Origin of the sequence: Bacteroides sp. AR20 (genome assembly GCF_964250605.1) — a bacterium.
Taxonomy (GTDB): domain Bacteria; phylum Bacteroidota; class Bacteroidia; order Bacteroidales; family Bacteroidaceae; genus Bacteroides; species Bacteroides uniformis.
Genome location: NZ_CAXUGK010000017.1, coordinates 57,672 through 98,469, shown reverse-complemented (window position 1 = coordinate 98,469; position 40,798 = coordinate 57,672). Strand labels below are relative to the sequence as shown.

At 47.8% G+C, this 40,798-nt stretch carries 47 protein-coding genes and 1 tRNA gene (1 of these 48 running past the window's edge); 25 read left to right on the top strand and 23 right to left on the bottom strand.

Annotation, left to right across the window (positions count from 1 at the left end):
* Window positions 1-102 precede the first annotated feature (102 nt).
* The 3 genes from fsa (at window position 103) to ACESTD_RS10605 (ending at window position 3,454) form a co-directional block, all read left to right on the top strand.
* The gene (gene fsa / locus ACESTD_RS10615; RefSeq protein ID WP_005835793.1) at window positions 103-759 is read left to right on the top strand and encodes a fructose-6-phosphate aldolase; all 657 of its coding nucleotides are present in this window, start codon (window positions 103-105) and stop codon (window positions 757-759) included.
* A 115-nt stretch (window positions 760-874) separates the two neighbouring features.
* Window positions 875-2,773, top strand: a complete 1,899-nt coding sequence (locus tag ACESTD_RS10610; protein ID WP_195288636.1) for an LTA synthase family protein — start codon at window positions 875-877, stop codon at window positions 2,771-2,773.
* A gap of 3 nt (window positions 2,774-2,776) precedes the next feature.
* Complete coding sequence (locus tag ACESTD_RS10605) at window positions 2,777-3,454, top strand: phosphatase PAP2 family protein (RefSeq protein WP_195288637.1); 678 nt, start codon at window positions 2,777-2,779, stop codon at window positions 3,452-3,454.
* 10 nt (window positions 3,455-3,464) lie between these two features.
* Here the strand turns inward: ACESTD_RS10605 and ACESTD_RS10600 are convergent, their stop codons facing one another.
* Entirely contained in the window at window positions 3,465-6,062 is a 2,598-nt protein-coding gene (locus tag ACESTD_RS10600) for a carboxypeptidase-like regulatory domain-containing protein (protein ID WP_195288638.1), read from the bottom strand.
* Window positions 6,063-6,081: 19 nt separating this feature from the next.
* Window positions 6,082-6,948 (bottom strand): GLPGLI family protein, encoded by an 867-nt coding sequence (locus ACESTD_RS10595; RefSeq protein WP_195288639.1) that lies wholly within the window; start codon window positions 6,946-6,948, stop codon window positions 6,082-6,084.
* A gap of 198 nt (window positions 6,949-7,146) precedes the next feature.
* On the opposite strand from ACESTD_RS10595, the gene ACESTD_RS10590 reads away from it, so the two are divergent.
* Genes ACESTD_RS10590 through ACESTD_RS10580 form a run of 3 tightly spaced genes read left to right on the top strand, consistent with a single transcriptional unit; the run spans window position 7,147 to window position 10,551 of the window.
* On the top strand, window positions 7,147-8,601 hold the full coding sequence (locus tag ACESTD_RS10590) for a sensor histidine kinase KdpD (RefSeq protein ID WP_035449511.1): 1,455 nt from the start codon (window positions 7,147-7,149) through the stop codon (window positions 8,599-8,601).
* 38 nt (window positions 8,602-8,639) lie between these two features.
* Window positions 8,640-9,323 carry a response regulator transcription factor gene (locus tag ACESTD_RS10585; protein WP_117990616.1) on the top strand — a complete coding sequence of 228 codons (684 nt, stop codon included), beginning with the start codon at window positions 8,640-8,642 and terminating at the stop codon, window positions 9,321-9,323.
* Window positions 9,324-9,381: 58 nt separating this feature from the next.
* Window positions 9,382-10,551, top strand: a complete 1,170-nt coding sequence (locus ACESTD_RS10580) for a mechanosensitive ion channel family protein (protein WP_373158842.1) — start codon at window positions 9,382-9,384, stop codon at window positions 10,549-10,551.
* On the opposite strand, the gene ACESTD_RS10575 is transcribed toward ACESTD_RS10580, so the two are convergent.
* Window positions 10,548-11,606, bottom strand: coding sequence for an endonuclease/exonuclease/phosphatase family protein (locus ACESTD_RS10575; RefSeq protein WP_061411928.1), 1,059 nt, complete (start codon window positions 11,604-11,606; stop codon window positions 10,548-10,550). The genes ACESTD_RS10580 and ACESTD_RS10575 overlap by 4 nt on opposite strands.
* 39 nt (window positions 11,607-11,645) lie before the next feature.
* The gene (locus ACESTD_RS10570) at window positions 11,646-13,103 is read right to left on the bottom strand and encodes an aminoacyl-histidine dipeptidase (protein ID WP_061411930.1); all 1,458 of its coding nucleotides are present in this window, start codon (window positions 13,101-13,103) and stop codon (window positions 11,646-11,648) included.
* Window positions 13,104-13,341: 238 nt separating this feature from the next.
* Between ACESTD_RS10570 and ACESTD_RS10565 the strand changes: the two genes are divergently transcribed.
* On the top strand, window positions 13,342-13,575 hold the full coding sequence (locus ACESTD_RS10565; protein ID WP_005835814.1) for a hypothetical protein: 234 nt from the start codon (window positions 13,342-13,344) through the stop codon (window positions 13,573-13,575).
* A gap of 25 nt (window positions 13,576-13,600) precedes the next feature.
* Complete coding sequence (locus tag ACESTD_RS10560) at window positions 13,601-14,203, top strand: OmpH family outer membrane protein (protein WP_009036606.1); 603 nt, start codon at window positions 13,601-13,603, stop codon at window positions 14,201-14,203.
* Between the two features lie 75 nt (window positions 14,204-14,278).
* Here the strand turns inward: ACESTD_RS10560 and ACESTD_RS10555 are convergent, their stop codons facing one another.
* The 4 genes from ACESTD_RS10555 to ACESTD_RS10540 form a co-directional block, all read right to left on the bottom strand.
* Window positions 14,279-15,049, bottom strand: a complete 771-nt coding sequence (locus ACESTD_RS10555; RefSeq protein ID WP_005826404.1) for a copper homeostasis protein CutC — start codon at window positions 15,047-15,049, stop codon at window positions 14,279-14,281.
* An 85-nt stretch (window positions 15,050-15,134) separates the two neighbouring features.
* Window positions 15,135-16,673, bottom strand: coding sequence for a ribonuclease Y (rny, locus tag ACESTD_RS10550; RefSeq protein ID WP_005835816.1), 1,539 nt, complete (start codon window positions 16,671-16,673; stop codon window positions 15,135-15,137).
* A 125-nt stretch (window positions 16,674-16,798) separates the two neighbouring features.
* Window positions 16,799-17,089 carry a cell division protein ZapA gene (locus ACESTD_RS10545; RefSeq protein WP_005826408.1) on the bottom strand — a complete coding sequence of 97 codons (291 nt, stop codon included), beginning with the start codon at window positions 17,087-17,089 and terminating at the stop codon, window positions 16,799-16,801.
* 14 nt (window positions 17,090-17,103) lie between these two features.
* Window positions 17,104-17,397 carry a hypothetical protein gene (locus ACESTD_RS10540; protein ID WP_008663836.1) on the bottom strand — a complete coding sequence of 98 codons (294 nt, stop codon included), beginning with the start codon at window positions 17,395-17,397 and terminating at the stop codon, window positions 17,104-17,106.
* 555 nt (window positions 17,398-17,952) lie between these two features.
* Between ACESTD_RS10540 and ACESTD_RS10535 the strand changes: the two genes are divergently transcribed.
* The 7 genes from ACESTD_RS10535 (at window position 17,953) to ACESTD_RS10505 (ending at window position 21,889) form a co-directional block, all read left to right on the top strand.
* Complete coding sequence (locus tag ACESTD_RS10535; RefSeq protein ID WP_034528592.1) at window positions 17,953-18,480, top strand: hypothetical protein; 528 nt, start codon at window positions 17,953-17,955, stop codon at window positions 18,478-18,480.
* Between the two features lie 115 nt (window positions 18,481-18,595).
* On the top strand, window positions 18,596-19,177 hold the full coding sequence (locus ACESTD_RS10530) for a hypothetical protein (RefSeq protein ID WP_005835823.1): 582 nt from the start codon (window positions 18,596-18,598) through the stop codon (window positions 19,175-19,177).
* 13 nt (window positions 19,178-19,190) lie between these two features.
* Window positions 19,191-19,802 carry a hypothetical protein gene (locus ACESTD_RS10525; protein WP_005835825.1) on the top strand — a complete coding sequence of 204 codons (612 nt, stop codon included), beginning with the start codon at window positions 19,191-19,193 and terminating at the stop codon, window positions 19,800-19,802.
* An 8-nt stretch (window positions 19,803-19,810) separates the two neighbouring features.
* Window positions 19,811-20,020, top strand: a complete 210-nt coding sequence (locus ACESTD_RS10520) for a hypothetical protein (RefSeq protein ID WP_034523121.1) — start codon at window positions 19,811-19,813, stop codon at window positions 20,018-20,020.
* Between the two features lie 20 nt (window positions 20,021-20,040).
* Window positions 20,041-20,331: a transcriptional regulator gene (locus tag ACESTD_RS10515; protein ID WP_057097623.1), complete on the top strand. Its 291-nt coding sequence runs from the start codon at window positions 20,041-20,043 to the stop codon at window positions 20,329-20,331.
* A 65-nt stretch (window positions 20,332-20,396) separates the two neighbouring features.
* Window positions 20,397-21,176 (top strand): hypothetical protein, encoded by a 780-nt coding sequence (locus ACESTD_RS10510; RefSeq protein WP_057097624.1) that lies wholly within the window; start codon window positions 20,397-20,399, stop codon window positions 21,174-21,176.
* A 134-nt stretch (window positions 21,177-21,310) separates the two neighbouring features.
* A complete protein-coding gene (locus tag ACESTD_RS10505) occupies window positions 21,311-21,889 on the top strand; it encodes an MTA/SAH nucleosidase (RefSeq protein WP_009036613.1) in 579 nt (192 codons plus the stop codon).
* A 109-nt stretch (window positions 21,890-21,998) separates the two neighbouring features.
* Here the strand turns inward: ACESTD_RS10505 and ACESTD_RS10500 are convergent, their stop codons facing one another.
* Window positions 21,999-22,358: a YbaN family protein gene (locus ACESTD_RS10500; protein WP_057097625.1), complete on the bottom strand. Its 360-nt coding sequence runs from the start codon at window positions 22,356-22,358 to the stop codon at window positions 21,999-22,001.
* Window positions 22,359-22,393: 35 nt separating this feature from the next.
* Here ACESTD_RS10500 and ACESTD_RS10495 point away from each other — a divergent pair, with 35 nt between their 5' ends.
* The 4 genes from ACESTD_RS10495 (at window position 22,394) to ACESTD_RS10480 (ending at window position 25,085) form a co-directional block, all read left to right on the top strand.
* A complete protein-coding gene (locus ACESTD_RS10495) occupies window positions 22,394-23,266 on the top strand; it encodes a pyridoxamine kinase (RefSeq protein WP_022401645.1) in 873 nt (290 codons plus the stop codon).
* 15 nt (window positions 23,267-23,281) lie between these two features.
* Window positions 23,282-24,115, top strand: coding sequence for a phosphodiester glycosidase family protein (locus ACESTD_RS10490; protein ID WP_008663824.1), 834 nt, complete (start codon window positions 23,282-23,284; stop codon window positions 24,113-24,115).
* 105 nt (window positions 24,116-24,220) lie between these two features.
* On the top strand, window positions 24,221-24,553 hold the full coding sequence (gene queD / locus ACESTD_RS10485) for a 6-carboxytetrahydropterin synthase QueD (protein WP_005826426.1): 333 nt from the start codon (window positions 24,221-24,223) through the stop codon (window positions 24,551-24,553).
* On the top strand, window positions 24,540-25,085 hold the full coding sequence (locus tag ACESTD_RS10480; RefSeq protein WP_005835838.1) for a radical SAM protein: 546 nt from the start codon (window positions 24,540-24,542) through the stop codon (window positions 25,083-25,085). Before queD ends, ACESTD_RS10480 begins: the two co-directional genes overlap by 14 nt.
* Window positions 25,086-25,142: 57 nt before the next feature.
* On the opposite strand, the gene ACESTD_RS10475 is transcribed toward ACESTD_RS10480, so the two are convergent.
* From ACESTD_RS10475 to ACESTD_RS10450, 6 genes are all read right to left on the bottom strand, one after another.
* Window positions 25,143-25,215 (bottom strand) — tRNA-Trp (locus ACESTD_RS10475).
* A gap of 75 nt (window positions 25,216-25,290) precedes the next feature.
* Window positions 25,291-25,866, bottom strand: a complete 576-nt coding sequence (locus tag ACESTD_RS10470; RefSeq protein WP_005835840.1) for a uracil-DNA glycosylase family protein — start codon at window positions 25,864-25,866, stop codon at window positions 25,291-25,293.
* Between the two features lie 54 nt (window positions 25,867-25,920).
* Window positions 25,921-28,017 carry a KamA family radical SAM protein gene (locus tag ACESTD_RS10465; protein ID WP_373158843.1) on the bottom strand — a complete coding sequence of 699 codons (2,097 nt, stop codon included), beginning with the start codon at window positions 28,015-28,017 and terminating at the stop codon, window positions 25,921-25,923.
* 163 nt (window positions 28,018-28,180) lie between these two features.
* Window positions 28,181-28,807, bottom strand: a complete 627-nt coding sequence (locus ACESTD_RS10460) for a hypothetical protein (protein ID WP_005826441.1) — start codon at window positions 28,805-28,807, stop codon at window positions 28,181-28,183.
* Window positions 28,808-28,893: 86 nt separating this feature from the next.
* Window positions 28,894-30,282 carry an alanine/glycine:cation symporter family protein gene (locus tag ACESTD_RS10455; RefSeq protein WP_373158844.1) on the bottom strand — a complete coding sequence of 463 codons (1,389 nt, stop codon included), beginning with the start codon at window positions 30,280-30,282 and terminating at the stop codon, window positions 28,894-28,896.
* A 242-nt stretch (window positions 30,283-30,524) separates the two neighbouring features.
* Complete coding sequence (locus ACESTD_RS10450; protein ID WP_057256371.1) at window positions 30,525-31,166, bottom strand: helix-turn-helix domain-containing protein; 642 nt, start codon at window positions 31,164-31,166, stop codon at window positions 30,525-30,527.
* 149 nt (window positions 31,167-31,315) lie between these two features.
* Here ACESTD_RS10450 and ACESTD_RS10445 point away from each other — a divergent pair, with 149 nt between their 5' ends.
* The 3 genes from ACESTD_RS10445 to ACESTD_RS10435 all read left to right on the top strand — a co-directional run bounded on the left by ACESTD_RS10445 (window position 31,316) and on the right by ACESTD_RS10435 (window position 33,622).
* Window positions 31,316-31,492, top strand: a complete 177-nt coding sequence (locus ACESTD_RS10445; protein ID WP_005826447.1) for a histone H1 — start codon at window positions 31,316-31,318, stop codon at window positions 31,490-31,492.
* Window positions 31,493-31,586: 94 nt separating this feature from the next.
* Window positions 31,587-32,852: a putative DNA modification/repair radical SAM protein gene (locus ACESTD_RS10440; protein ID WP_008663816.1), complete on the top strand. Its 1,266-nt coding sequence runs from the start codon at window positions 31,587-31,589 to the stop codon at window positions 32,850-32,852.
* A complete protein-coding gene (locus ACESTD_RS10435) occupies window positions 32,849-33,622 on the top strand; it encodes a TIGR03915 family putative DNA repair protein (RefSeq protein ID WP_005835845.1) in 774 nt (257 codons plus the stop codon). The genes ACESTD_RS10440 and ACESTD_RS10435 overlap by 4 nt, the downstream gene beginning before the upstream one ends.
* A 6-nt stretch (window positions 33,623-33,628) precedes the next feature.
* Here ACESTD_RS10435 and ACESTD_RS10430 read toward each other — a convergent pair whose 3' ends face one another.
* The 5 genes from ACESTD_RS10430 to ACESTD_RS10410 are packed head-to-tail and all read right to left on the bottom strand — an operon-like array spanning window position 33,629 to window position 38,389.
* Window positions 33,629-34,297, bottom strand: a complete 669-nt coding sequence (locus ACESTD_RS10430; RefSeq protein WP_373158857.1) for an MgtC/SapB family protein — start codon at window positions 34,295-34,297, stop codon at window positions 33,629-33,631.
* A 25-nt stretch (window positions 34,298-34,322) separates the two neighbouring features.
* Window positions 34,323-35,303: a lytic transglycosylase domain-containing protein gene (locus ACESTD_RS10425; protein ID WP_005826452.1), complete on the bottom strand. Its 981-nt coding sequence runs from the start codon at window positions 35,301-35,303 to the stop codon at window positions 34,323-34,325.
* Between the two features lie 42 nt (window positions 35,304-35,345).
* Window positions 35,346-36,071 carry an SDR family oxidoreductase gene (locus tag ACESTD_RS10420; RefSeq protein WP_005826453.1) on the bottom strand — a complete coding sequence of 242 codons (726 nt, stop codon included), beginning with the start codon at window positions 36,069-36,071 and terminating at the stop codon, window positions 35,346-35,348.
* 12 nt (window positions 36,072-36,083) lie between these two features.
* Window positions 36,084-36,494 carry a secondary thiamine-phosphate synthase enzyme YjbQ gene (locus ACESTD_RS10415; protein ID WP_005826454.1) on the bottom strand — a complete coding sequence of 137 codons (411 nt, stop codon included), beginning with the start codon at window positions 36,492-36,494 and terminating at the stop codon, window positions 36,084-36,086.
* 23 nt (window positions 36,495-36,517) lie between these two features.
* Window positions 36,518-38,389, bottom strand: coding sequence for a PAS domain-containing sensor histidine kinase (locus tag ACESTD_RS10410; RefSeq protein WP_373158845.1), 1,872 nt, complete (start codon window positions 38,387-38,389; stop codon window positions 36,518-36,520).
* A 212-nt stretch (window positions 38,390-38,601) separates the two neighbouring features.
* Between ACESTD_RS10410 and ACESTD_RS10405 the strand changes: the two genes are divergently transcribed.
* Genes ACESTD_RS10405 through ACESTD_RS10395 form a run of 3 tightly spaced genes read left to right on the top strand, consistent with a single transcriptional unit; the run spans window position 38,602 to window position 40,044 of the window.
* Window positions 38,602-39,348 (top strand): SGNH/GDSL hydrolase family protein, encoded by a 747-nt coding sequence (locus tag ACESTD_RS10405; RefSeq protein ID WP_022401637.1) that lies wholly within the window; start codon window positions 38,602-38,604, stop codon window positions 39,346-39,348.
* Window positions 39,349-39,370: 22 nt separating this feature from the next.
* Complete coding sequence (locus ACESTD_RS10400; protein ID WP_005826461.1) at window positions 39,371-39,835, top strand: MaoC family dehydratase; 465 nt, start codon at window positions 39,371-39,373, stop codon at window positions 39,833-39,835.
* 2 nt (window positions 39,836-39,837) lie between these two features.
* Window positions 39,838-40,044: a hypothetical protein gene (locus tag ACESTD_RS10395; protein WP_005835857.1), complete on the top strand. Its 207-nt coding sequence runs from the start codon at window positions 39,838-39,840 to the stop codon at window positions 40,042-40,044.
* Here ACESTD_RS10395 and ACESTD_RS10390 read toward each other — a convergent pair.
* The 3 genes in view from ACESTD_RS10390 to ACESTD_RS10380 are tightly spaced (at most 36 nt apart) and all read right to left on the bottom strand, a layout consistent with a single transcriptional unit that may run on beyond the window.
* A complete protein-coding gene (locus tag ACESTD_RS10390; RefSeq protein WP_008663812.1) occupies window positions 39,990-40,346 on the bottom strand; it encodes a nitrous oxide-stimulated promoter family protein in 357 nt (118 codons plus the stop codon). The genes ACESTD_RS10395 and ACESTD_RS10390 overlap by 55 nt on opposite strands.
* Before the next feature lie 2 nt (window positions 40,347-40,348).
* Complete coding sequence (locus ACESTD_RS10385; RefSeq protein ID WP_005835861.1) at window positions 40,349-40,627, bottom strand: zinc ribbon domain-containing protein; 279 nt, start codon at window positions 40,625-40,627, stop codon at window positions 40,349-40,351.
* A gap of 36 nt (window positions 40,628-40,663) precedes the next feature.
* Window positions 40,664-40,798 carry the end of a GNAT family N-acetyltransferase gene (locus ACESTD_RS10380; protein WP_022401636.1) on the bottom strand. It continues 324 nt past the right edge of the window, so only the last 135 of its 459 coding nucleotides appear in the window; the start codon falls outside the window, past its right edge; its stop codon occupies window positions 40,664-40,666.

Below are 40,798 nucleotides of genomic sequence, written 5' to 3'. Positions count from 1 at the left end.
TACCACAAAGATAGTCGCGGTCTTGACTTTCTTATTTACCGGGCGTAAAAAATCTGTTTTTTTATATACCTTTGTAATATCAACCATCTAAACATTTATATCATGAAGTTTTTTATTGATACGGCAAATTTGGAACAGATTCGGGAGGCCTATGACTTGGGCGTACTCGACGGAGTTACCACTAATCCTTCGCTTATGGCAAAAGAAGGTATCAAAGGAGTGGAGAACCAGCGTAAGCACTATGTGGACATCTGTAATATTGTGCAAGGCGATGTAAGTGCCGAGGTGATAGCCACCGACTATGAAGGCATGATTAAAGAGGGTGAAGAATTGGCAGCCTTGAATCCGCATATCGTAGTGAAGGTGCCTTGCATTGCAGAAGGTATCAAGGCCGTTAAATACTTCTCGGGCAAAGGTATCCGTACAAATTGTACTCTGGTATTTTCTGTCGGTCAGGCATTGCTTGCAGCCAAGGCAGGTGCAACGTATGTTTCTCCGTTTGTGGGGCGTCTCGATGATATCTGTGAGGATGGCATTGCATTGGTTGCGAAGATTGTAGAGATGTACCGTTATTATGGATATACCACCCAGGTACTTGCCGCCTCTATCCGTCATACGGCACATATCATGCAGTGTATAGAGGTGGGTGCTGATGTGGCTACTTGTCCGCTTTCGGCCATTAAGGGTTTACTTAATCATCCGCTGACCGATTCCGGTCTGAGGAAGTTCCTTGAAGATTACAAACGCGTGAACGGATAAACTTAAAATATCCTATAAGCCTATCTTTCAATGTAATTATTGACTAATATTGGTGAGAAATAGAATAAAAAGATTTATTTTTGCGCCTTATATTTAGATATACAATAAGGCACCGATGAAAGATAGGCTCATAGGATTTATTAAGACATACTGCTTGTTTGTCTGCATTTTTGTGTTGCAAAAACCACTGTTTATGCTGTTTTACAAATCGCTGTACCCGGATGCCTCGTGTGCGGACTGGTTCAGTGTCATTTGGCATGGGTTACCTTTAGACCTATCTCTGGCTGGTTATCTGACAGCTATTCCCGGTTTTCTTTTCATAACCTCTGTATGGACACTTTCTAAATCCCTCCATCGCATCTGGTGTGGCTATTTCCTCTTCATTTCAGTACTTATTTCCATAATTTTTACTGTCGATTTAGGATTATACGAGTATTGGGGGTTCCGTTTGGATGCTACTCCGTTATTCTATTTCTTTTCCTCCCCTAAAGACGCAGTGGCCAGTGTCAGCATTTGGATGGTGCTGGGGGGAATTGTGGCAATGGCTGTTTATGCTGTCGTGCTGTATACTGTTTTCTACGGCATCTTGCTGCAGAAGAAGCTGTTGCTGCGGATGAAACTGCCTTATCGTCGCCTGAAGGTGTCAGGTATATTGTTGCTGATGACGGGGTTACTGTTTATTCCTATCCGTGGAGGCTTTACAGTATCTACCATGAATGTGGGGAAAGTCTATTTCACTGCCGAGCAGCGTCTGAACCATGCAGCTATCAACCCTGCATTCAGTCTGATGGAATCTCTTGCCAAGCAGAAGGACTTCAGCAAGCAGTACCGTTTTATGGAAGCTGCGGAGGCCGACCGGCTTTTTAAAGACATGCTTGAACCCGCAGGTGCCGGTGGTCAAACGGAAGAGGCAGATTCTGTGCTGCAACCTGCCGATTCACTGCATACTTTATTCAATACTCAGCGTCCCGATGTACTCTTTGTGATTCTTGAGAGTTTTTCCTCCAGGTTGATGACAGCTTTGGGAGGTGAGCCGAATATTGCCGTCCATCTGGATAGCTTGAGTAAGGAAGGGGTGCTCTTTACGAACTTCTACGCCAACAGTTTCCGTACGGACCGTGGGCTGGTGGCTATCTTGAGTGGCTATCCTGCCCAGCCCACTACTAGTATTATGAAGTATCCCCGTAAAACGCAGTCCATTCCTGCCATTGCAGGCAGCTTGCGGAAGGCGGGTTATGGTACCAAGTATTATTATGGCGGTGATGCCGACTTTACCAATATGCGTTCCTACCTGATGTCATCAGGCTTTGAAGACATTGTTTCCGACCAGGATTTTCCCGTAACGGAACGTTTAAGTAAGTGGGGGGCGCACGACCATCTCGTATTCAACCGTCTGCTGGAAGACTTGAAAGCCGAAGCTGCCGAAGGAACTGCCGAAGAGAAAACTCCTCATTTCCGTGTCTTGCAGACCTCCAGCAGCCACGAGCCTTTTGAAGTACCTTTCCGTCGTCTGGAGAATGACCGGCTGAACGCCTTTGCCTATACGGATAGTTGTGCAGGCGATTTTGTAAGACAGTTCCGTGAGCTTCCCCAGTGGAAGAATACGGTGATTGTGTTTGTTCCAGACCACTTGGGAGCTTATCCCGAACATATCGACAATTTGTCGGTAGAACGCTACCGGATACCTCTGTTGATGGTGGGCGGTGCTGTCCGAGAGCCGAGGCGCATTGACGTCTATGGCTCGCAACATGATATTGCAGCCACGTTGCTGGCTCAATTGGCGCTGCCCCATGATGAGTTTGTTTTCAGTAAAGATATGCTTAATCCCGCTTCCCCTCATTTCGCGTTCTTTACCGTACCCGATGCTTTCGGTATGGTGACAGCGGACAATCAAGTGATATTCAATTGCCAGGCGGGTACTGTGGTAGTGGATGAGGGCACAGCAAAAGGGAAGAACCTGCCGTTGGGCAAAGCCTATTTGCAAAAATTATATGATGATATAGCCAAAAGATAACGTATGACAGCACTTATGGACGCCTTGCAAGGGGCAATAGATGTAGACACAAACATATTTTTTTCCATCAATCGGATGCACAACATGTATTTCGATTATTTTATGAGCGCTTATAGCGGTAAGTGGGTTTGGATTCCCATGTATGCTGCCATCTGGTATGTGATGTTGCGCAATTTTCATTGGAAGGTCACACTGTTTTGCATGATAGGCCTTGCGCTCACCATTACTTTTGCCGACCAGGCATGTGCCACTTGGATACGTCCCTATGTGGAGCGTATGCGTCCTTCTAATCTGAATAATCCCATTTCGGAGATGGTGCATATCGTCAACAATCATCGTGGAGGGCGTTATGGTTTTCCTTCGTGTCATGCCGCCAATACCTTCGGATTGGCGTTTTTCCTGTTCTTTCTATTCCGCAAGCGGTGGCTTACTCTTTTCATTATGGCCTGGGCATTGCTGACGTGCTATTCGCGCGTATATCTCGGTGTGCATTATCCAGGTGATTTGCTGGCAGGGACTATTGTGGGGTTGATTGGCGCCTGGTTGATTTACCGCTTGTTTGTGAAGGTTAGCGGATATAAGCGTGCCGAGCATGTCGCTCATGTCTATGCTCCTATATGGGTAGGGTTGCTGACGATAGCGGGGATGCTGGTTTATGCCGGAATACGGACATTGCTGTAGATAATGGTCTTTAGAATTGATAACCGGCAGTCACCATAACCTCTCGTGGACGGATATTCAACTGTGAAGTATAGCTTTGTGTAGCCGAGTAGGTAGTATAGGCATACTCTTTTTTGTTGAATAGATTGCTGAGGCTGGCTTCCACTCTCCATTTCCTTGTCTTATAAATGAGTGATGCGTCTGCAAACAGTGTGTTGAGATGCGTATCGCTGTTTAAGTCGTTCCGGTAATGTTCTCCGGAAAGGCGGAGGTCGACGTGCCCGATGCTGAATGTGAGGTGCATATGCTGTACGAAGTCCAGTAGAGGAGCAAGGTGCGTGTCGTTCCCTATCTTACTGCCGCCATAGCTGATTGTGGCATGATATTCGGCTTCGAAAGCTTCGGCGGGCGACCATATCAGTTTGGGTTCCATCTTAAGATAGTCATAACGGTATTTTTGAAGCGGGTCGTTTCCGGCTGTTTCCGTTTGTAGAGTGAGGGCGTCTGTATCTGAAACCCGTGTCAACTGCCAGCCGGTATTGCGGCTCAGTTGTAAGTCAAGTGAGGTTTTCAGATTCCAGTCGAAAAATCCCTTGGAGAGAGTGCTGAGCAGGAACCAACTTTGTGTACTGTTGGAATGTAGGCGAAGGGTGTGGACAATGCGGTTTTCAGAGATACTCTGTTCATTCAAGGTGTTGTAGTGTACATGCCGGTAGGACAAAGTGGCGGTGGCGAAAAATTCCTGCACGGTATTCTTGTATTCTCCATAAAGGTTGTATTGTTGGCGTGTACTGACGGGGAAGAGGCCGTCAGTGTTTTTCCAGGTACGGTAGTCTGTCCGATAGGTAAAAGGGCAGAGGTCTGTGACATCTCCTGCTGAGCGGTGTAAACTGCCGTAGAGGGAAATTTTCCAATGGTAGTCGGGCTGATAGCGCAGATAGAGTGACGGATTGAAAAAGAGAAAAGAGCGCTGTTGCGAGAAGTAGCGCTTATAGCTGAGAGGGAGTGACAGACTTCCCTGCCACTTGCCTTGCTCCAACTGGAAGTAGGAGGAGAGGTAGGGAGAAAAACTGGATGCGCCAAATGTTTCCATTCGGGTGGAATGGTGCTTTACCGATGCCCATTCGCCCTTTATACCGGCGGTGTATTGCCGGGTGAAACCGTTGTGTTTTCTTAGGTGGCTGGCCTTATTGTCGTTGTAAAGGCTGTGTTGGATGAATTTGTCTTTCCCGTCGTGTAGTGACAAGGAGGAGGGCAGATAGGCATACTGTGTGGCAGAATTGAACTCCCATGTGTATTTCTCTCCATTGTGGATAAGGCTGAAGAAATTCTTTGCCGTAAACTGGGAGGTGCGCATCGTTTGCTGTAACTCGTGGGAGGTGCCGCGGTTCGTTTCACCTTCTGCCAGGAAGCGGTTCGACAGATAGTGGATGGTCTTGTTATCCTCATAGTGCATTTCCATATGGGCGGCATCGTTCTGCAGGCAGTAGTGGTAGGCTTCATCCATGCGTATGGTGTCATCGGGCTGGTAGTAGACTTGCGAGTTGCCCCGTTGCTGGGTAATCCGGTTATGGGTATATCCGGCTTGCAGGCGCAGGGAACGTTCGTCGTTCCATTTATACATGCGGTTGGCGTTCAGTGTATGGGTTTCGTTGAAGAGCAGCCGTTGCTTGTCGAGGGGAGCGCTGATGCCCGGTTGTACCAGAAAGCCGTGCAGGGGAATCTGTTGGGATGTGTTGTTTGTCAGTATATGTTGCTCACGGCTAAGGTCGGTACCGTTGTTGTTGCTCTTGTAGCCGTAGATGCTTTGCTTGCCTTTACCCAGTTGGAGGGCATTGGCGGCGTTTTCCCAAAGAAGCGTTCCTTTGTCCCTCTTCGTTTGTGCCGTTCCGGTCGTTTCTTGTGTTCCATCGCTCCAGCCTGCACCCAGGGTACCGTTGACAATCCATTGGTCGCGTGCCTGTGGGTCGAGTTTCAGGTTCAGGGCTATTTCATCCGAACTGAGTTTTCCTTTCAATGCCTTGACCGATTGGTAGTTCTCCATAATTTCTGCCGATTTTACGGCTTTGGCACTGAGGTTGTTGTTGATTTGGCTGTAGCGTCCACCCGTCACGTCCATACCCTCCACAAAATAGTGGTCGATGGCTTTACCTTTATATTTCACCTGCCCGTTGTCGTCAATATCCACACCGGGGAGCTTTTTCAGAACATCCTTGATGTGTACGTCCTTGGAAGAGGCAAACTCTGCCAGATTATACCTTACGGTATCTTTCCTGCCATGAATGCGGCCGGGACGTATTTGGACTTCTTTCAGTGCAATGGCTTCGGGATGCAGACGAATATGGAGTGTTCCTGCTGCCGATATGTTGCGTATTTCCCGTCTATAGCCCAGCAGTGATACGCTGACTTGCAGGTTGCCGTTGTATTTCCATGGCAGGGAATATCTCCCCCGGGCATCGGTCAGGGCGTAATCTATCATGGTGCCGTTTCGCAGCACACTAATCATTACGGCTTCCAGCGGTTGTCCGGTTTCTTCGTCCGTTACCAAGCCACTGAGAGACTGTGCATGCGCTGTCATTGCAAACAAGGCAAGGATTGGCAGCAAGAGTTTCTTGAAGTGTATATCCATTGTAGTTCGATGGGATGAATCAGTCAAGTTCCAGCGGATTGTGGGCTATATTCTTCGGCTTCCTGGCTTCATTGCCCTGGTTGTCGCGTATGGTGATACGTACGTTGGGCGTGTTGCCCATAATGAATCCTACCGGGTCGGCATAGTATCTTTCGTGGATTTTGTTGTACGCCTTGCGGTTTACGGGTTCATAATCTTTTCCGTTGAAGAGGATAGGTCGGTAGGAATGGCATTGCTCCATACCGGTGCAGGTAAAGAGATAATGCCCCCTGTTGTCTTCTGCTTTCAGTATCAGTCCGGGCAGTCCGAACAGCTTCCACGGCCCTTCGCTGGAGGAAATCTCCGGACTGTACCAGACAATCCATCTGCGTCCCTTAAACACGCATTCTGCTTTTTGGCAGAGATACGAGAGGATGGTTGCCGTGTCTGTCTGCAGTGTCCACTGTGGACGCTCTTCCGGTTCCTCGCACCGGAGTCTGTTGATGTCTCCGGCAATTTCATCCAGTGTGGTCACTTTGCCTACGGGGTATCTCTTGTAGGTCTGTTCGTTCAGCTTGCTTTTTCCGAACTGTTTGGCGTGTTCAATCATCGTTTCTTGCGAGGCGTTATTGGCAATGTCGGCAGCAAATACCGAGTCGCCCACATACTTTGTGTAACTGTAGAACTTGGAGCATTTCTTGCCGATTTCCAACATCATGGTTTCCTGGAAACGCTCTTCCGACAGTGTGTCCGTACAGCCGTCCACTTCATACTGCACCATGAGTACAGCCTGGTCTATGGTATCTTTTCTGAACGTCTTGCCGGAGCCGATTTTGATGTTGAACTGTGCGCAGGCGGTTGTGGTGGTTATCAACAGCATGGCGGTGAGTAGAATCTGCTTTTTCATACTTTTTCGTTGTTAGAAATTACTGTTTCGAGGACGTGTCATGTGTCCTGTCGTCGCAAATCTATGCAGAATTTGTCTTTCCGGAGTGAGAAAGTTATTACTGAAATGTTACTCAAATGAGAATAGCCGCCTCGCGCGTACCTCTGATTGGAGGAAACCCTTACCTTTGTATAGTATAAAAGAAGAACAGACTCTGAGATGGAAAAACGAATCAGAATAGTATGGGCATTGTCACTGATATCCATGCTGCTACTTGTAGCAGGGCAGGGATATTGGTTGTGGAACCAGTATCAGTATAAGAATGAGGAATATGAAGAAGAGATACACCGCCTTGTCATGGATGCCGTGGCAGTGAACGACTCTATCCGGCGTGAACAGCCGAAGAAAGTGTTCAACAAGCCTAATATATCCTTTTTCAACACCAATGTGGACATGCATACGGATAGGGATTCATTGACCAACAAGCTCAAAGAGCGCTATACGCGTACGTTTGTGGTGGGGGCCATGGCAGATAAATCCGTTCTATCCACGGCAATGAAGGATAGTATTGTCTATAAGGACAAGATTGTGATACATGGCGAAGACAAGCTGCTTTTCAACATGAGCTTCAGCGAGGCGATAGTTGCTTATCAGTTGCAGATAGATGTCCCTTTTACGTTGCAGCGCTTCGATTCGGTGCTGGCGACTAAACTGGACGGCATGTCTTTCACTACCGGACTAGTCACGCCGCGCGACAGCCTCTATCAATGGGTGGAAACCGTAGAACGGCTGGGGAGTGATTTGCATCCGGTCATCCGTCTGGTTTATCCTTACAATCCGCTGAAGCGGGAGTTGGTACAAGTGGATGTGCAGGTGATGCCGCATACTCTTTTGCTCCGTATGGGCTGGCAACTTCTGGGCAGCTTGGTATTGATTCTTCTGCTGTCTGTCTGTCTGCTGTTCCAGATAAAGACCATTTTGAAGCAGCACCGTGTGGACGAGTTGCGGAAAAGCTTTGTCAACACCATGATACACGAGTTGAAACGTCCCGTGCAGGCCTTGAAGATGTGCGTCTCTTTTCTCAATGACAAAACAATGCGTACCGACGAGCAGGCCATGGATGAAGTGGTGCGTGATTCCGTTTCCGAGCTGGACAACCTTTCCGCCTACCTCCGGAAGCTGCGCGACATGACCCGTGCTGACGATGAGCAGACACAACTTTCCCTCAGTACTTTCGATTTGAAACCGGTTGTGGAGAAGTTGATACGCCTGCAGCATGCTCCTGGAGGAAAACAAGTATCTTTCGAGACACATTTCACGGACAACCTGCTGGTTACGGCCGACCCCGTGCACATGGCAAATATCATCAGTAATCTGATGGAAAATGCCGTGAAATATTCGGGAAGCTCCGTCAGTATCCGGGTAGAATGCCGCCTGCATGGCCACGAGCTCACATTGAAAGTTTCCGATGACGGCATTGGTATCCCTGTTTCCGAGCAGGGACGGGTATTCGATAAGTTTTACCGTAGCAGCAACTTGCCTGACCGTTCCTTGCCGGGCATCGGTTTGGGGTTGAGTTATGTCAAGTTGTTGGTTGAGGCTCATAGGGGAACCGTCTTTCTGACCAGTCAGATTGGGAGGGGGACGACGGTGGAAATAACCATTCCACAATAATCTGCACAGATGGATATCGAGAATATAAATAGCAACTCATGAAACCACTGAAAATTCTTTTTGCTGACGATGACCTGAAGTATTCCATGCTTCTGAAACGCTTCCTGGAGAAAGAGGGTTATGAAGTGACCTATGCCGGAAATGGTCTTATCGCCCTCGACCTGTTTCCTCTTGTCAAACCGGACCTTGTCTTGCTTGACATCAATATGCCCGGGTTCAATGGCTTTGAAGTGGCAAAACGAATCCGGGAGGCGGACAAGCATGTCCTCATCTTTTTTCTTTCCGACCGCAGCGATAAGGCCGACCGCCTGCAAGGATTCCAACTGAAGGCGAACGATTATCTTGCCAAACCTTTCTATCCGGAAGAGCTGACAGCGCGTATCCGCGAGCGTTTCACTTCACAGTTGTCCGGTGTGGCGGAGGATGAGATGTATGCTTTCGGCCATTCCGTATTCAATTACAGTACGAACGAGATTCGTACGGGAAATAGTAAGGTGCTGATTACTTCCCGTCAAGCCGATATCCTTCGCTTGCTTGCGCTGAATGTGAATAAGACTGTCAGTCGCGATACGTTGCTGGATGCTGTGTGGGGCACTGCCTCGTATGCCAACTCCCTTGCCTTGAATGTACAGATGTCCTATCTGCGGCGGTCGCTAAAAAACGACCCGAGCGTGAGGATTGAGTCGTTGATGAAAAAAGGGTATATACTTGCCGTTCTCTGAAAACATCTTTATCTTTGGATTGTTATACAAACAAGACACTTCAAAAAAAAGAGAGCTTATGATGAGTTTAGGAGGATGGATGAATAAAATCTTGATAGGTTGGGGGATAGACCCGAAGTTTGCCGATATGTTTGACGAGACGATTATTGCACTGCTGATGGTGGGGCTTTCGATAGGGCTGGACTATTTGTGCCAGGCAATCTTCGTTGGCGGTATGAAGCATTATACCCGACGCTCTCCCCATCAGTGGAATACGTTGCTGATGAAACGCAGGGTGATACACCATTTGATACATATTCTGCCGGGAATCCTCATCTACTACCTGCTGCCCATGGCCTTTGTGCGTGGAAAGGATATGCTTGAGTTCTCACAAAAGGTGTGTGCTGTCTATATCATTGTGGCGGTGCTGCTTACTATCAACGGCTTGTTGCTGGTGATGCTCGATGTTTATAACATGAAGGACAAGCAGAAGAACCGTCCGCTGAAAGGCTTCGTGCAGGTATTGCAAGTGCTGCTGTTTTTTATCGGAGGCATCATAGTGGTTTCAGTGCTGATAGGCAAGTCTCCTATGACCTTGTTTGCCGGTCTGGGCGCATCTGCGGCTGTACTGATGCTGGTATTTAAGGACAGCATTCTGGGGTTTGTAGCCGGCGTGCAGCTCTCTGCTAACGACATGTTGCGGATAGGGGACTGGATAGCGCTGCCGGGTGGCGTTGCCAATGGAGTTGTAGAGGAGATTACGCTGAACACGGTCAAGATACGCAACTGGGACGAAACCATCTCGACCGTACCACCGTATACCCTGGTGAACAACTCCTTCCAGAACTGGCGCGGCATGCAGGAAAGTGGCGGGCGACGGGTAAACAAGAATATCTTTCTGGATATGACTACCTTGAAGTTCTGCACTCCGGAAATGCTGGATAATATCCGCAAGGAAGTCCCCTTGATGGCCGACTATCAGCCTGCAGAAGGAGAGGTGCCAACCAATGCGCAGCTCTATCGTATCTACATCGAACGCTATTTGTGCAGCCTGCCGGTGGTGAACCAGGAGATGGACTTGATTATCAGCCAGAAGGAACCCACGACGTATGGGGTACCCATCCAGGTATATTTCTTCTCTCGCAACAAGGTATGGAAAGAGTACGAGCGCATTCAGTCCGACATCTTCGACCACTTGCTGGTGATGGTACAGAAGTTTGACTTGAAACTGTATCAGTATTCCGACTAATATATCAACCGGAACTCCGCATATACAGGCAAGTGGTCGCTGTATCCTCCTTGATACTTCATCCCGTAGTAGGTGCGGAAGGGTTGCTGCCCTCCGTATTTCTTGTCTCTTGTCAGTAGGAAGGGCAGGCAGAATACGTCTGCCTTTGCTTCCTCTGTATATAGCGGTGCGTGTTCTTGCAGCAACGTACCCGATACGATGATGTGGTCCAGTAGTCCCCATTCTCCTTGATACTTGTAGCTGCCGAAGTGCTTGCGTGTTTTGGCTTTTCCTGCCAGTAGATGGTAAAGTTTTTGTGGACGTAGAGAGTCTTGCAATGTTGACGGTGCTGCTGCCTCCAACACCTCCTTTACCGATTTATTCTCCGGATAATCGTTGAAATCCCCTAAAAGGACAATTTGCGGATGTCGGCGTATCGTGTATAGGCTGTCTATGGCATGCTTCACCTTTCGGGCAGCCAGTAGCCGGTAAGGTTCAGACTCTCTTGCCCCTCCCGAACGGGATGGGAAGTGAGCTACCAGTACATCAAGCGTATCCCGGTTCAGCAACAATCCGCTGACGTGAAGAATGTCCCGTGTGGGACGGCTATTCTTCCGGGGCTTGTCTACGGGGAGGCTCTGATAGGAAAGCAGTTTGAAAAGATTACGTTGATAAAGCAGCGCTACGTCGATGCCGCGTTCGTCGGGAGATTGTGTCATCACATACCGGTAGTCTGCTTCGCGCAAGGCAGAGTAGCGGGTAAGGTCGCGCATCACACTGTCATTCTCCACCTCACACAAGGCAACAAGGGCGGGCGGCGTCCATCCTCCGGTGGCGATGATGACGCGGGCTATATTATCCAGTTTCTTTCTGTATTTAGAGTAATTCCAATGCCGGGTGGCATCCGGCAGGAACTCGTAGTCATTCTTTAGTGTGTCATGTCGGAAGTCGAATAGGTTTTCTACATTGTAGCTTACTATCCGAAACGTGAGGGTATCTCTTCCTTCTTGCCCGTACAGACTGATGTACGGGCAGAGAAGGAAGAGTATAACTCCTATCTTATGGATAACGTTCATACAAACTATTCCCGTTCCCCTTTAAGGAACGCGGGATATTTATTTCACCAGAATGTGCTTCAGTATATCCAGCAGATGGTCCCAGAACTTCTGTACAGTAGGAATCAGCATCCGTTCGTCGGGAGAGTGCACACCCTGCAGGGTAGGTCCGAAGGAAATCATGTCCAGTGCCGGGTATTTGTCAAGGAACAGTCCGCATTCCAGACCTGCATGGATAGCTTTTACCTTGGCATCTACACCGAACAAACGTTTGTAGGACTCAACAGCCACTTTCAGGATTTCTGAATGCGGGTTGGGTTTCCAGCCCGGATACCCGTCGCCGAAGGATACGGCTGCTCCACCCATTTCAAATACAGTGCGCACCATATTGGCAATGTCTTGTTTGGAGGAGGCGGTAGAGCTGCGCTGGCTGGTCTCGATGCGGATGATATGACCGGGCTTCATCTTTACGGAGGCCAGATTGGTGGAGGTTTCCACCAGCCCCGGAATGTCTTGGCTCATGGCATACACACCGTGGGGTGCGGCATAGATGGTTTGCAACAATCGCTTGGCGGTATCTTTGTCAATGGCTTTGGGACGGGCTGCTTCCGATTCGAGCACGAATTGGAGGTCCGGGTCAACGACGGCATATTCTGCCTCCACTTCGGCGGCAAAGACATTCAAGTCTGTGCGCAGAGCATGCTTGTCGGCATCGGGTATGGCAATTACCGCGTGTGCTTCGCGGGCAATGGCGTTGCGCAGGTTACCGCCGTCTATTTCGCAAAGGTACATGTCGTACTTCTGGGATGTCTGGCTCAGGAAGCGGTTCAGCAGCTTGTTGGCATTGCCGCGCCCCAGGTGTATGTCGCCGCCGGAGTGTCCGCCTTTCAGCCCCTTTACCTGCACTTTGCAGCAGAAATATCCTGCCGGTACGTCCACTTCCCGGTAGGTGAATTCGGCAACGGAATCTATACCTCCTGCACAGCCGATGAAGAGCTCGCCTTCATCCTCGGAATCGAGGTTCAGCAGAATGTCTCCGTTCATGAAGCCTTCTTTCAATGCAAAAGCACCGGTCAGTCCGGTCTCCTCGTCCACGGTGAACAGGCATTCGATAGGGCCGTGCTCAATGCTGTCGTCGGCAAGGATAGCCAGTTCGGTGGCTACACCGATGCCGTTGTCGGCTCCCAAGGTTGTACCTTTGGCTTTCAGCCATTCACCGTCAATTTCGGTTTCGATAGGGTCGGTCAGGAAGTCGTGCTTCACGTCGTTGTTCTTTTCACATACCATGTCGATGTGCGATTGAAGTACGACAGTCTTGCGGTTTTCCATACCCGGAGTAGCGGGTTTCTTTATCAGAACGTTTCCGGCTTCGTCCACCTTCGTTTCCAACTTATGTTTTTCTCCGAATGCTTTTAAGTAAGCAATGATTTTCTCTTCCTTCTTCGAAGGGCGCGGCACTTGGCAGATTTCCTCGAAATAGTGAAATACACCAGCCGGTTTCAAGTCTTTTTTTTCCATAATTATCTGAATTAGCGGCTGCCTTACATGTGTTTATGCAGCCTTCATTATCAATTGTCAAATATCAATTCTCCATTAAATTAACCACTTATTGCTAAATATGGTTAAATTGATTGACTATTTTATTCCCCTTTCTCTTTTTTTAGAGTAAAAAAGGCGAGTTAGTCCAACCAAAGCCCTATATTTGCACCCACAAAAATAGTAAAAACACTATTTTCATGTAACAAAATTAATGGAAATGCTTGATACAATATTGATAACTCTGTTAATAGTTGCTATTTGCATTGTTTTATTGGGTGTGAAGGTCTTTTTTGTGAAAGGCGGGAGATTCCCTAACGGGCATGTCAGTGGCAATAAGGCAATGCGCGATAGAGGTATCGGTTGCGTGCAGTCGCAGGATAGGGAAGCGCAACGCAAGTCCCGTTTTTCCATTGATGAATTGGAAAAAGCCTTAAACGATAGTATGAACTAATTTTAAAAAACAATATTTATCAATTATGAAGAGATTAAACTACCTCATGAACGGTCTGGCAGCTCTCGCACTGATCGTTTTATTTGCTCAATGTGCCGGCAATACTGATAAACAGACAACAAACGCTCCTGCACAAGCCGGCGGATTATCGGAAATGAAAATTGCTTATGTTGAAATAGATACGCTTTTGGCAAAATACAACTATTGCATAGACTTGAATGAGGCTATGGTGAAGAAGGGCGAGAATGTCCGTCTGACATTGAACCAGAAAGCCAGCGAACTGGAGAAGCAGAAGCAGGAATTCCAGACAAAGTATCAGAACAACGCTTATCTTTCTCAGGAGAGAGCACAGCAGGAATACAACCGCATTGCAAAGTTGGAGCAGGATTTGCAGAACCTGAGCAACAAGCTGCAGTCTGAACTGATGAGTGAGAATGAAAAGAACAGCCTGCAACTGCGTGACTCTATCAATGCTTTCCTGAAGGAGTACAATAAGACAAAAGGTTACAGCATGATTATCAGCAATACGGGTTTTGACAACCTGCTCTATGCAGACAGTGTCTACAACATCACCCGTGAGATTCTGGATGGTCTGAATGCAAGATACTCTTCTCCGGTGAAGAAATAATATTTATCCTATGATATAAAAAAGGATGTGCTGAAAAGTACATCCTTTTTTTATAGGCCTCTTCCCCGCCCCTCCCTACGGGGGAGGGGCTAGGGGAGAGGCTTTTAATGCTCCGATTGTACGCTTTACCCGCTCCGCAGTAGTGATGGTATGTGTATATTCATCAATATGTACCGTTCCTCCCATAGAGACGGCGGAATTATGATAGAGCATGGAGCTTTCGATATTTTCCCTGGCGGAGAAATGAAACTCGCGGATACCGGTTTCTCGGGCAATGTGGGCTATGTTGGTTTCATTCACCCCACAGCCTGCCAATAGGATGATTCGGTCTGATGCTTGTTGTTGGAGTTCTTTCAGAAGGGGAATGCCTCGCTCTGCTGTAGGTTGCTGTCCGGAAGTTAGGATGCGGTTGCATCCTAATTCGATAATATCTTCTATCGCTTTTCGTGGATTTCTGCATACATCGAAAGCACGGTGGAAGGTGACGGACATCCCTTGTGAGGCTTCCATAAGCTGCTCCATCAATGGAATGTCTACATCTCCCTCTGCCGTCAAGCAACCGAACACGACTCCGTCAGCGCCTAGACGGCGGGCATTCTCTATGTCTTTCAGCATGATGCGCTGTTCGGTGGAGGAATAAAGAAAATCTCCTCCGCGGGGACGGACAATGATATGCAATTTGGTCTGTTGCAATGCTTCCCGTGCGATGAGGATATCACCGTATGAGGGGGTTGTCCCCCCCTCGGGGATGCCTGCGCACAGTTCCACCCGGTCTGCTCCGCCGGCTTGTGCGGCAATACAACTCTCTACGGAGTTGGCGCAAACTTCAAACTGATAATCTTTCATTTTGTAAAGTCATGGTTGTGGTGCAAAAATAAGAAAAGGGTGAATACGAATTCACCCTTTTCTGCATTTATTTTCTTTTCTGATGTTACTTTGCGTAGCTCACTGCACGTGTCTCACGGATAACGGTAATCTTCACCTGACCCGGATAAGTCATTTCGTCCTGAATCTTCTTGGCGATTTCACCGGAAAGGTTCTCCGTCTGCTTGTCGTCAATCTTGTCTGCACCGACAATGACACGCAACTCACGGCCTGCCTGGATGGCATATGTCTTTGTCACTCCCGGATAGGACATGGCCAGTTGCTCAAGGTCGTTCAGGCGCTTGATGTATGCTTCTACAATTTCGCGGCGTGCTCCCGGGCGTGCTCCTGAAATGGCATCGCATACTTGTACGATGGGGGCCAGCAGGCTGGTCATTTCCACTTCGTCGTGGTGGGCACCGATGGCGTTGCAGATGTCCGGCTTTTCCTTGAACTTTTCCGCCAGCTTCATACCATAGAGTGCATGCGGCAATTCCGGTTCCTCATCGGGCACCTTGCCTATATCATGCAGCAGTCCGGCACGTTTTGCTTTCTTCGGGTTGAGTCCCAGCTCTGATGCCATCACAGCGCAAAGATTGGCTGTCTCGCGTGCATGCTGCAAAAGGTTCTGGCCGTATGAAGAACGGTATTTCATCTTACCGATAATGCGGATAAGTTCCGGATGCAGACCGTGGATGCCCAGGTCGATAGTAGTGCGTTTACCGGTTTCGATGATTTCCTCTTCTACCTGCTTGCGTACTTTGGCAACTACCTCTTCGATGCGTGCCGGGTGGATACGTCCGTCTGTTACCAACTGGTGCAATGCCAGACGTGCAATCTCACGGCGAACCGGGTCGAAAGCTGACAATACGATAGCTTCCGGAGTATCGTCTACCACAATTTCCACACCGGTGGCAGCTTCCAGGGCGCGGATGTTGCGGCCTTCGCGACCGATGATACGTCCCTTTATTTCATCTGATTCGATGTGGAATACGGTTACTGAGTTTTCAATGGCTGTTTCCGTAGCCACGCGCTGGATGCTCTGTATCACGATGCGCTTGGCCTCTTTGCTTGCTGTCAGTTTGGCGTCGTCCATGATGTCGTTAATGTAGGACTGGGCCTGCGTTTTGGCTTCTTCCTTTAGGGATTCTACCATGCGCTCTTTGGCTTCTTCGGCAGAAAGTCCGGAGATAGCTTCCAGTTTTTCTATTTCCTGGCGCTGCATGTGCTCCAGTTCTTCTTTCTTCTTGTCTACGATGGACAGCTGGGCTTCCAGATTTTCTTTCACGGCTTCTGCTTCCATCTTCTTGCGCTGGATTTCTTCCTGGCGTTGGTTCAGTACCAATTCACGTTGTTTCAGCTTGTTTTCTGCCTGCTGTATCTTTTGGTTACGTTGGGCCACTTCTTTTTCCAAGTCTGCCTTCTTGTTCAGGAATTTTTCCTTTACTTCCAGCAACTTATTCTTCTTAATCACTTCCGCTTCCGCTTCCGCATCTCTCAGGATACCGTCGTATTTGTTTTTCAGCCCGTGCTTGAAGAACAAGTACGAGGCAAACCCTCCGACAATGAAGCAGGCAATGGATAATACTATTGTAACTACTGTCATTTTATTAATTTGTTTTTAGTATATAAATAAAAAAGCACTGCATAAAAGCTTGCTTTGATGAAGGGCAAACTTTTGTACAGTGCGCGAATTTCTCTCTTTTACCGACCCGACGGAGGGATTGCAGCTTATTGTTCCTTGAAATAGGTCTCCAATACCTCTGTCAGTTCCTTTATTTTAGCGGTATAGGGTTCAGTATCATTACGGTCCTTCAACTGAAGGTTTTCTAAAGCGAACTGATAGGCCACCATGGCTATAATTCTCTCTAGAGACACATTCTGATAATGCTCCCGATACGCATTGAGCCTGATATCTACCTGCTTGGCGGCTTCTCTTACCATTTCCTCGTCCTCACGGTTGATTGTGAGAGGGTAGGAGGCTCCTGCCATCTGCAGGTTTATCTTTATCTTATCGTTCATACATCCTCTTCTCTTTATTCATTCAACAAAGCGATGCATTTATCGACTTCACGCACTAATTTGGACAATCGCAGTTTCGTCTCTTTCACGTCACTGCCGTTAAGGCTGATTGTCGTAGCTGTTTTTAGGTTCGTGTAGTTAAGTTCCAGTTCCCGGTATTCAGCTTGTACCTTCCCGTATTCCTCCTCTTTGGCTTCAAGAAGTTGCTTTAGCTCAGCATTTTCGCGTTTTAATTCATCGTGCAGATAGATTAAATGCCGCAGTCTGGCTTCAAAGGTACTTAATAGCTTCTTTTCTTCGTCTGTCATCACTACACCAAAATTGTACACAAAAATACGATTTACTTGGAGATTACAAAAACTTTTCGGAGAAAATGTGTTGTAGAAGTGCCGAAATAACCGAAATGGCCTATGAAAGCTTGGTTTCGGGGGATTGAAAAGGGGCGGACTGTTTATCAAAAGATAGGATATGTGGATAGGTGTGGGACTATTGGTTTTCTGCAAGGATTCTCTTCCTTTCTTTTCAAACGCTTAGTATTTCTGTTGCTAACTATTAATCGTCCGACAGTTGTTGAATTATCGTCCAACAACTGTCGGACGATAATTAGACATATGTCGGACGATAATAAAACGGTTATCGGACGATTAATAGTTAGTAAGGCAGGAATTACTTTTTGCTGTTTCCGGAACTACTGCTTGGGAATGATTGGAATAATCTATAGTAAAGGAGGATGCAAAGAAATAAATAAAATAATTTATATAATAGTTTGGTTTATAAAATAAACTAATTATATTTGCAACATCTTAGATTGTCAATCGGGGAATATGTGCTGAAATGAATAAGAATTTAACTGATTAAAGATTATGGAAGATAAGATATTTGATATGGGGAAGCAGAAGCCGGTTGCCGGAGTGGTACGGGATAGTTGGCAGCATCAGCTTTGGTGGATATTTACTGTACTAACGGTGATGTGTTTGTATTGGCTTTCCAATATCGTGTTGTGGGTTCCCTGGAGTCATAGCCCCCGGTTGGGTATGTTGCTGATGCTTACTGTAAACCCTCTTTTCTGGGGGATAGGCATTTATGCTTGCTTGTCTTGTGGGAGTAATGCCGGGAATCTGATGAAGAAGGCGTTGTTTGTATCATTGGTTGCTGTGGGAATATCTTTACTTTCGGATTTTCTGTTTTTTGCAGTATGCATGGAGTCAAAGGATGTATGGCATATCACTACTTTTTATGGTTATGCCTGGTTGGTGATACTGGCTTTGGGTGAGGCTTTCTTTTTGCGTAAAAGCTTGTTGGCCAGATGTTATGTGGTGACGGTGAGAGTACTGCTGGTTTTAGTGGGCATTCTACTGTGTTTATGGATTCTTCAGTATACTCTTGTTTAATTCTGAAAGGAGGGAATATGGAAACCTGGTTTGTGTATATGCTTACGGCCAATTGGCTACTGATGCTTTTCTTGATATTGAATGTATTTGATGTTGAATAATAAATCTATTGGTTATGAATGACAGAGTGTTGAATGAGAAGGAGAGTTTGGAACTCATTGCTCAAATGATACAGAATACGAAGTCCCGGATGACTCGGAATTCCGGAGCTCCTTTTCTGATATGGGGATATACGACCATAATAGTGTCGTTATTGGTTTGGTTTCTGTTGAAGGAAACGGGAAATTATCATTGGCAATGGCTGTGGTTTTTGTTGCCGGCTATTTCCCTGCCTTCTACTTTATGGATTGAGCACAAACAACCGAAGATGATTAAGACTTATATTGACCGTATTGTAGGATATGTATGGGCGGTATTCGGATTAGGGGGCTTTTTTGTTTCCTGGGTTTCCATCTTCTTCTGGAATATGTCTGTCCTTTTTGTCATATTACTGATGATGGGAATGGGGACGGCACTGACGGGACTGATTATAAAGATGAAGGTGGTGACAGTGTGCGGAGTGGTGGGAGCTTTGGCCTCTGTGGGGTGTATCTATGTACACGGTTTCGACCAAATACTGGTTTTTGCATCGGCTTTTGTTTTTATGATGGTGATACCGGGACATTACTTAAACGGAATGGCAAAGCAGGATAAATAAATATTTATTGATTATGGAAGACAAGAAACTGAACGAGAAAGAGAGTTTGGAACTCATCACTCAGATGATACAGAATACGCGTCGGAATTTGGACACAGGTAGCGGAAACATGTTTTTAGTGTGGGGATATGTGAGTGTATTGGTGACATTGACGGTGTTGGCGGGTGTGTACTTTACAAAGAATCCTCTCTGGATGTGGGGATTTTGGGGAATTCCCGTTATCGGGTATTTACTGACATTTCTTTTGATGCGTAAGCGTCAGAAGATGGTAAAATCTTACATTGACAAGATTTTAGTTCAGGTTTGGAGGATGTTTGGACTGATTTGTATGATATTTGTATTGATGGCTACGGATCTTGAACGGTATGAGGTTATTCTTCCTATGGGGGCTATTGTCATGTCGATGGGAAGTATCATTACGGGTTGCATCATTCGTTATACTACATTTTTTATCTTTCCGGCTATGGGGCTTATGTGGGGTATGAAGAGTTTCTTTGATGCACTGAATTCCGGAACGTCATACGTGTCTTTGGTTTGGTTTGCCGGTGTGGTGGTCTTTGCCATGATTGTTCCGGGGCATATTTTGAACTATAAAGCCCGGAAAGAAGTTCACAACAGAAAGTGAGGTATAAGATGAAGACAATAAATAATGTTTTGGACAGATTTCTGCTCTCCTGGAAATTTATGGTATGGATGATTGTTTTGCTATTCATTTTATTTCCGGTTGCAATAAAAGAAGTTCAATGGGAATCTGTTGGAAATATGGTATTCTATACGTTGGGACATGCTTTTATTGGGGCTTCCTTTGTTGGGAATATCTCTCTATGCATTGTTGAAAAATAAATGGAAGAATAAAATTTGATATGTTTAAAGAACTGAACCCTTTGCTCCACAGTGAACTGCGGCTTGCGGTGATGTCGTTGCTCATCAGTGTTGAGGAAGCGGATTTTGTCTATATCCGCCAACAAGCGAAAGCTACGGCAGGAAACCTCAGTGTGCAGTTGGATAAGCTCAGCAAGGCGGGTTATGTGGAGATAACAAAAACTTTTAAAGGAAAAATGCCTTGTACACTTTGTAGGATTACTCCGCAGGGAGTGGATGCCTTTGAAGAATATATAGAGGCGTTGAAATCTTATCTGGTGGGAAAATTATGATTTTCCTGAGAATTTGATGGGATTGATGGAAAATGGCAGTGTCTGATTAAAAACAATGAGAAATTATGAAAAGGAGTATTGTTTTATTTGTCCTCTTGTCTGCATTTGTAGTAGGCGTATGTATGGTCAATGCGGCTTGTGGAGCCTCATTGTCAAGAACTGAATCTGATGATGTACTGGACGGCATTCAGAAAAAAAATGAACTGGCTATGAACAATTGCTTTGTTCAAAATACTGCAGCTCCGCTCGATAGTCTGTTTACAAAGCTGAACAAACTTGAAGATGGGAATGGTATGGTTCCGTATTGGAAGGCTTATATTACCTACTATAAAAGTGTTTTCTATTTGAAACTTGGAAAGAAGGAAGATAGTGGGAAAGTGATAAAGGAAGCCTCCGCTATTTTGAATGATATAGGGAACAAAACTTCTGAAACCTATGCCTTATTAGCGCTTGTGCAGAGTTTTTCCATTCAGTTTGCTTCGGGTATGGAGGCAGGAAGAATATCTGCTGGCATTCGGGAAAATGCTGGGAAGGCTTTGGAACTGGACTCTACCAATGTAAGAGGTTGGTATGTATTGGGCAGTAACGATTATTACACTCCGGCTAGTTTCGGTGGCGGGAAGAAGGTGGAATATTATTTGAAGAAAGCTACTTCATCTCCTGACAAGAATACAGATGATTCCAGCCTGCCTACCTGGGGAAGAGAATACGCCTATGCTCTCTTGATTCAATACTATATGCAGAACGATAGGACGGATGAGGCCAAAAATTGCTTGCTGATGGCAGAGAAGGAGTATCCGGACAGTTATTTTATCGGCGAATATAAAAGGAAACTGGACGAATAATTTATCATTCTTCTGGAACCACTGTGCATTTAATTGCCTCAAAGGTAGGAATCTTCAAAAAAAGGTTTCTACCTTTGTCTTTTCTTCAAGGAGTAATTTTTTGAATAGGTAGGAACTACAAACAATGAATTGATATGAGAATCTTGGTTACTTATGCCGTACAAGGCGAATTTACTGAATTGAAATTTCCCGGACTGATAGGGGAGGAAGAGGTGCAGGTTGGCTATCTCCGTACCGGTGTGGGAAAGGTGAAATCGGCTTTTTATCTTTCTGAAGCGATAAGCCATGCGCAACCGGACTTGGTGGTCAATGTGGGTACGGCAGGGACTATCCGTCACCAGGTAGGAGATATTTTCGTATGCCGTCATTTTGTGGACCGTGATATGCAGAAACTGGTGGAGCTTGGTATGGAGTATGAGATTGATTCAATGGATTTGTTGTCCCAAAAAGGATATTGTTTACACTGGCCGGCAGGCGGTGTATGCAATACGGGGGATACTTTCTTGACAGAACTCTCGGATGTGTCCGGTGATGTTGTGGATATGGAAGCCTATGCCCAGGCTTTGGTATGCCGTGCCAAGAATGTTCCTTTCATTTCGGTGAAGTACGTGACGGATATTATCGGGCAGAACTCCGTGAAACATTGGGAAGACAAGCTTGCCGATGCTCGGAAGGGGTTGGGAGAATTCTTCGAAAAATTGGGAGGAGTTTGATTAATGTGCTAATATGCCAATGTGCTAATTGGCTGCGCTATGTGTATATTAGACTCTCACACCGCAGGTCATTGGCACATTAGCACATTAACCACATTAGCACATTCATTTATCTCAACGTCTTGAATGACAGTATATGCCAAGTCACCCCCACAGCGACAAGGAACAATACTATCTTTATTTCTGTTAGTGGAATCAAGAAGAAGATGCAGTAAACCATTGTTCCCCACATCAGCAGTAGGGAGATGATTTTGGCACGTAGAGGGATGGCTTTGTTCTCGCGGAAGTTGCGGATGTAGGGACCGAGGCATTTGTGGTTCAGCAACCATTGGTACAGTCTGGGTGAGCCTCTGAAGTAGAGTGCTGCCGTGAGCAGCAGGAAAGGCGTGGTGGGCAGCAACGGCAGGAAGATGCCGATGATGCCGAGTGCCAAAGAAACTGTTCCCAAAATGATGCAGACGGTTTTCATGCGGCAAATGTAGGAAAAATAATAATATAGATAATATGTATGCGAATAAAGTAAAGAAGGTTGTTGCCGTCCACGACTTGTCGGGAGTCGGACGGGTGTCTCTGACGGTGGTCATTCCCATCCTTTCGTCTATGGGTTTCCAGGTGTGTCCGTTGCCTACAGCCGTATTGTCGAGCCATACCCAGTATCCGGAATTCTCTTTTCTGGACTTGACGGATGAAATGCCGAAGATTATTTCCGAGTGGAAGAAGCTGGAAGTACAGTTTGATGCCTTTTATACCGGCTATCTGGGTTCTCCGCGGCAGATACATATTGTTTCTGACTTTATTGATGACTTCCGCCGACCGGACGGTCTGGTTGTGGTAGACCCGGTGTTGGGTGATAACGGACGGCTTTATGCGAACTTCCACGAGTCCATGATTGATGAAATGAAACATCTCATCACCAAGGCCGATGTCGTTACCCCCAATCTGACGGAGCTGTTCTATCTGCTGGGTATTCCTTATAAGGAGATGAATACGGATGAGGAATTGAAGTCATACCTTCGCCGGCTTTCCGATTGTGGTCCCGAAGTGGTGATTATTACCAGTGTGCCCGTACGGGATGATAAGCATAAGACGTCCGTGTATGCCTATAACCGGAACGGTAACCGCTACTGGAAGGTTACGTGTCCTTACCTGCCGGCCCATTATCCCGGAACGGGGGATACGTTTACCAGTGTCATCACCGGGGCACTGTTGCAAGGTGACAGTTTGCCCATTGCCCTGGACCGTGCCACGCAGTTCATTCTGCAAGGTATCCGTGCTACTTTCGGATACGAGTACGACAACCGTGAAGGTATACAGCTTGAAAAGGTGTTGCATAATCTCGACATGCCGATTCAAATCTGCAGCTATGAATTAATTTAAACCAATCCCATCTATATGAAAAAGAAAATATTCCTGGCAGTGTTTCTCTGTTGCGGCATGTTTGCAGCAATGGCGCAGACTGCTGCCGACTCTCTTGCCATCGTTTCTGCCGATTGGCAGACTGAGCCCCTGCAGAAAGGGATGCTTTATAAAAAGGCAGTATTCAGTTCTTTGTATGGAGTTCCTCAGGAAGTGTCTATTTTTGAAATATCCCCGAAGCGCTACCGTTTCGATGTGCTCGTCCACAATCCCAAGGAGGAGACCAGTATAGCCGCCCGGCATGCAGGTGCGGTGGCGGCCATCAATGGCTCCTATTTTGATATGAAAGCCGGAAATTCCGTCTGCTATCTGCGTAAGGACGGGGTGGTGATAGATACTACCTCTACTGGGGTTCTGGCAACAGTGTCCAATGGAGCTGTACTTATAAAGAAGGGCAGGCTGGAACTGATTCCCTGGAGCAAGCAGGAAGAAAAGGCATGTACTTTGAAAAAAGGCACTGTGCTGGCTTCCGGTCCTTTGATGCTGAAGGACGGGCAAGTGTGCGACTTGTCCGGGACTAACCGGAATTTTGTAGATACCAAGCATCCCCGCAGTGCTGTGGCGCTGACAAGAGAAGGAAAAATCCTGCTTATTGTCGTTGACGGACGTCGGAAGGGAAAAGCGGAAGGCATCAATATACCCGAGCTTGCCCATATGATTCGTGTATTGGGTGGGGAGGATGCGTTGAATCTGGACGGTGGCGGTTCTTCTACGCTGTGGAGTGGGGAGTTGCCGGATAAGGGAATAGCCAATACCCCGAGTGGCAGCGCAGAGCGTAAGGTTGCCAATTCTCTTTGTGTGTACGAATAAGTTAGGGAAGTAAATGGATAAATCTTAAGTTTTTTGTAATTTTGCCGTCGCATCGAGGTGACATTAGATGCGGCAACTTATTATATTAATTAGCGTATTAACAATATGTACACAGTCATCAAACGTATGGAAGTGTCGGCTGCCCATAGCCTGAAACTTTCTTATCGCAGTAAGTGTGAGAATCTGCACGGTCACAACTGGATTATCACTGTCTATTGCCGTTCCAAAGAGCTGAATGCGGACGGAATGGTGGTAGACTTCAGTCACATCAAGCAGGTGGTAAAGGAACAGCTGGATCATCATAATCTTAATGAAGTGCTGTCCTTCAATCCCACAGCCGAGAACATAGCCCGTTGGATATGCGACCAGATACCCACTTGCTTCAAGGTAGAGGTGCAGGAGTCGGAATCAAACATTGCCGTCTATGAGGAAGATTAATGAGATATTCTACAGTTTGCAGGGAGAAGGATACCATACGGGTACCCCGGCTGTCTTTATCCGTTTTTCCGGTTGTAACCTGAAGTGCCCCTTCTGTGATACGCAGCATGAGGACGGCATACTGATGTCCGATGAAGATATCGTAACAGAAGTTAGTAGATACCCTGCCGCTACCGTGATACTGACCGGTGGAGAACCCTCCCTTTGGATTGACCGTGAATTTGTGGATTGTCTGCACCAGGCGGGAAAGTATGTCTGCATTGAAACAAACGGTACCCGTCCGCTGCCGGATAATATAGATTGGGTGACCTGCTCTCCCAAGCAGGGGGTAAAGCTGGAAATTACGCGTATGAATGAAGTGAAGGTGGTGTATGAAGGGCAGGATATTACTGTTTATGAGCAGTTGCCCGCCGGGCATTTCTTTCTTCAGCCTTGCTCTTGCAGCAATACGGCCGAAACGGTGGATTGCGTGATGAAGCATCCTAAGTGGAGACTTAGTTTGCAGACACATAAGCTGATAGATATCCGGTAGGCATTTATAAAACGAATAATGGCTGTAAGCAATGCTTACAGCCATTATTCGTTCATGCACGGGAGGAGAGGCTCGAACTCCCGACACCCGGTTTTGGAGACCGGTGCTCTACCAACTGAGCTACTCCCGTGTTTGCGGCTGCAAAGGTAATGCAAACTTTCAAATATGCAAGTAACAGACGTACTTATTTTATAAAGAAAGTTGCTTACAACATCTGTAAGTCCTGATACATAATGCGATACGCTGCTGCTTTTTTTCCCAGTGCCAGCGGGTAGGCTCTTGAGGAAGAAGGCATCCGGTAGAGGCGCATCGGATGGTTTTCGAAAAGAAACTCCGTGAAGTCGCCTACTTTGGGCTTGTCGATGGAGAACTGCGTGCACAGCGTGTCCGTAGCCTTCTCGCCGGTGGTAACGATAGCCTTGCATTGCGGTATCCGGTGTAGCAGGGCAGGGACGTCCGTGGGTTGCACCACTTCCAGAAACTTATCCGAGGCGTTGTCCTGCAGGCGCCGTATGGCAGAGGCTGTGTCGAACAAGGCAATACCCTTTTCCTGCAGGAAACTGATGAGGCGTTCTTTGCAGAAAGCCTTCTTCGTCTTGTCTACAAAATAATCCTTGTCATTGAAGAAAAGGAACCCGGTAATCCTCCACATGTCATTGTTCCAGTTGGGGTAGTAAAACTCCATGGACCACCGCTTTTTCTGCGGAGGAAAGCTTCCCAGCATCAGCAGACGGGCGTTGCCGGGAAGGAAGGGTTCTAAAGGGTGTTGTTCTATTTCCATACTTTCCAATTTCATTGTTCTGCCTGCAAAAGTACGGAATATATCTTGGATATGCTATCCTGCAATGTCCTGATTGCTCATTCTGTCGGTGATTTGGAAGGGGAAATCAGGATATTCGTAGAGGCTGAACCGGGATTCTGTCTTGCCTTCCGTATAGTTCCAGATGGTGGCATATTCTTCGGCGTCTTCTCCCATGGCCTGCAGTTGGCGGAGGTAGGAGGCTATGGACTTGTTCTCTACGATATATATTTGCCCCAAGCGGTCTATTATCGGGCTGTGGCGGCGAGTATTGTCGTGGTCGAACCGCAAGATACGCTTGCCCTCGGGGGTGATGCCTACCATGTTGAAAGTCATGCTCTTGCCGATGGCGGGCAGGTTGAGCACATTGCGGTCGGTGGCGAGGAAAGGCAGGTGGTGCGTTTTCAGGAAACGCCGGATGCAGGCTGCCGGGTCATGGACGGTTCCAAGCAGTACGGACAGATTATGGGCATCTTCCTTGGTCAGCTTCCCGAAGCGCTTTTCTTCCCGTTGCTCTTGTACGGAACGGCTGTTGGGGGTAAACACGGCATTGTTTTCTTCAAAACCTTTCACGGAGAAGGTGTAGTAGCAAACCACTCCCAACTGATTGAGCACTTGCCGCAGGCGGGTAGTATGCCCCCGGCGGGATGCAGCTACGTTGTATACCAGTTGGTTGTCAATGAGCCAGCCTGCCGCCAGCAGTTTGCGTATTCCTTCGGCAGCTTCCGGAGTGACTTCGAGCGGGGTTTGGAAATGTGTCTGGATAATGAACTGGTGGATGCCGATGGTAGACGCCTTTTCCTTGAATTCCCTTAGAATCTCCACCAGCCCGTCATTGATGCGCATGGGCAGGTAGGCGGGGAGGCGTGAGCCGAGGCGTACACGTTGCAGCTCTGCATACTTTTCTCCTTCGGGCCGTTCCTGATTGGCTTTCCGCTTGCGGACTGCCATGCGGTAGACGGCATCCAGAATATTGCCCAGCGTCTTGTTTTGGCTCATCAGTGCGTCACCGCCGGTGATGAGAATGTCCCGCAGTTGCGTGTCTTCCTCAAAATAGGCCATCAGCCGACGCAGCTTCTTTTCCCATGTTTCCTTGGGACGCAGGGTGTCAAACTCAAAATTGAGCCGTTTGCTTTGAAAGTCGTACATACGCTGACAAGATGCGCAGAGTCCTCCGCAGGCGCGTCCCATGGTGTCGGGGATGAGGATGGCCACTTCCGGATAACGGCGGTGGATGTTATGCCCGTCGGGCAGCAGCCAGCCGGCGGCATTGGGTTTACCTGGTTCTACGATATCCTCCCGTTCCCAGGCACGTATCTGTCCGTAGGTTTCCACCAGTTGGGGTGAATAGAGTATATAGCTGCGCAGGGCCTCGTCGTCGTATCCGCTGCCGGTGCAGTTCAGCAGTGACAGATAATAGGGGGTGGCGAAGAAAGGCATTCCCTTCTTGCGGGCTTTTGAGAGCAGGTACATGGTTTCGGCAGAAAGGGAGTTGCCGAGAAGACGGTTTAGCTCCGTAGGGCTTTTGACGGCCATGGCAAGATGGAAACGGAAGTCATTCCACCATTCGCTGACGAGGTTGAACTTCTCCTCGTAGCTGAGTCCCTCTTCGAAATGGAAGCGGGAAGCCGGGTTCTTGCGGTGCTCAATCTTCTGCACCAGTGCATGCAGGATGCGTTCCTTGTTCTTTGCACGGATATGCTGCACGTCTTCATCCAGTCCGCTGGGCCAGCGTTCGGTCAGGGTTTTGATTTTCTGTGCGGAGGGCAGGGTGGGGGCTGGCTGGTGGAGGCGTTTGAACTGCTGGAACAAGTCGATGAACAGGTCCGTTTCCGTTTCCTCTTCCCATTGTCCCGTGAGGAAGGAATGCAGCATTGATAAAGTTGCTATGGGCAGCTGTTCTCCGATGGAGAGCTCGTGTACTTCCTGCCCGTCAAATTCAATCAAGAGTCGAATTTGCTTACCGGCCTCGCTGTCCACTTCCGGATGTCCGGCAATGTACTCCGTCAGGTTGGCCTTGAAGGCTTCCGCATCGTCGCTTTGAACGGCGATGCTGACCAATTCAGGGAGTTCGTGCCGATAAAGTTGTTCCAGTTGTGATAGAGTGAGTGCAAGCATTTTCTTTTGTTTCATAAGCGGTTGTTTTTTTGAAGTTAATATTTATGATGGTTGACGCGGGGTGCGTCCTTGTGTTCCGTGAGGGGAAAATGATTTCATTTGCTAAAAATAACAAAAAAAAGCGGGAAATTTCTTTCCCGCCTTCTTGTTTCTAAAGTTCTTTAGAATTCTTTTTCTTTTATTTCTCTTCGTTGGCTTTCTGTTTCGGTTCCTTTTTGGCCAGCATCACTACGTTGTAAACGTACTCGGTCATCCATTGTTCCGAATATCCCAGACGCTCTTTGTACTGGCGTACTGCCGCTGCCGTCTTGTGTACATCGTCCTTTTTCCATACGGTTTTTGTACAGACGTCGTGTACGGTTTTTTCGGTCATGCTGCGCAGTGCTCCCTTGAAGATGGAAGGCATGCGGAATTTCCACTGCATCAGGTTTCCCATCAGCATCATCAAGTCATTGGAGAAGCCTTGATACATAAAGAGATAACCTTGTACGTCGTTCTGCGTACGGCAGTGCTTCTTGACGGAAGTATCAATTTCCTTGAAGAAGTTTTCACTGATGCCGTAGTCCTGCATCAGCATCTTGCGCGAAGCGGCCTTTTCCGCTTGTCCCAGGCGGCCTCCCTGCGTGGGGATTTTGAACAGACGCTTGAAGTTGGCTACATCCGGCACAAAGCGGATATTGGTGATGCCCAGGTTGGCGGCTATTACAGACTGGAAGTAGACGCGTGTCAGTGACACGAAGTCTTCCACATTCTTCGAAGATACTTCTCCGGTATTCTTGTTGAATAGTTTGGCAAATAAACTCATATCAAATTACGAATTACTGATTACAAATTACAAGACCGCAGGTCATCCGGCGGTTCCGGCTGCAAAAGTACGAAATAAGTTGGTTATCACCAGCACTCTATGTCTTTTTCTACCTCTTTCAGGCGGTTCTTGGTGAAAACGGGGTCTTTGATACCGGCGCTTTTCTGTGCGCGGTAGTCTTCAAGCAGCCTGAAAGCGTATTTTCCGAGCAGGCTGATGGCGATAAGATTGCAGAGCGCCATGAGTCCCATAGTGACGTCGGCAAGGCTCCATGCCAGATCGAGGGTGGCAACAGCACCGAACATGACCATGCCGCCCACCAGTATACGGTAGATGTTGAGCACCCATTTACGGTGGGTAAGGTAGCGCACATTGGCTTCTCCGTAATAATAATTTCCCAGAATGCTGCTGAATGCGAAGAAGAACAAGGCTACCGCAACGAAGATGGCTCCCGAAGGTCCTATCTCGTTGGTCAGTGCATGCTGGGTAAGCTGTACGCCGTTTGTGGAACCATCCAGTGGAGCACCGCTGAACAGAATGATGAAAGCGGTGCAGGTACATATAATCAGCGTATCGGTAAATACTCCCAGCGTCTGAATCAAGCCTTGCTTCACGGGGTGGCTGACGTGTGCGGTTGCCGCCACATTGGGGGCGGACCCCATACCGGCCTCGTTGCTGAACAGCCCGCGTTTGATGCCCTGCATCAGCGCCATGCCGACACCCCCTCCCAAAGCCTGCTCCCATCCGAAGGCGTGGCCGACAATGAGTGCCAGGACTCCCGGCAGCTCTTTGATGTTCAACAGAACGATGATAAGTGCCAGTGCAATGTATCCCAACGCCATGATGGGGACGATGATGCTGCTGACTTTGGCTATGCGCTGTACGCCTCCAAAGATGATTGTCAGCGTGAGTGCGGTGATGATCCCTCCCACAACGGCATGGTCGAACCCGAAAGCGCCTTCGAAAGCGGCACACAGTGTATTGCTCTGTACCGAGTTGAATGCAAATCCGAAGGTAATGGTGATAAGTACGGCAAACAGTGCCCCCATCCACGGCTGTTTCAGTCCCTTACGCATATAGTAGGCCGGGCCGCCGATAAAGGAGTCTTTGCCCTTTATCTTATACAATTGGGCCAGTGTAGATTCTACAAACGAGCTGGCAGCACCCAGGAGGGCAATCACCCACATCCAGAATACAGCGCCCGGACCGCCTACTGCAATGGCGGTGGCAACCCCTGCAAGATTGCCCGTACCTACACGGCTGGCAATGGAGATGGCAAATGCCTGGAACGATGAGATATGCTTTTCCTTGGCATCGCCTTTCCCGCCCGAGTCGCCCAGCAGACGTACCATTTCCTTTATCATCCGGAACTGTACAAAGCGGGTTCTCAGCGTAAACCATACGGCGCATCCCAACAGCAGGGCAACGAGGATGTAGGTCCAGAGCAGGTCGTTTATCAGATTTATTATTCCCATAATGTATATGTACAGTTATCTATTTGTAGTAAAAAACTCACACAAAACAAGTGCTACCCTCTGTCGTTATCTAAGGTGGTCTCTGTCGTTACTTTAGGCTACCTCTGTCGTTATTCAAGGCTACCTCTGTCGTTAACTGAGATAGACTCCTTGCAAGTTGATGATAATCAACGTGGTATGAACTCGTGTGCTGCGATTTGTACTATGGACAAATCTGGACAAACCTGACGGAATCTCCTTGCCTATTTCAGCTTGAAGTGAAATTTGTGTCCTTCAAACACCGGTTCCACTATGTCATAACGAACAAACTTTGCCAGCAGATGTTCGGCGGCGCGTCGGGAAAGATGCGCCAGGCGGCAGTAACGGTTCAGTGAAAGGCGGTCGTTTTCTTCCAGCAGATTGAGCAACAGTTGTTCCCGTTCGGTATATTCTATCAGTTCTCCTTTCGGACTTCCGCTTTGCTGCCAGACGCGCAGATGGACGGGAGTAGCCAGGATGTTTTCATCCTTGATGCGGAGATAGGCCAAGTATTTTCCTGTTTCGTCCTTGGCATATACCGGCTTCCGGTCACTTTCCTCGATTTGTACCACCAGCACACTGCGGCCTTCCACCAGATAGGTCTGCATGATGTAGTTCACTTCGGGGCTGCAATAAAGTCCGGCAGCCGCTTCTATCATATATTGTTCTTCGTCCGAACGGACACCGGCAATTTTCCCGTTATCTTTCACTCCGATGAGCAGTTTTCCACCGTCTGTATTGGCAAAGGCTGAAAGGGTTTTGGCTATCTTGCGGGCGTCGGATATTTCGAACTTGAAATCCTGCTGTTGGTGCTCTCCTTCGGCTATGAGAGCGTGTATATATTCGGTGTCAGTAAGCGTTTTCATGCTTGCAAAAGTAGATAAAAAATGCGTAAGAGCCCCTTTTTGCGGCGATTTTACCGAATATTTCAAAAAAAATATCGTTTTTCTGCATTTATTTCAAGAAAGAATGTATTTTTGCCAGACATTATTAACGAAGTAATTTAAAAAGGATTATGAAAGAATTAGTTGAAAAAGTAGCTGCATTGTATGCAGACTTCTCAAAAGATGCAAACGCTCAGTTGGAAAACGGTAACAAGGCAGCAGGAACTCGCGCTCGTAAGGCTTCTTTGGAAATCGAAAAAGCTATGAAGGAATTCCGCAAAGCATCTTTGGAAGCTTCTAAGAAGTAAGAAAAAAAGCATATTTGATGCTGCGAAAGACTGCCACTACTGGCGGTCTTTTTTGTTTTTGAAAAGTATTATTGCTACTTTTGACGCAGGTATTATGGATGAAAACGTTCTCAATAAACTGAAGATACTGGCAGAGTCGGCAAAGTATGACGTTTCTTGCTCCTCCAGTGGTACGGTGCGCTCCGGCAAGGCAGGCATGCTGGGGAATACTGTGGGTGGCTGGGGCATCTGTCATAGTTTTGCCGAGGACGGCCGTTGTATCTCCCTGCTCAAAGTGATGCTTACCAATTATTGCATCTACGACTGCGCCTACTGCATCAACCGCCGCAGCAACGACCTGCCGCGTGCCACGCTGTCGGTGGCCGAGCTTGTAGACCTCACCATGGAGTTCTATCGCCGCAACTATATCGAAGGGCTTTTCCTGAGCAGTGGGGTGGTGCGTAATCCCGATTACACGATGGAACGCCTGGTGCGCGTTGCCAAGGACCTCCGCACTATCCATCGTTTCAACGGATATATCCATCTGAAGAGCATTCCCGGTGCCAGCCGCGAACTGGTGAATGAGGCAGGGCTTTATGCCGACCGTCTCAGCGTCAATGTCGAGATACCGAAGGAGGAGAACCTGAAACTGCTTGCCCCGGAGAAAGACCATAAGAGTGTATATGCGCCTATGCGCTACATCCAGCAGGGAGTCCTTGAAAGTTCGGAAGAACGCAAGAAACACCGCCACGCTCCTCGTTTCGCTCCTGCAGGACAAAGCACACAGATGATAGTAGGCGCTACCGCCGAGACGGACAAGGATATTCTGTATCTTTCGTCGGCCCTCTACAAGGGACCTACGATGCGGCGTGTCTACTATTCGGGCTATATTTCCGTCAATACCTACGATAAGCGCCTGCCGGCATTGAAACAGCCCCCTTTGGTGCGCGAAAACCGCCTTTACCAAGCCGACTGGCTGATGCGCTTCTATCAGTTCAAGGTGGAGGAAATAGTGGATGATGCCTACCCGGACCTTGATTTGGAGGTTGACCCCAAGCTGTCCTGGGCTTTGCGCCATCCCGAGCAGTTTCCAATCGATGTGAACAAGGTGGATTATGAGATGTTGCTCCGCGTGCCGGGCATCGGCGTGAAGTCGGCACGGCTGATAGTGGCTTCTCGACGTTTCTCCAAGATAGGTTTCTACCAGTTGAAGAAGATAGGGGTGGTGATGAAGAAGGCGCAGTATTTCATTACCTGCTGCGAGTTGCCGATGCGCACGGTCAATGAGCTGACTCCGCAAGGGGTACGCAGTCTGCTGTTGCCCAAACCGAACAAGAAAAAAGTGGATGAGAGGCAGTTGATGCTTGATTTTGGCGAATGAATATCTTTTTATACGATAAGACTTTTGAGGGATTGCTGACTTCTGTTTTTGAAGCCTACTCCCGCCGCACTTTCCCCGATGCACTGTTGTTGGAAGGAGAGCCTCTTCCATTGTTCTACGATGAAATATTTACAGTGATAACCGATGAGGAGAAGTCCGGTCGCGTCTGGCGCGGATTGCAGAAGAAGCTGTCGTCTGCGGCACTTGCCTGCCTCGCCCAATGCTGGCTGGCAGAGGAACCGGAAACTCCCATGCTGCTGTTCCGCTATATCCGCAAGGCGATAGATGCTCCTCGCTCCATTGAAACGAACTTTGCCGACCCTGATGTGCTGGAGTTCTCCCGTATGTGGAAGCGGGTGGATTGGGAGCGTATACGCCTGCTTCAGTTTGTCCGCTTCCAGAAGGCTGCGGACGGTACTTTCTTTGCTGCCGTCGAGCCCGAAAAGAATGCCCTTCCTTTGGTGACGGGGCATTTCAAGGACCGTTTTGCCGACCAGCGTTGGCTGATTTATGATATCAGGCGAGCCTATGGGTACTATTACGACTTGAAGGAGGTGCGCCAGGTGACTTTTGGTGAGGACAGTCGCGAAGGACATCTTGTCACCGGCATGCTCGACGAAAGTCTGATGGACGGAGACGAACAGCTTTTCCAGTCTCTCTGGAAAACCTATTTCAAGGCAATCTGCATCAAGGAACGCCTCAATCCCCGGAAGCACAAGCAGGACATGCCCGTGCGCTATTGGAAATATCTGACGGAAAAACAGCAGTGATTCCCTTTATTCGATTTTCTCCACTGTCACTTCGGGAAATTCCTGCATCAGTTGCAGCAAATATCCCTCATCATAGCTTTTCTTGGATTTGATGACCATGGTCACTTGATAGTTGGTGTACTCTCCCTGCACTTGCCGGTCCAGGTTGTAGGACACCACCAGATAGTCTTTGGAGTTGAATCGCCGGGACACTTGCGGCAGTATCTCTTTGCTGGAAGTGGAAAAGGTTATCACGGAACTTTTCATGCCAATGCTTTTGAAAATAAGGCTCAACAGTTCGAGCCTTGCCAGAGTCAGCAGGGTGGCGGCAATGCTGATGGTGTACATTCCTGCACCTACTGCCAATCCGATGCCTGCAGTAGCCCATATTCCTGCGGCTGTTGTCAGTCCCCTGACTATCTGTTTCTGGAAAATGATGGTACCCGCACCGATGAATCCGATACCGCTGACTACTTGTGCGGCAACACGGCTGGGGTCCAGCGTCACACTGCTTTCCTTGATGATTTCCTGAAAACCATATTGGGATACAATCATGATGAGCGCGCTTCCCAATGATACCAGGAAATGGGTGCGGTAGCCTGCTTCTTTGGCACGGTATTCCCGGTCCAGTCCGATAATGGCACCCAATATTCCGGCTACCAGCAACCTGAGCACAAAATCAAAGTTTAACATCATCATCGTATCCTCTCTTTCTTTTTTATTAATTGATGACCCAATTCTTATTGTGGGGCACTGTTTTCTTGGGGTTGTAATGCATTCCGGCTTGTGTCGGTATTTTTAGTATGTATGTACGTCCGCTTTTATTCATCAGCGAGGTATCCCGCAGCCACGGATTGGCATCTTTCAGTTGGGCATAGGTGATGCCTTTATCTTTGGCAAACTGTGCCAGGTTGCCGATGCCCGTTGTGACGGTCACTTCCGTGTAGGGGATGGGCGGATAAAGATGTTCCCGTTTCAACAGAAAGCCGTACTGCTGTGGATTGCTGATGACTGCTTTGGCTGCCAGCAGGCGGAACATGTAGCGCGAAGTCTCTTCTACCAGCCATAAGTCGACAGCCTGGTCCACCATTTGCTTCTGCAGCTGTGTGGAGATGCGTCCTTGCCCGGCATTGTAGGCGGCGGCTACGCACAGCCAGTTCCCGTATTTCTGATAAGCATCTTTCAGGTACTTGCAGGCTGCTTTGGTCTCTTTCTCGATATGGTATCGTTCGTCGATGTTGCTGTTCACCTCCAGTCCGAATTCGCGTCCGGTGGCAGGCATGAACTGCCATAGGCCGGCGGCACCCGCAGGCGATTTGGCAAGCGGGTTCAGGTTGCTTTCTATCACAGCGAGGTACTTGAAGTCATCGGGAAGGCCGTTGGCTTTTAGTATAGGCTCTATGACGGGGAAGTAGCGGTTGGCACGCTTCACCATGAGCATGGTGGTGGAGTGCATGTAGGTGAAGGACATCAGTTCGCGGTCCATACGTTCGCGGTGGTCGTAGCGAAGCAGGTCAATAGCTTGTCCGGCAAAAGTGATCTTGTCCGGTACGCTGGGGGAGGTCACGCAGTAGGGAACTTCGGATTTCACGGAATCGCGTTCGGGATTCAGCGTACTGCTGCCTGCGAGGAAGGGGAGGCTGGAACCTGCGCACAGTGCAATGGCAGCGGTAAGCACGATATATTTTGAATTTTTCTTCATGTCTGTATGTCTATTTCTGTTTGGAGACGTGAAGATACGAAATCAATTCGTTATAGGCAACCTTTCCCATAGCCATCGTGGAATCATACGCCAAAAAAATACCAGTACCCGGTAGCGTCCGTCAATGACAACTACCCGTCTCTTTTCTCTTAAAGCCTTGATTATGTGCTGTGCTACACGGTCTGCTTTCATCAGCATCGGGTATTTCCCGCTTTTCAATAAATCGGTGGCAACAAATCCCGGACGGATGTCGGTGAAGTGTATATCAAGATGCTGCATCCGGGCAAGTTGTGCCAGCGCTTCGATATAGGTATTCTGGAAGCGTTTGGTGGCAGAGTAGGCCGGTGCAACGCCCAGTCCTTTAGTGCCTGCAATGGAACTGATGACAGCAATATGTCCGGAGCCTTTTTCCTTGAAATAGTTGAAGGCGGCAGTCACCATGCGGGTAAATCCCTCTACATTGGTACGTGCCGTGTTCAGTTCGATGTCCGGTTGTAAGTCCCGGTTTTGATGTCCCACGCCGGAACTGAGGAAAAACAGGTCTATGCCTCCCAGCTTTTTTATCAGGTTATGGAGGTGTAGAGTCGCTGTCTCTTCCGTAACGTCCAGCTGTTCCGTGACTATCCGGTCGGGTGCGGTGGCTTGCAGGGCATGCAATGCTTCCTCTCTTCTGCCGGCAATACCTATATGCCAGCCTTGTTGTACAAGTATCCTGGCTACTTCTTGTCCGATGCCTGAAGTGGCACCGATGATGATGGCTTTCTGCATGATGATAGGGGATTATCCGATGACGGTTGCTACAATTCTTCTTCCTCCGCCCCGGTTGCGGAACTCGCAGAGATAGATGCCTTGCCAGATACCTATGTTCAGACGCCCATTGGTGATGGGGATGGTGAGGCTGGTTCCGCTGAGGGTTGCCTTGGCATGGGCGGGCATATCGTCATCGCCTTCGCATGTATGTTGGTAATAAGGTTCCCGTTCTTTTACGAGGCGGTTGAAGATGGCTTCCATATCTGTCTGTACGTCAGGGTCTGCATTCTCGTTGATGGTGAGGCCTGCGCTTGTATGCTTGATGAACAGATGCAGGATTCCGGCAGACGGAAGCGGTGGAAGGTTGCGTATAATCTCCTCTGTCACCAGGTGAAAGCCACGCCGGCGAGGGGTTAGGGTAAATTCTTTCTGTGCGGTCATAAATCATTGTTTTTCGTTTGTTGTCAGGATGGTCTTGTCCGGCAGGGCAGTTCCACGGTGAATGTGCTTCCCACTCCCATTGTCGAATCTACGGTAATCACTCCATTCATTTTCTCAACGATGGATTTGCAGATGGAGAGTCCTAATCCGGCACCTTGGGCAAAAGAGTCCACCTTTTCGAACCGTTCGAATATCATTTCCAGTTTGTCGGGGGGAATACCGCATCCAGTATCGGAAACACTGATTCTTATGCCGTCTGTGTCCGTTTCGTAGTACACTTCGATATGTCCCTGCACGGTGTTTTTCAGTGCATTCGATATGAAGTTGTTCAGTATCTGTTTGATGCGCATCGGGTCGTGCTCTATCTGGCCGGGGGCTGCCGGATACCTGGCAAAGAGTTTCACTCCTGCCGGAACGTTCCGTTCGTACTCGGTAATACTTTCCTCGATGAGTTCTGCCGGATTGAACCATTCGGAATGGAGCTCTATGTGTCCGGCCTCTATCTTGGAAAGGTCCAGAACGTCGTTGATTAGTTTGAGCAACAGTTGGTTGTTGTGGTTTATCAAAGAGATGTACTGTTCCCTTTCCTGCTCGTTTTCCACGTAGTGCAGCAGGCTGGAGAAACCGATAATCGCATTTAGCGGCGTGCGGATTTCATGGCTCATATTGGCAAGGAAAGCGGATTTCAGCCGGTCTGCCTCTTCGGCCTTTTCCTTGGCTTGTATCAGCATTGCCTCCGTCTGCTTTAATTGGGTGATGTCGTAATTGATGCAGATAATCTCTATGATGTTCTGTTCAGGCATGTAGCGTTCTACAATGATGTTGACGTGGGTCCACATGAAAGAACCGTCTTCTTTAAGAACACGTACTTCCCGGCTGAGCTTGTGTGCCAGTCCTCTCTTTACGTTCTGTAGGAAGTCAAGCATGATAGTACGGTCGTCTGGGTGGAGATGATTGTAGGTTCCGATGATTTCAGACAATGGTGTTTCTGTTTTCTCACCCAAGTTCTTGTACCAGCTGCGTTGGGCATAGCCTTGCTCATTAAGAAGGTCATAATTGGCATATCCCACTTTGGCATAGTCACCTATAAGCTCAAAGTGGCTCTCGAACTCTTGTATTTTGTTGTAAGCGACGGTCGTTTCCGTTTTGTCTGCGTTGATTAGCAGATAGTTGGTCAGGTTGTGATTATCGTCGTAAAGGCTTGTGACTTTGGTTACAAGGTCTATGGTGCCCGTCTTCTTCTGTGTCTTGTAGTAATTGCCTATTTTAGAGAAGTCATACCGGAAAGTGAAGTCTGCATTTTCATGTTTTCTTAACTTGCTTTTCATCTCTTCCGGGAAAATCGGATTCTCGAAAATATTAATTCCAAGTAGATCTTCTTTCTGTTTGAGATGGAACATTTCCTGCTCTTTGTCATTCATATCTATCAATATTCCCTCTCGGTTATAGAGCTCAATTCCTACCGGAAGATATTTATAAATATTATGGAGGAGACGGTTACGCTCTTGTAAGGCTTGGGATGCCGATGACATGTCGGGACCGTCTTGTGTTTCGGCAATGCCGTAGACTTTGACATTACCGTTTTCATCGGTTCTCTGCAGGCATATCTTGCTTCTTATCCACGTTGGACCCTCTACTGTGTTGAGCAGATATACAGTCTCTTGTGTCTGCCGGATATTGTCGAAGGAATGTGTGGTAGTATGCCGTTGTTCCTCTTTCAGGATACGTTTGTTGAAATCTTTAAAGCTGATGGTTCCATCCTCATCCAGTCCCAGCAACCGGGAGATATATTCGGAGCAAATGTAGCTTTCGGTCTTTAAATCAACTTCCCACCATCCCATATTGGCATTGGTCATCATTGCTGACAGTAAGTCATAATCAAATTTAGAATTCATACCGGAATCTTTGATAGTGATGTTTTTGTTCTGTCACAACAATTAAGATATTGACAAAGATACATTATTTCCAAATTAATCTGTGATGAACGGAAATAAAAATAAGGGTTATATGTGTTTTTGGGAAATGGGAAAAAGGTACCCGAGTTTTTGTACTTGCCGGAATAAGACGTATATTTGTTGCAATTTTTACATTCTAACAAGAAAATGCCATGAAGCGTATTGGACTCTTTGTAATAGTTTTTTTCTGCATATCACTCTTACTCCATGCAAGCGGCCCGCGTGTCTTGTTTATCGGAGATTCTATCACGGACGGTAACTGGGGAAATGCCTGCGGGATGCCCAAACCGACTGCGGAACGAAGCCTTTGGGATATGAACCATATTTACGGTAGCGGCTATATGTATTTGTGTGCAAGTCATTATCAAGGAGATTTCCCGGAAAAGGAATATGCTTTTTTTAACCGTGGCATCAGTGGAAACACTCTCCGGGATTTGGAGAAACGCTGGGAAGAGGATGTCATTGGAATGAAACCGGATGTGCTTTCCGTCTTGGTGGGGACAAACGATGTACATTACTATCTGCAGGGTGACAAAAAAGAGCCTTTTGATTTTGAAGGATGGGAGAAATGTTACCGTTCCTTGCTTGACCGTTCTTTGCAGGCCAATCCGGAATTGAAGATAGTGCTGGGCACTCCTTTTGTTGTCAATGTCGGCAATATGCGTAAGAGTGAGGACTTTGCAGAACGTGATAGTCTGGTGCGTCGCTGTGCCGCCATCGTAGAGAGGATAGCGAAGGACTATCAGACGGTATTTCTTCCTTATAATGCGATGTTCGATGAAATTCTTGGCATTGCTCCGGCTTCTCAGGACACCTATTGGATTTGGGACGGTATCCATCCTACTCCTGCAGGGCATAAACGAATGGCGGATATGTGGATAAAGCGCGTGAATTTATAATTTATCAATAAAATAGAGAGTAATGGAAAAAGTGATTATCAACTCGTACGAGGATTTTGAAAAGCTGGTAGGCCAGCAAATCGGTGTTTCGGAATATGTAGAGCTCCCTCAGGAGCGTATCAATCTGTTTGCTGATGCGACATTGGACCATCAGTGGATACACGTCGATACGGAACGCGCCAAAGTGGAAAGTCCTTTTAAGAGCACTATTGCACATGGGTATCTCACCTTGTCCATGTTGCCATATCTGTGGAACCAGATTATTGAAGTGAACAACCTGAAGATGATGATTAATTATGGTATGGACAAGATGAAGTTCGGTCAGGCGGTATTGTCCGGACAGAGCATCCGACTGGTTGCCCATTTGCAATCTCTGTCGAATCTGCGCGGTGTGGCAAAGGCGGAAATAAAGTTTGCCATCGAAATACAAGGTGAAAAGAAGAAGGCACTGGAAGGGGTGGCTATATTTTTGTATTATTTCAATTGATTATGCGTAAGATGGTATGCCCCCAATGCAAGGTGGGGGCATTTTTTGTGATGAACGGACAAGGTGAGCGCCTGCCGGTCTACATCTCTGACAAAGGTGAGATTGTACCTAAGGACGGCACCTCCTCGTTGGAGGGATACGACCAGGATACGGTTTATTGTTTGTGCTGTTCCTGGCGCGGGACTCCGAAACGTTTGGTGAAATACTGATGGACATACTCCTGCCACAAATGGCGGAGTGCCGCCACGGGATGGTACAACAGCATCCGTGGTCCGGCATACCGCATGACTTCACGCATCCGTTCTTTCATTTCGGGCTTGTAGCAGTGAATGCTGCATTGCCTGCAGGTGGATTTATTCTCACCGAAAGGACAGCGTGAAAGACGAATGCGGGCATATCCCAGCAATTCCTCGCATCGGGGACACAATTGCTTGTTACCTTCCTTTTTCCGGCAGTAGAGGCGGACCATCCGTTCTACTGTCTGTTTTTCCTGCTCGATACGGGATGGCATGTTTATTGTTTGGACTGCCAGCGTTTCAAGGTCGGGAAGAATTCTTTCATACCGGCAATGGCTTCCTCTTTAGTGAAATTCATTCCGGAATCCTTGTTGAATTCGTCGGTGAACTGTGCACAATGTTCTATCATTTCGTCCATAGTGCAGTCTTGTGCAAAATTGCCGTGCTGGTAGCAATAGGTGCAATATTCCTCGTTGAGGCTACCGTCGGCATTGGTTCCGAGTACTTCTGCAGATGACAAGGGCATTCCGCAGCTTTGGCAAAGTTTAGCTTCCATAATGTGTGGAGTTAAGTGATATGCAAATATAGAATATTATTTTGGTTGAAGCGTCCTTTTCAGATAAATCATGTCTTTCAGTTGCTTGCCTCCTTCAAATATGGGGTGGTCGTAATTATCGATAAAGAAATCGGGTACCCGGTGTGAGTATGCAAATCCGCAGCTTTCATA

What these genes read in the sequence shown, in the direction of transcription:
- ACESTD_RS10530 (WP_005835823.1), top strand. Translation starts at nt 18,596, where the DNA reads ATGAATGACAGAGTGTTGAATGAGAAGGAGAGTTTGGAACTCATTGCT.
- ACESTD_RS10435 (WP_005835845.1), top strand. Translation starts at nt 32,849, where the DNA reads ATGAATATCTTTTTATACGATAAGACTTTTGAGGGATTGCTGACTTCT.
- ACESTD_RS10545 (WP_005826408.1), bottom strand. Translation starts at nt 17,089, where the DNA reads ATGAACGATAAGATAAAGATAAACCTGCAGATGGCAGGAGCCTCCTAC.
- fsa (WP_005835793.1), top strand. Translation starts at nt 103, where the DNA reads ATGAAGTTTTTTATTGATACGGCAAATTTGGAACAGATTCGGGAGGCC.
- ACESTD_RS10525 (WP_005835825.1), top strand. Translation starts at nt 19,191, where the DNA reads ATGGAAGACAAGAAACTGAACGAGAAAGAGAGTTTGGAACTCATCACT.
- ACESTD_RS10480 (WP_005835838.1), top strand. Translation starts at nt 24,540, where the DNA reads ATGAGGAAGATTAATGAGATATTCTACAGTTTGCAGGGAGAAGGATAC.
- ACESTD_RS10410 (WP_373158845.1), bottom strand. Translation starts at nt 38,389, where the DNA reads ATGAATTCTAAATTTGATTATGACTTACTGTCAGCAATGATGACCAAT.
- ACESTD_RS10540 (WP_008663836.1), bottom strand. Translation starts at nt 17,397, where the DNA reads ATGACAGACGAAGAAAAGAAGCTATTAAGTACCTTTGAAGCCAGACTG.
- ACESTD_RS10610 (WP_195288636.1), top strand. Translation starts at nt 875, where the DNA reads ATGAAAGATAGGCTCATAGGATTTATTAAGACATACTGCTTGTTTGTC.
- ACESTD_RS10455 (WP_373158844.1), bottom strand. Translation starts at nt 30,282, where the DNA reads ATGGGAATAATAAATCTGATAAACGACCTGCTCTGGACCTACATCCTC.
- ACESTD_RS10440 (WP_008663816.1), top strand. Translation starts at nt 31,587, where the DNA reads ATGGATGAAAACGTTCTCAATAAACTGAAGATACTGGCAGAGTCGGCA.
- ACESTD_RS10495 (WP_022401645.1), top strand. Translation starts at nt 22,394, where the DNA reads ATGTATGCGAATAAAGTAAAGAAGGTTGTTGCCGTCCACGACTTGTCG.
- ACESTD_RS10555 (WP_005826404.1), bottom strand. Translation starts at nt 15,049, where the DNA reads ATGAAAGATTATCAGTTTGAAGTTTGCGCCAACTCCGTAGAGAGTTGT.
- ACESTD_RS10450 (WP_057256371.1), bottom strand. Translation starts at nt 31,166, where the DNA reads ATGAAAACGCTTACTGACACCGAATATATACACGCTCTCATAGCCGAA.
- ACESTD_RS10500 (WP_057097625.1), bottom strand. Translation starts at nt 22,358, where the DNA reads ATGAAAACCGTCTGCATCATTTTGGGAACAGTTTCTTTGGCACTCGGC.
- ACESTD_RS10570 (WP_061411930.1), bottom strand. Translation starts at nt 13,103, where the DNA reads ATGGAAAAAAAAGACTTGAAACCGGCTGGTGTATTTCACTATTTCGAG.
- ACESTD_RS10515 (WP_057097623.1), top strand. Translation starts at nt 20,041, where the DNA reads ATGTTTAAAGAACTGAACCCTTTGCTCCACAGTGAACTGCGGCTTGCG.
- ACESTD_RS10390 (WP_008663812.1), bottom strand. Translation starts at nt 40,346, where the DNA reads ATGCCATCCCGTATCGAGCAGGAAAAACAGACAGTAGAACGGATGGTC.
- ACESTD_RS10465 (WP_373158843.1), bottom strand. Translation starts at nt 28,017, where the DNA reads ATGAAACAAAAGAAAATGCTTGCACTCACTCTATCACAACTGGAACAA.
- rny (WP_005835816.1), bottom strand. Translation starts at nt 16,673, where the DNA reads ATGACAGTAGTTACAATAGTATTATCCATTGCCTGCTTCATTGTCGGA.
- ACESTD_RS10395 (WP_005835857.1), top strand. Translation starts at nt 39,838, where the DNA reads ATGCGTAAGATGGTATGCCCCCAATGCAAGGTGGGGGCATTTTTTGTG.
- ACESTD_RS10415 (WP_005826454.1), bottom strand. Translation starts at nt 36,494, where the DNA reads ATGACCGCACAGAAAGAATTTACCCTAACCCCTCGCCGGCGTGGCTTT.
- ACESTD_RS10420 (WP_005826453.1), bottom strand. Translation starts at nt 36,071, where the DNA reads ATGCAGAAAGCCATCATCATCGGTGCCACTTCAGGCATCGGACAAGAA.
- ACESTD_RS10400 (WP_005826461.1), top strand. Translation starts at nt 39,371, where the DNA reads ATGGAAAAAGTGATTATCAACTCGTACGAGGATTTTGAAAAGCTGGTA.
- ACESTD_RS10510 (WP_057097624.1), top strand. Translation starts at nt 20,397, where the DNA reads ATGAAAAGGAGTATTGTTTTATTTGTCCTCTTGTCTGCATTTGTAGTA.
- ACESTD_RS10445 (WP_005826447.1), top strand. Translation starts at nt 31,316, where the DNA reads ATGAAAGAATTAGTTGAAAAAGTAGCTGCATTGTATGCAGACTTCTCA.
- ACESTD_RS10385 (WP_005835861.1), bottom strand. Translation starts at nt 40,627, where the DNA reads ATGGAAGCTAAACTTTGCCAAAGCTGCGGAATGCCCTTGTCATCTGCA.
- ACESTD_RS10595 (WP_195288639.1), bottom strand. Translation starts at nt 6,948, where the DNA reads ATGAAAAAGCAGATTCTACTCACCGCCATGCTGTTGATAACCACCACA.
- ACESTD_RS10405 (WP_022401637.1), top strand. Translation starts at nt 38,602, where the DNA reads ATGAAGCGTATTGGACTCTTTGTAATAGTTTTTTTCTGCATATCACTC.
- ACESTD_RS10470 (WP_005835840.1), bottom strand. Translation starts at nt 25,866, where the DNA reads ATGGAAATAGAACAACACCCTTTAGAACCCTTCCTTCCCGGCAACGCC.
- queD (WP_005826426.1), top strand. Translation starts at nt 24,221, where the DNA reads ATGTACACAGTCATCAAACGTATGGAAGTGTCGGCTGCCCATAGCCTG.
- ACESTD_RS10585 (WP_117990616.1), top strand. Translation starts at nt 8,640, where the DNA reads ATGAAACCACTGAAAATTCTTTTTGCTGACGATGACCTGAAGTATTCC.
- ACESTD_RS10575 (WP_061411928.1), bottom strand. Translation starts at nt 11,606, where the DNA reads ATGAACGTTATCCATAAGATAGGAGTTATACTCTTCCTTCTCTGCCCG.
- ACESTD_RS10600 (WP_195288638.1), bottom strand. Translation starts at nt 6,062, where the DNA reads ATGGATATACACTTCAAGAAACTCTTGCTGCCAATCCTTGCCTTGTTT.
- ACESTD_RS10560 (WP_009036606.1), top strand. Translation starts at nt 13,601, where the DNA reads ATGAAGAGATTAAACTACCTCATGAACGGTCTGGCAGCTCTCGCACTG.
- ACESTD_RS10490 (WP_008663824.1), top strand. Translation starts at nt 23,282, where the DNA reads ATGAAAAAGAAAATATTCCTGGCAGTGTTTCTCTGTTGCGGCATGTTT.
- ACESTD_RS10520 (WP_034523121.1), top strand. Translation starts at nt 19,811, where the DNA reads ATGAAGACAATAAATAATGTTTTGGACAGATTTCTGCTCTCCTGGAAA.
- ACESTD_RS10430 (WP_373158857.1), bottom strand. Translation starts at nt 34,297, where the DNA reads ATGATGTTAAACTTTGATTTTGTGCTCAGGTTGCTGGTAGCCGGAATA.
- ACESTD_RS10590 (WP_035449511.1), top strand. Translation starts at nt 7,147, where the DNA reads ATGGAAAAACGAATCAGAATAGTATGGGCATTGTCACTGATATCCATG.
- ACESTD_RS10565 (WP_005835814.1), top strand. Translation starts at nt 13,342, where the DNA reads ATGCTTGATACAATATTGATAACTCTGTTAATAGTTGCTATTTGCATT.
- ACESTD_RS10425 (WP_005826452.1), bottom strand. Translation starts at nt 35,303, where the DNA reads ATGAAGAAAAATTCAAAATATATCGTGCTTACCGCTGCCATTGCACTG.
- ACESTD_RS10580 (WP_373158842.1), top strand. Translation starts at nt 9,382, where the DNA reads ATGATGAGTTTAGGAGGATGGATGAATAAAATCTTGATAGGTTGGGGG.
- ACESTD_RS10460 (WP_005826441.1), bottom strand. Translation starts at nt 28,807, where the DNA reads ATGAGTTTATTTGCCAAACTATTCAACAAGAATACCGGAGAAGTATCT.
- ACESTD_RS10605 (WP_195288637.1), top strand. Translation starts at nt 2,777, where the DNA reads ATGACAGCACTTATGGACGCCTTGCAAGGGGCAATAGATGTAGACACA.
- ACESTD_RS10505 (WP_009036613.1), top strand. Translation starts at nt 21,311, where the DNA reads ATGAGAATCTTGGTTACTTATGCCGTACAAGGCGAATTTACTGAATTG.
- ACESTD_RS10535 (WP_034528592.1), top strand. Translation starts at nt 17,953, where the DNA reads ATGGAAGATAAGATATTTGATATGGGGAAGCAGAAGCCGGTTGCCGGA.